This window comes from Roseibium album, from assembly GCF_001404515.1.
GTDB classification, from domain to species: Bacteria; Pseudomonadota; Alphaproteobacteria; order Rhizobiales; family Stappiaceae; genus Roseibium; species Roseibium album.
This window is the reverse complement of record NZ_CXWE01000002.1, coordinates 633,472-691,142: the sequence shown is the minus strand read 5'-3', so window position 1 is coordinate 691,142 and position 57,671 is coordinate 633,472. Positions and strand designations below refer to the sequence as shown.

49 protein-coding genes, 2 tRNA genes and 1 riboswitch (2 of these 52 only partly in view) are annotated in these 57,671 nt (G+C 56.5%); of the genes, 40 read left to right on the top strand and 11 right to left on the bottom strand.

Annotated features, from left to right (window positions below):
• From LA5095_RS08385 to serA, 14 genes are all read left to right on the top strand, one after another.
• Nucleotides 1-1,809 carry the 3' portion of a methyl-accepting chemotaxis protein gene (locus tag LA5095_RS08385; protein ID WP_055113830.1) on the top strand. The gene continues 303 nt to the left of window position 1, outside the view, so only the last 1,809 of its 2,112 coding nucleotides appear in the window; the start codon falls outside the window, past its left edge; the stop codon is at nt 1,807-1,809.
• A gap of 81 nt (nt 1,810-1,890) precedes the next feature.
• Nucleotides 1,891-2,358, top strand: a complete 468-nt coding sequence (ybgC, locus tag LA5095_RS08380) for a tol-pal system-associated acyl-CoA thioesterase (protein ID WP_055113828.1) — start codon at nt 1,891-1,893, stop codon at nt 2,356-2,358.
• A gap of 267 nt (nt 2,359-2,625) precedes the next feature.
• Nucleotides 2,626-3,333: a protein TolQ gene (gene tolQ, locus LA5095_RS08375; protein ID WP_029064612.1), complete on the top strand. Its 708-nt coding sequence runs from the start codon at nt 2,626-2,628 to the stop codon at nt 3,331-3,333.
• Nucleotides 3,334-3,336: 3 nt separating this feature from the next.
• On the top strand, nt 3,337-3,789 hold the full coding sequence (gene tolR, locus LA5095_RS08370) for a protein TolR (protein WP_055113826.1): 453 nt from the start codon (nt 3,337-3,339) through the stop codon (nt 3,787-3,789).
• 6 nt (nt 3,790-3,795) lie between these two features.
• A complete protein-coding gene (gene tolA, locus LA5095_RS32655) occupies nt 3,796-4,740 on the top strand; it encodes a cell envelope integrity protein TolA (protein ID WP_055113818.1) in 945 nt (314 codons plus the stop codon).
• Nucleotides 4,741-4,783: 43 nt separating this feature from the next.
• Nucleotides 4,784-6,133: a Tol-Pal system beta propeller repeat protein TolB gene (gene tolB / locus LA5095_RS08360; RefSeq protein WP_055113816.1), complete on the top strand. Its 1,350-nt coding sequence runs from the start codon at nt 4,784-4,786 to the stop codon at nt 6,131-6,133.
• Between the two features lie 154 nt (nt 6,134-6,287).
• Entirely contained in the window at nt 6,288-6,773 is a 486-nt protein-coding gene (pal, locus tag LA5095_RS08355) for a peptidoglycan-associated lipoprotein Pal (RefSeq protein WP_029064616.1), read from the top strand.
• 267 nt (nt 6,774-7,040) lie between these two features.
• Nucleotides 7,041-8,003, top strand: a complete 963-nt coding sequence (gene ybgF / locus LA5095_RS08350) for a tol-pal system protein YbgF (protein ID WP_055113814.1) — start codon at nt 7,041-7,043, stop codon at nt 8,001-8,003.
• Nucleotides 7,987-9,363, top strand: a complete 1,377-nt coding sequence (gene tilS / locus LA5095_RS08345; RefSeq protein WP_158510356.1) for a tRNA lysidine(34) synthetase TilS — start codon at nt 7,987-7,989, stop codon at nt 9,361-9,363. Before ybgF ends, tilS begins: the two co-directional genes overlap by 17 nt.
• Nucleotides 9,364-9,531: 168 nt before the next feature.
• Entirely contained in the window at nt 9,532-11,451 is a 1,920-nt protein-coding gene (gene ftsH / locus LA5095_RS08340) for an ATP-dependent zinc metalloprotease FtsH (protein ID WP_055113810.1), read from the top strand.
• 170 nt (nt 11,452-11,621) lie between these two features.
• Nucleotides 11,622-12,965 carry a phosphoglucosamine mutase gene (glmM, locus tag LA5095_RS08335; protein WP_055113808.1) on the top strand — a complete coding sequence of 448 codons (1,344 nt, stop codon included), beginning with the start codon at nt 11,622-11,624 and terminating at the stop codon, nt 12,963-12,965.
• Nucleotides 12,966-13,185: 220 nt separating this feature from the next.
• Entirely contained in the window at nt 13,186-13,986 is an 801-nt protein-coding gene (locus LA5095_RS08330) for an outer membrane protein (protein ID WP_055113806.1), read from the top strand.
• Between the two features lie 159 nt (nt 13,987-14,145).
• Nucleotides 14,146-15,324 carry a phosphoserine transaminase gene (locus LA5095_RS08325; RefSeq protein WP_055113804.1) on the top strand — a complete coding sequence of 393 codons (1,179 nt, stop codon included), beginning with the start codon at nt 14,146-14,148 and terminating at the stop codon, nt 15,322-15,324.
• Between the two features lie 75 nt (nt 15,325-15,399).
• Nucleotides 15,400-16,986 (top strand): phosphoglycerate dehydrogenase, encoded by a 1,587-nt coding sequence (gene serA, locus LA5095_RS08320; protein WP_055113802.1) that lies wholly within the window; start codon nt 15,400-15,402, stop codon nt 16,984-16,986.
• 157 nt (nt 16,987-17,143) lie between these two features.
• Here the strand turns inward: serA and LA5095_RS08315 are convergent, their stop codons facing one another.
• A complete protein-coding gene (locus LA5095_RS08315; RefSeq protein WP_055113800.1) occupies nt 17,144-18,043 on the bottom strand; it encodes a DMT family transporter in 900 nt (299 codons plus the stop codon).
• Nucleotides 18,044-18,214: 171 nt separating this feature from the next.
• Between LA5095_RS08315 and LA5095_RS08310 the strand changes: the two genes are divergently transcribed.
• The 5 genes from LA5095_RS08310 (at nt 18,215) to LA5095_RS08290 (ending at nt 25,196) form a co-directional block, all read left to right on the top strand.
• Nucleotides 18,215-19,486 carry an MFS transporter gene (locus LA5095_RS08310; protein WP_055113798.1) on the top strand — a complete coding sequence of 424 codons (1,272 nt, stop codon included), beginning with the start codon at nt 18,215-18,217 and terminating at the stop codon, nt 19,484-19,486.
• Nucleotides 19,487-19,682: 196 nt separating this feature from the next.
• Nucleotides 19,683-20,975 carry an adenylosuccinate synthase gene (locus LA5095_RS08305; RefSeq protein ID WP_055113796.1) on the top strand — a complete coding sequence of 431 codons (1,293 nt, stop codon included), beginning with the start codon at nt 19,683-19,685 and terminating at the stop codon, nt 20,973-20,975.
• Between the two features lie 253 nt (nt 20,976-21,228).
• On the top strand, nt 21,229-23,052 hold the full coding sequence (locus LA5095_RS08300) for a hypothetical protein (protein WP_055113794.1): 1,824 nt from the start codon (nt 21,229-21,231) through the stop codon (nt 23,050-23,052).
• 73 nt (nt 23,053-23,125) lie between these two features.
• A riboswitch (TPP riboswitch) is annotated at nt 23,126-23,232 on the top strand.
• Between the two features lie 244 nt (nt 23,233-23,476).
• On the top strand, nt 23,477-24,232 hold the full coding sequence (locus LA5095_RS08295; RefSeq protein WP_082442655.1) for an ABC transporter permease: 756 nt from the start codon (nt 23,477-23,479) through the stop codon (nt 24,230-24,232).
• A gap of 22 nt (nt 24,233-24,254) precedes the next feature.
• Nucleotides 24,255-25,196 carry an ABC transporter substrate-binding protein gene (locus tag LA5095_RS08290; RefSeq protein WP_055113792.1) on the top strand — a complete coding sequence of 314 codons (942 nt, stop codon included), beginning with the start codon at nt 24,255-24,257 and terminating at the stop codon, nt 25,194-25,196.
• Nucleotides 25,197-25,295: 99 nt separating this feature from the next.
• On the opposite strand, the gene rpoH is transcribed toward LA5095_RS08290, so the two are convergent.
• Both rpoH and LA5095_RS08280 read right to left on the bottom strand, forming a co-directional pair.
• Nucleotides 25,296-26,186: an RNA polymerase sigma factor RpoH gene (gene rpoH / locus LA5095_RS08285; RefSeq protein WP_029064627.1), complete on the bottom strand. Its 891-nt coding sequence runs from the start codon at nt 26,184-26,186 to the stop codon at nt 25,296-25,298.
• A 176-nt stretch (nt 26,187-26,362) separates the two neighbouring features.
• The gene (locus LA5095_RS08280; RefSeq protein ID WP_055113790.1) at nt 26,363-27,388 is read right to left on the bottom strand and encodes an RluA family pseudouridine synthase; all 1,026 of its coding nucleotides are present in this window, start codon (nt 27,386-27,388) and stop codon (nt 26,363-26,365) included.
• Here LA5095_RS08280 and LA5095_RS08275 point away from each other — a divergent pair.
• Nucleotides 27,387-27,743, top strand: a complete 357-nt coding sequence (locus LA5095_RS08275) for a hypothetical protein (protein WP_029064629.1) — start codon at nt 27,387-27,389, stop codon at nt 27,741-27,743. The genes LA5095_RS08280 and LA5095_RS08275 overlap by 2 nt on opposite strands.
• A 156-nt stretch (nt 27,744-27,899) precedes the next feature.
• A tRNA-Glu gene (locus LA5095_RS08270) sits at nt 27,900-27,975 on the top strand.
• A 65-nt stretch (nt 27,976-28,040) separates the two neighbouring features.
• On the opposite strand, the gene LA5095_RS08265 is transcribed toward LA5095_RS08270, so the two are convergent.
• From LA5095_RS08265 to LA5095_RS08255, 3 genes are all read right to left on the bottom strand, one after another.
• Nucleotides 28,041-28,823 (bottom strand): DeoR/GlpR family DNA-binding transcription regulator, encoded by a 783-nt coding sequence (locus LA5095_RS08265; RefSeq protein WP_029064630.1) that lies wholly within the window; start codon nt 28,821-28,823, stop codon nt 28,041-28,043.
• A 61-nt stretch (nt 28,824-28,884) separates the two neighbouring features.
• Nucleotides 28,885-30,267, bottom strand: coding sequence for a coiled-coil domain-containing protein (locus LA5095_RS08260; RefSeq protein WP_208992593.1), 1,383 nt, complete (start codon nt 30,265-30,267; stop codon nt 28,885-28,887).
• A gap of 127 nt (nt 30,268-30,394) precedes the next feature.
• Nucleotides 30,395-31,000 (bottom strand): DUF1134 domain-containing protein, encoded by a 606-nt coding sequence (locus LA5095_RS08255; protein WP_055113786.1) that lies wholly within the window; start codon nt 30,998-31,000, stop codon nt 30,395-30,397.
• Between the two features lie 155 nt (nt 31,001-31,155).
• Between LA5095_RS08255 and LA5095_RS08250 the strand changes: the two genes are divergently transcribed.
• From LA5095_RS08250 to LA5095_RS08220, 7 genes are all read left to right on the top strand, one after another.
• The gene (locus LA5095_RS08250) at nt 31,156-31,611 is read left to right on the top strand and encodes a YHS domain-containing (seleno)protein (RefSeq protein ID WP_055114304.1); all 456 of its coding nucleotides are present in this window, start codon (nt 31,156-31,158) and stop codon (nt 31,609-31,611) included.
• A 173-nt stretch (nt 31,612-31,784) separates the two neighbouring features.
• Nucleotides 31,785-32,429, top strand: coding sequence for a histidine phosphotransferase ChpT (chpT, locus tag LA5095_RS08245; protein ID WP_055113784.1), 645 nt, complete (start codon nt 31,785-31,787; stop codon nt 32,427-32,429).
• A 133-nt stretch (nt 32,430-32,562) separates the two neighbouring features.
• Complete coding sequence (locus LA5095_RS08240) at nt 32,563-35,361, top strand: hybrid sensor histidine kinase/response regulator (protein WP_055113782.1); 2,799 nt, start codon at nt 32,563-32,565, stop codon at nt 35,359-35,361.
• Nucleotides 35,358-35,849 (top strand): chemotaxis protein CheW, encoded by a 492-nt coding sequence (locus tag LA5095_RS08235; RefSeq protein ID WP_055113780.1) that lies wholly within the window; start codon nt 35,358-35,360, stop codon nt 35,847-35,849. Before LA5095_RS08240 ends, LA5095_RS08235 begins: the two co-directional genes overlap by 4 nt.
• Before the next feature lie 33 nt (nt 35,850-35,882).
• The gene (locus tag LA5095_RS08230; RefSeq protein ID WP_029064636.1) at nt 35,883-36,248 is read left to right on the top strand and encodes a response regulator; all 366 of its coding nucleotides are present in this window, start codon (nt 35,883-35,885) and stop codon (nt 36,246-36,248) included.
• 21 nt (nt 36,249-36,269) lie between these two features.
• Nucleotides 36,270-37,487, top strand: a complete 1,218-nt coding sequence (locus tag LA5095_RS08225; protein ID WP_055113778.1) for a protein-glutamate methylesterase/protein-glutamine glutaminase — start codon at nt 36,270-36,272, stop codon at nt 37,485-37,487.
• A complete protein-coding gene (locus LA5095_RS08220; RefSeq protein WP_055113776.1) occupies nt 37,484-38,368 on the top strand; it encodes a CheR family methyltransferase in 885 nt (294 codons plus the stop codon). Before LA5095_RS08225 ends, LA5095_RS08220 begins: the two co-directional genes overlap by 4 nt.
• A 36-nt stretch (nt 38,369-38,404) precedes the next feature.
• Here LA5095_RS08220 and LA5095_RS08215 read toward each other — a convergent pair whose 3' ends face one another.
• Complete coding sequence (locus LA5095_RS08215; RefSeq protein ID WP_055113774.1) at nt 38,405-39,328, bottom strand: LytTR family DNA-binding domain-containing protein; 924 nt, start codon at nt 39,326-39,328, stop codon at nt 38,405-38,407.
• Nucleotides 39,329-39,633: 305 nt separating this feature from the next.
• Here LA5095_RS08215 and LA5095_RS08210 point away from each other — a divergent pair, with 305 nt between their 5' ends.
• The gene (locus LA5095_RS08210) at nt 39,634-40,602 is read left to right on the top strand and encodes an MBL fold metallo-hydrolase (protein WP_055113772.1); all 969 of its coding nucleotides are present in this window, start codon (nt 39,634-39,636) and stop codon (nt 40,600-40,602) included.
• Nucleotides 40,603-40,874: 272 nt separating this feature from the next.
• Here the strand turns inward: LA5095_RS08210 and LA5095_RS08205 are convergent, their stop codons facing one another.
• Nucleotides 40,875-41,561: a helix-turn-helix transcriptional regulator gene (locus tag LA5095_RS08205; RefSeq protein ID WP_082442654.1), complete on the bottom strand. Its 687-nt coding sequence runs from the start codon at nt 41,559-41,561 to the stop codon at nt 40,875-40,877.
• Nucleotides 41,562-41,700: 139 nt separating this feature from the next.
• Here LA5095_RS08205 and LA5095_RS08200 point away from each other — a divergent pair, with 139 nt between their 5' ends.
• Nucleotides 41,701-42,195: a RidA family protein gene (locus tag LA5095_RS08200; protein ID WP_055114302.1), complete on the top strand. Its 495-nt coding sequence runs from the start codon at nt 41,701-41,703 to the stop codon at nt 42,193-42,195.
• A 162-nt stretch (nt 42,196-42,357) separates the two neighbouring features.
• Here LA5095_RS08200 and ctrA read toward each other — a convergent pair whose 3' ends face one another.
• Nucleotides 42,358-43,050 carry a response regulator transcription factor CtrA gene (gene ctrA / locus LA5095_RS08195; protein WP_029064643.1) on the bottom strand — a complete coding sequence of 231 codons (693 nt, stop codon included), beginning with the start codon at nt 43,048-43,050 and terminating at the stop codon, nt 42,358-42,360.
• 372 nt (nt 43,051-43,422) lie between these two features.
• Between ctrA and fliI the strand changes: the two genes are divergently transcribed.
• The 3 genes from fliI to LA5095_RS08180 all read left to right on the top strand — a co-directional run bounded on the left by fliI (nt 43,423) and on the right by LA5095_RS08180 (nt 45,835).
• The gene (gene fliI / locus LA5095_RS08190; protein WP_055113768.1) at nt 43,423-44,748 is read left to right on the top strand and encodes a flagellar protein export ATPase FliI; all 1,326 of its coding nucleotides are present in this window, start codon (nt 43,423-43,425) and stop codon (nt 44,746-44,748) included.
• 28 nt (nt 44,749-44,776) lie between these two features.
• Entirely contained in the window at nt 44,777-45,184 is a 408-nt protein-coding gene (locus LA5095_RS08185) for a flagellar FliJ family protein (protein ID WP_029064645.1), read from the top strand.
• Between the two features lie 216 nt (nt 45,185-45,400).
• Nucleotides 45,401-45,835 carry a paraquat-inducible protein A gene (locus LA5095_RS08180; protein ID WP_055113766.1) on the top strand — a complete coding sequence of 145 codons (435 nt, stop codon included), beginning with the start codon at nt 45,401-45,403 and terminating at the stop codon, nt 45,833-45,835.
• Between the two features lie 16 nt (nt 45,836-45,851).
• On the opposite strand, the gene LA5095_RS08175 is transcribed toward LA5095_RS08180, so the two are convergent.
• Nucleotides 45,852-46,955, bottom strand: coding sequence for a DUF2336 domain-containing protein (locus tag LA5095_RS08175; RefSeq protein WP_055113764.1), 1,104 nt, complete (start codon nt 46,953-46,955; stop codon nt 45,852-45,854).
• A 293-nt stretch (nt 46,956-47,248) separates the two neighbouring features.
• On the opposite strand from LA5095_RS08175, the gene LA5095_RS08170 reads away from it, so the two are divergent.
• A complete protein-coding gene (locus tag LA5095_RS08170; RefSeq protein ID WP_055113762.1) occupies nt 47,249-49,540 on the top strand; it encodes a mechanosensitive ion channel domain-containing protein in 2,292 nt (763 codons plus the stop codon).
• 208 nt (nt 49,541-49,748) lie between these two features.
• Here LA5095_RS08170 and LA5095_RS08165 read toward each other — a convergent pair.
• Nucleotides 49,749-49,831, bottom strand: a tRNA-Tyr gene (locus tag LA5095_RS08165).
• A gap of 766 nt (nt 49,832-50,597) precedes the next feature.
• Here LA5095_RS08165 and glpD point away from each other — a divergent pair.
• The 6 genes from glpD to LA5095_RS08130 all read left to right on the top strand — a co-directional run.
• Nucleotides 50,598-52,118, top strand: coding sequence for a glycerol-3-phosphate dehydrogenase (gene glpD / locus LA5095_RS08160; protein ID WP_055113760.1), 1,521 nt, complete (start codon nt 50,598-50,600; stop codon nt 52,116-52,118).
• Between the two features lie 74 nt (nt 52,119-52,192).
• Nucleotides 52,193-53,686 (top strand): glycerol kinase GlpK, encoded by a 1,494-nt coding sequence (glpK, locus tag LA5095_RS08155; RefSeq protein ID WP_055113758.1) that lies wholly within the window; start codon nt 52,193-52,195, stop codon nt 53,684-53,686.
• Between the two features lie 296 nt (nt 53,687-53,982).
• Complete coding sequence (locus LA5095_RS08145; protein WP_055113754.1) at nt 53,983-55,587, top strand: ABC transporter substrate-binding protein; 1,605 nt, start codon at nt 53,983-53,985, stop codon at nt 55,585-55,587.
• 116 nt (nt 55,588-55,703) lie between these two features.
• Nucleotides 55,704-56,711, top strand: coding sequence for an ABC transporter permease subunit (locus LA5095_RS08140; RefSeq protein WP_029064651.1), 1,008 nt, complete (start codon nt 55,704-55,706; stop codon nt 56,709-56,711).
• 15 nt (nt 56,712-56,726) lie between these two features.
• Complete coding sequence (locus LA5095_RS08135; protein WP_029064652.1) at nt 56,727-57,656, top strand: ABC transporter permease subunit; 930 nt, start codon at nt 56,727-56,729, stop codon at nt 57,654-57,656.
• A 4-nt stretch (nt 57,657-57,660) separates the two neighbouring features.
• A protein-coding gene (locus LA5095_RS08130; RefSeq protein ID WP_055113752.1) for an ABC transporter ATP-binding protein crosses the window boundary here: on the top strand, nt 57,661-57,671 show its 5' portion. 826 nt of this gene lie beyond the right edge of the window; 11 of the gene's 837 nt are visible here — the first part of the coding sequence; its start codon is at nt 57,661-57,663; the stop codon falls past the right edge of the window.

Sequence of the window (57,671 nt, the reverse complement as noted above, 5' to 3'; positions counted from 1 at the left end):
GTGGCGGATAATCCGCATCCGCCGCATGAGCGTCATCTGCTCCTGGAACCGGCGGAATCGAACTATTACGTGAACAATCACAAGGTCGTTCACCCGGTTTATCAGGACGTTATTTCCCAGGGACTATTCTCCGACGCGGCACTCGCCAATCCGGATGGCTTCATTACCTACAGCTATCGAAAGGGCCCTGAATTCGCATTCCATGTCGAAGACGAAGAGATCAGCGGCAATCCCGTCCAGATGGCAATGGGCAAACTGTATGAAGCTGCCAATGCCGGGACGCTTGCCGCGGGCCAGATCTATTCATCCGGTTTCGTCGCAGGCAAGCATGGCAAGGTTTCGCTGGTACTTGCTGCTCCGGTCTTTTATCTGGACCGCTTTTTCGGAGCTGTTGCCTTCAGCACGGACATGCAAAAGCTGGCTGCGCTCCTGAACGAACCGACGGGCATAGGCGAAAGTGAGCAGATCTTTCTTGTCGACGCGGCGGGAACGCTGGTGCAACTGGATCAGACCGGCGGGGCCGCTGCTGTGTATTCGCTCGCCGAAATCGCTGCAGGAGATCGCCTCATTGCACTGAATGGCAGCGATTACCGGTACGCCGAAGCGCAAAACAGTTTCGAGAACACGCCGTATGGAGTGGTTGAAGCTGTCAAGCAGACGGAACTGGCTGCTGCTGCGGATCGCATCACTTACGGCGCGATCATCTCAGGCTTTCTTTGTCTTGTCCCTGTTGTCGGCCTCATCTGGTGGGTGACGCGGCGCATGTTCGCACCGATGGAGCACCTTTCGGTTGCGGCAAGCAAGATTGCCGATGGGGATCTCGAGGTGGCCGTGGATGCAACCGAACGGCAGGATGAAATTGGCCGCATGGCGCGGTGTATCGAGGTCTTCAAGGACAATTCCCTCGAACGGGAACGCCTCGCCTCGGAACGCAAGGTCGGGCACATCGCGCGTGAAAAACGCGAAAAGCTGATTGATTCACTGATCGCTGATTTCCGGGCCGAATCTCAATCCGTACTGGAACTTGTCGAAACCAATATTTCCAGGGTCGAGGACGTATCGTCCGCTTTGAACGAACGCTCGACATCTGCGACCGAACAGGGTCAGGCGGCTGTTTCAACATCCGAAAACGCATCTTCCAACGTCGAGGCCGTGGCATCGGCAACGGAAGAGTTGAATGCTTCCATTTCTGAGATCTCCCGACAGGTTGAAACGACCGCTTCAATTGTCGAGCAGACCACCGCCGCCGCGCAAGGGTCCAATGCCAAGATCTCCGGACTTGCCGAAGCTGCCAACAAGATCGGAGACGTGTTGTCCCTGATCTCGGAAATCGCGGAACAGACCAATCTGCTCGCGCTGAACGCGACGATCGAGGCGGCGCGCGCAGGCGATGCCGGCAAGGGGTTTGCCGTTGTTGCGTCCGAAGTGAAATCGCTCGCCGGACAAACGGCAAAGGCAACGGAAGAGATTTCAGCACAGATAGCGGCGATCCAGGCCTCAACGTCGGAAGCTGTTGAAGAAATCGCGCGGGTTTCGGAATCCGTCGAAGAAGTCAATTCCTACACCATCACGATTTCCGAAGCCGTACAGCAGCAGGGATCCGCGACGGGTGAGATATCCCGAAATGTCGCCGAAGCAGCCGATGGAACGCGCAGCGTTGCGACGACAGTTGCTTCCCTGAACGAAGGCGTTGCGGAAAATTCTGCTGCAGTCGGCGACATGCTGACTGCGACGCTGGAAATGAAGCAGCAGGCGGAACAGATCCGGGCATCGGTGGAGAAATTTCTTTCCGAGGTTGCAGCTGCCTAGTTGCGAACCTAGGTATGCGACGGGCCTTCCGGTCAGGAGACCGGGGGCCTTTTGCATGTTTTCAATTGTGAGGAAAGCGCCGTGACGGAATGGCCGGACCTGTCGGGTCGCCTGGAAGAAGGTGGCCATGTGCTCCCAGTGCGCGTGTATTACGAGGACACCGATTTCACCGGTATCGTCTATCACGGTGCCTATGTGCGTTTTTTCGAGCGCGCACGGTCCGATTTTCTTCGACTGATGGGTATTCATCACAAGGAGCTGGCGGAAGGCGCGCACGGCAATGCGCTGGCCTTCGCGGTCCGTGGGATGACGCTCGACTTTCAAAAACCGGCGCGGATCGACGATATCCTTCAGGTTCACACCAGTCTGTCGGAATACAGGGGCGCCAGAATCAAACTCGACCAGCTTGCCTACAGAGGTGAAGAACTGCTCGTTTCCGCCGCTGTTACCGTCGCCGTGATCACGAATGAAGGCAGGCCGACACGGTTGCCGGTCAAACTTTCCGAAAAACTTGCCCGTCATGCTCCGGACGATTTACTCGATGGATGAATGATTTGCGGGTAGCGTAGGACCGACCTGCGTCAAGAATTCGGTAAATTATTGTAAAACAGATTCTCACGTTAATCTTGCAGTAACCTTAATTGATTCCTTTTAAGAAGAGCTCGCTTTGCTCGGCGAAGTCCCAGTTTTGACAAATTCAAACGTCAGAGAGGCGGCTGGATATCGAAAGCTGGCGTTTTGATTCCGGACAGCTGCTTCAGTCTCCGGAGACATGGATAGACAACAACGTCAGACGGCCCAGGGGTCATTGAATTTATGGAAACACTTGTCCAATCGACATTGGCGGCGCCGGAAGGCGACATTTCTTTTTTCTCGCTGTTCTGGCAAGCGCACATCGTCGTCAAGATCGTGATGGTCGGCTTGCTGGTTTCATCCGTGTGGTGCTGGGCGATCATTGTCGACAAGGTGATGCTGGTCGGAAGGACCCGGCGCCAGATGAGCCGCTTCGAAACGGTGTTCTGGTCGGGTCAGTCCCTTGAGGAGCTCTACGGCACGCTGCACAACCGGGTGAATCACTCGATGGCTGCGCTGTTTGTGGCCGCCATGCGCGAGTGGAAGCGCAGTCACGAAGGACCACGTCCGGCAATCGGATCGCTGCAACAGCGAATCGACCGCGTGATGGATGTGACCATTCAAAGGGAAGCGGAGCGGCTTGAAAGCCGATTGCTGATCCTGGCGACCGTCGGATCCGCGGCTCCGTTTATCGGCCTGTTCGGAACGGTCTGGGGGATCATGACCGCCTTTCAGGCGATTGCGGCCTCGGAAAGCACGAACCTTGCCGTTGTTGCTCCCGGGATCGCCGAAGCCCTGTTTGCAACGGCGCTCGGTCTTCTTGCCGCGATTCCGGCCGTGATCGCCTACAACAAGTTTGCTTCCGATGTCGGCAAGGCCGTCGCGCGCATGGAGGGGTTTGCGGACGAGTTTTCAGCAATCCTTTCGCGCCAGATCGACGAGAGGGGCTGAGCGATGTCCATGCAGGTCGGTTCCGGTCAGGCTGGTGGCGGACGGCGCGGACGGCGGCGAAAGCGCACTGTTCTGATGACCGAGATCAACGTGACGCCTTTTGTTGATGTCATGCTGGTCCTTCTGATCATATTCATGGTGGCGGCACCGTTGCTGACGGTTGGCGTGCCCATCGATTTGCCGGAAACGCAGGCCAAGGCGCTTGAAGGTGACACCGAGCCGATAACCATTTCGGTGAGCTCTGCCGGCGAGATCTTCATTCAGGATACGGCCATCGCCATCGACGAAGTGGTTCCCAAACTCGAGGCAATTGCTGCCAACGGCTATGAAGAACGCATTTACGTGCGCGGCGATCAGGATGCCGACTACGGCACAATGATGAAACTCATGGGCCGCATCAATGCGGCCGGGTTCAAACGTCTAGGACTTGTCACTCTGGAAGAACGGGACTCGTAACGCGTCATGCGCGCAGGTCTCATAGCGTCTTTGGCCGGTCATTCGGCAATACTGGTCTGGGGCCTGATCGCCTTTCCGGACGCGGAGAGTTTTTCCGTCCCGCAAGTGGAATCGTTGCCGGTGGACCTGATTCCGGTCGAAGAATTCACGCAGCTTCGCCTCGGCGAGAGGACGGCGGAAATTCGTGAGGTCGCTGCGATAGCACCAAGTGAAGCCGAGACCGAGGAACCGCCGCAACCCGCCGACAAACCGGGTGAAAGCCAGGTACAGCAACCGACGCCACCGACCCCTTCTCCAGAACCGGAACCTACACCGACGCCTGAACCGGAGCCGGTCGCAGAACCCGAGCCTGCGCCCGAACCGGAACCGGCCCCGGCACCTGAACCCGTGCCGGCTGCCGAGCCGGAGCCTGCTCCCGAACCGGCGCCCCAACAGGAAGCTGCTCCCACGCCACAGCCGATCGTGACGAGTGCCACTCCGCGATCCAAACCGAAACCGCCCCGCCGCGCGCCGGAACCGCCGAAGGACGACTTCGATTCGACCGAGATCGCCGCGCTGTTGAACAAGGTCGAACCGGCAACGCAGCAGGGGAATGCGTCGGAGGAACCGGCTGCCCTCGGGTCACGGCAGGGCGCGCAGAACATTCGCATGAGCCAATCGGAACTCGATGCGCTCAGAGGGCAGGTCGCCCAGTGCTGGAACCCGCCGGTCGGTGCTGTCGGAGCGGAAGATCTCAAGGTTCGGGTCCGGTTCAGTCTCTCGCAGAACGGCCAGGTATCCAGCAGTCCGGAGGTCCTGAATTCAAACGGGAACCCTGCTTTTGGCGCCGCATCGAGCAGCGCGGTCCGCGCGATAATGCGGTGTCAGCCATATTCTCTGCCAATTGCCAAGTATGAAGCATGGCAGGAAGTGATCATCAATTTCGACCCAAGGGAAATGCTTGGGGGTTAGGCAGTCCCTGATAGGGATTTTTCGACAAGGGAGCTTAGTGCTCATGCATGGAATACTAAAAACGCTCTTCAATCCGGCTGGCCTCAGGGCCTGCGGACTTGCTGTTCTTGTGTCCCTTGCTGCTGTTTTTGCTCCCCCCCCGGCTTCGGCTCTGGTCGAAATCGACATCACCCAGGGAAACATCGAACCTTTGCCTATCGCTCTTCCTGCGTTTTCGGCAGAGGGTGGGGACGGCAAACTTGCGGCGGAAATGACCGGTGTGATCGCGTCCGACCTGAAGCGTTCCGGTCTCTTCAACCCGCTCGATCCGGCAAGTTTCATTCAGAAGAACATGAGTGTCAATTCGACACCGCGGTTCGGCGACTGGCGTCAGATCAGTGCGCAGGCGCTGGTTACCGGCACGGTAACGAAGCAGCCAGATGGACGGCTTCGCGCCGAATTCAGGCTATGGGATGTCTTCGCCCAGGAGCAGATGCTCGGTCAGCAGTTCTACACAACGCCGGAAAACTGGCGCCGGCTTGCGCATATTATCGCGGATGCAATCTACGAGCGCCTGACAGGTGAAAAAGGCTATTTCGATACCCGCATCGTCTTCGTCGATGAAACAGGAACCAAAGACAAACGCGTCAAGCGTCTTGCTATCATGGACCAGGACGGGGCCAACGTCCGGTACCTGACCCGTGGCGATGACCTTGTTCTGACTCCGCGCTTTTCACCGACCAGCCAGGAAATAACCTACATGTCCTACGGTGGGGCGGATCCGAGCGTTTATTTGCTGAACATCGAAACCGGGCAGAGGGAAATCGTCGGTAACTTCCCGGGCATGACTTTTGCCCCGAGATTTTCTCCCGACGGGCAAAGTGTCGTCATGAGCCTGCAGCAGGGCGGCAACGCCAATATCTTCAAGATGGATCTGAGGTCTCGGCGGACAACACGTTTGACGAACACGGCGGCGATCGACACAAGTCCGTCGTTTTCACCAGACAGCCGGCAAATCGTGTTCGAATCGGACCGGGGCGGCACACAGCAACTTTACGTCATGAATGCCAATGGCGGCGAGGCGCGCCGAATTTCCTTCGGTCCGGGCCGGTATTCGACGCCTGTCTGGTCGCCTCGCGGAGATTTGATCGCCTTTACCAAGCAGCACCAGGGCCGTTTCATGATCGGGGTCATGAAGCCCGACGGCAAGGGCGAGCGCATTCTGACCGAGGGCTACCATAACGAAGGACCGGCCTGGTCGCCGAATGGGCGCGTGCTGGTGTTTTTCCGTGATACGCCCGGGGCAACCGGTGGGCCACAGGTCTGGACGGTCGATCTGACTGGCTACAACGAGCAGCGCGTGGACACGCCGGCTTTTGCGTCGGATCCGTCCTGGTCGCCGCTCATCAACTGATCACGCAAAGGATGGGCCCGCCTTCAGGTGGCGCGGTCAGACCTTGTTAACCAGGTTTGCAAAGACTGCCTTAACCAAGTTTGGCTAGAAAGTGTTTACCTAAAGCCGGACAAGCGGATGTCGGGTTGACGGGCTGGGGATGTAGGAGACGGGAATGTTCAATAGAGATACTGCCGGCCGGGGCGCGCGCTGGATTGCTGTCTGTTTCGCGCTGCTTTTCGTGGCGGCATGCGCCCAGAATAAGCCAGACGGGCTTTCAAGCAACGTGAAACCGGGAACCGGTCAGGACTTTGTCGTGAATGTCGGCGACCGCGTTTTCTTCGAAGAGGATCAGTCGGTCCTGAACGCGAAGGGGCAGTCGACGCTCGCAGGTCAGGCCAAATGGCTCAACCGTTACTCGCAATATACGATCACTGTCGAGGGGCACGCGGATGAGCGCGGTACCCGGCAATACAACATTGCTCTGGGTGCACGGCGGGCGGCAGCAGCGCGCGACTACCTGGTGTCGCAGGGCGTGAGCGCGTCGCGGATCAAGACGATTTCCTATGGCAAGGAACGCCCGGTGGCGGTCTGTAACGACAGCAGTTGCTGGTCGCAGAACCGGCGCGCCGTCACGGTGTTGAACAACGCCACGAACTGATCCTCGGGTCCCGAGACCCGAATTTGACAAGAGGCCGGGCAATTTGTCCGGCCTTCGGCATTTCGGGTGCGCAAAATGGGGCTTTCTGCGAAACCCGGGGCAGATTGTCAAAATTTAGCCGAAGTCCGGGCGCTCTGTGCCCTTGAGTGCAGAGCCGGGCATGTTAAGACTTCACGCATGAGGGGCTGACGAGCAATCGTGCACCTGGCCCGCTTGAAGGGCGGTTTCGAAGTTTCGTGCTCGTGAGTCTCTGAACCGGAGGACCGAATGCAGAATTACAAGGCACTTGCAAGTATCTTTCTGGCGCTGGTTTTGACCATTGCGGCCACACCGTCCGAGGCTCAGTTGTTCGGGCGGAAAAAAGACGATTCATCCGTCAGGATCGGTCAGCTTGAAGAACGGATACGGGCGCTGACAGGACAGATCGAGCAACTGTCCTTCCAGATGCGGGAAATGCAGGATCAGATGCGCCGCATGCAGGAAGACAACGAGTATCGGTTTCAACAGCTGGAAGGCGGGACACCAGGAAAAAGATCCGGGCTTGAGCCAAGCAGTGCTCCAGGCAGCACGGCTCCGGGGCTTGCCGCCGATGGCACACCCCAGGGCGGAAATCTGGTCACACCTGACGGCGGACTGGCAACTCTTTCGGCAAACGGATCCGGCGATGGAAACTGGTCCGATACAGGCGGATATGAAAACGGCGGCGGATTGCCCTCCGACGGGCCGATCAATCTGGAACAGTTGGCCAAGGGGCTTGAGACGGTCCCCGGGGCCGGCCTTGACCTTGCACCCGACCCAAATCTTGCCACCGATGACGACGCGATTGCAGGTATCATTGGAAGCGGAGATCCGAGGTCGGACTACGACGAAGCCTATTCGCTTGCAGTCAACGGTGATTATTCAAACGCTGAACGGGGCTTCAGAACATTTCTGGAAACATATCCCGACAGTGATCTCACTCCCAATGCCCAGTACTGGCTCGGCGAAAGCCTTCTGGCGCAACAGGATTATCGCGGAGCGGCAGATGCCTTCCTGAAAACCTATACGGATTTTCCCGGTAACAGCAAAAGCCCGGACAGCCTTCTGAAGCTGGGCGTCTCGCTGCGTGGACTTGGGCAGTCCGCCGCCGCATGTGCGACATTTTCCGAACTTTTGAACAAGTATCCTGATGCAGCGCCGGCAGTTCTGTCAGAAGCGCGGGACGAACGCCTCCGTGCGCAATGTTCCTGACCAACCGGTCGAGATGCCCGGGCTCCCTGATGATGCCGTCGACGCGCTCTTTTCCGGACTGAATTCCTTTTCCAATCTTTCTCTTGCGGTGTCCGGCGGAGCCGACTCCCTTTGTCTCTTGGTACTGTTCGGCGAATGGAGCCGGCGGGTCTCCTGGAAGGGTCGCGCGGAAGTCATTGTTGTCAATCACGGCCTCCGTCAGGAGAGTGATGCGGAAGCCCGTTTCGTGGTCGATGTCGCGAAACGAAGCGGATACGCAGCATCAGTGCTCCGATGGGAAGGCGAAAAGCCGCAAAGCAATGTCCAGGAGGCGGCGAGAACGGCCCGCTATTGCCTGATCGCCCGACGAATGAAGGCGACCGGTGCCGAGGCGCTCCTGCTCGGGCATCACCTTGACGACCAGGCCGAGACATTCCTTGACCGACTGACACGCGGAAGCGGCATTTCCGGATTGAGCGCAATGGCTGCCGATGAACGCGACGGGCCGGAGGGGTTGCGTTTGTTGCGTCCTTTCCTGAGCGTCAGGAAATTGCGTCTGGAAGCCAGTTTGCGCGAACGCGGCCAGGACTGGTGCACGGATCCTTCCAATCTCGACATGAAGTACAAACGAAGCAGACTCAGGAACATCCTCGGTCTGCTGAACGAAGAGGGCCTGTCGGTGGAGCGCGTCGCGGAGACCGCAGCACACATTCGACGGTCTCGCGATGCACTTGAATTCGCCGTTCGGGATATCGTGTCGAGGAAGGTCGAATTCCATCCGGCAGGACCTGCAAGACTGAACAGAGAGGTTTTTGCCGCGTTTCCCGTTGATCTGCGTTTGCGGCTTCTCAACGAGATCATGACACATGTCACAGGCGTTCGGGCGAGGCCGCGCCTGGCAAAGCTGCAGTCCCTGGATGCCGCCCTGAATTGCGGTGAAAGTCTCCGCCAGTCGCTTTGCGGAACGATGTTCGAAGCAGGTGCCGAAACGATCTGGTGCTGGCGTGAACCCGGCCGGGTCCCTCCGATGACGCTCAGCGAATTCGACAGGCAGGGTATCTGGGACCACCGTTTCGCCTATTCCGTGCTGGCTGATCGGCAGAGCATCGACGAACCGGACGGATTGCGACTTGGTCCCTTGTGTCATGCTCCGGCGGGCGCGGCGGACTTTGTCTGGCCTGAAGGCTGGCCGAAAGCGGCATTTGATTGCTCGCCGGTTGTCTGGTCACCGGATGGTCTCATTTTCACCCAATCTGCATCACTTCCTGTTCAACCGGGTAAAAATAACCATAGCTGCACCTTGGATTTGGCGAGATTGCCGATCCGGGGTAAATTATCGGACAACAGTCGGGACATTGGGGACGTTTGCGGGGAAATCTAGAGTTTTCCTCTTGTCAATCTTCTGATAGACGTCCGGGCTTAACAAATTAGTCAGCGCATATGCGCATTATGGCGCACCGCCTTGGCAGCGGGCTCTGGGCGACCTATCTACGCTCTGAGGAATTGTAACCGCGTGCAGTATGACGCGTTGGGCGGTTAAGGGAACGAAATGAACGCACATTTTCGCAACTTTGCTCTTTGGGTGATAATCGCCCTGCTTTTGATCGCATTGTTCCAGCTGTTTCAAAGCCCTGCGCAACAGGGTGCAACCAATGACATCGCCTATTCCGATTTCATGAGACAGGTCGACAATGGCGAAGTCAGATCCGTGACAATTCAGGAACAGAAGATCACCGGTCTGTATAACAGCGGTGGAGCCTTCCAGACCTATGCGCCGGACGGGGCCCAGTATGTCGACGAACTTCGCGGCAAGGGCGTCCTGATCAAGGCCACTCCGCCGGCTGAAAATTCTCCATTGCTGAGCGCCCTGTTCTCCTGGCTGCCGATGCTGATCATTCTGGGTATCTGGATCTTCGTGATGCGCCAGATGCAAGGGTCGGGCGGCAAGGCGATGGGTTTCGGCAAATCGAAGGCCAAACTGCTGACCGAGGCGCACGGACGGATCACCTTTGAAGACGTTGCGGGCATCGACGAAGCCAAGGAAGATCTTCAGGAGATCGTCGAGTTTCTGCGCGATCCGCAAAAATTCCAGCGCCTGGGCGGCCGTATTCCGCGCGGCGTGCTGCTTGTTGGTCCTCCAGGGACCGGTAAAACGCTGACAGCGCGTGCCGTTGCGGGTGAAGCAAACGTACCGTTCTTCACGATTTCCGGTTCCGATTTCGTGGAAATGTTCGTTGGCGTGGGCGCATCGCGTGTTCGCGACATGTTCGAACAGGCCAAGAAAAACGCTCCCTGCATCATCTTCATCGACGAAATCGATGCCGTGGGCCGTCACCGCGGCGCTGGCCTCGGCGGGGGTAACGACGAACGCGAACAGACATTGAACCAGCTGCTGGTTGAGATGGACGGGTTCGAGCCCAACGAAGGCATCATCATCATCGCGGCGACCAACCGACCTGACGTTCTCGATCCGGCGCTGCTGCGTCCGGGCCGTTTTGATCGTCAGATTGTCGTGCCGAACCCGGATATCACAGGCCGCGAGAAGATCCTCAAGGTTCATATGCGCAAGGTTCCGCTGGCACCTGACGTGGACGTCAGAACTCTGGCGCGCGGCACCCCCGGTTTTTCCGGTGCGGATCTGATGAACCTCGTCAACGAGGCAGCTCTCCTGGCGGCACGCCGGTCCAAGCGGCTTGTCACGATGGCCGAATTCGAAGACGCCAAAGACAAGGTGATGATGGGCGCCGAACGCCGCACTCTGGTCATGACCGAGGAAGAGAAGAAACTGACGGCCTATCACGAGGCGGGCCACGCACTCGTTGCGCTTCATCAGGACGCCTCCGATCCTATCCACAAGGCGACCATCATTCCTCGCGGACGAGCGCTTGGCATGGTGATGCGTCTTCCGGAAAAGGATCAGGTGTCTTTGACGCGTGCCAAGTGCAAGGCCGACCTTGCCGTTGCCATGGGTGGCCGGGTCGCAGAAGAAATGATCTTCGGCTACGAAAAGGTTACCTCCGGCGCGACGGGTGATATCCAGATGGCAACCAAGCTTGCCCGTGCAATGGCCACGCAGTTCGGGATGTCCGACAAGCTGGGTCCGCTGCTCTACGGAGAGAACCAGGAAGAGGTTTTCCTCGGCCATTCGGTTGCGAAGAACCAGAATGTCTCCGATGAGACCCAGAAAATCGTTGATGCGGAGATCAAGTCCTTCGTCAATCAGGGATATGAAACCGCGAACAAGATCCTGGGCGACCATGAAGATCAGCTCCATACGATCGCGAAAGGTCTTCTGGAATACGAAACCCTGTCCGGAGACGAGATCAAGGACCTTCTTGATGGCAAGCCGCCCGTGCGCGACACCGATGACGACCAGCCGATCGGGCGTTCGTCTGCGGTGCCCACGGCCGGAGCCAAACGAGGTGGTGACGAGGCCAGTGGCGGAATGGAGCCGCAGCCTCAGTCCTGATCCTTTCTGCTATCAGGTACAAGATCAGGCAGCCCGGCATTGCCGGGCTGCTTTTTTGCTGATGGTACGGATCGTCAGTGAATAGTAATATTTGCTCACATATTTTGAATAACGCTTCATTTCATTTGCGCTAAAAGGGCGCAACGCAACCGATCAGACAGGTTCGATAGATGCGCAAGTTTTTCGGTACCGACGGAATCCGTGGTCAGGCCAACTCCTATCCCATGACCGCCGAGATGGCATTGAAAGTCGGCATGGCAGCTGGTCTTGCATTCAAGAATGGCGGTCATCGTCATCGCGTCGTGATTGGCAAGGATACGCGCCTTTCCGGATACATGCTGGAATATGCCATGGTTGCAGGATTCACGTCGGTCGGAATGGATGTTTTCCTGCTTGGTCCAATGCCGACGCCTGCGGTCGCGATGCTGACCCGGTCGCTGCGGACAGATCTCGGTGTGATGATCTCAGCGTCGCACAATGCCTTCCATGACAACGGCATCAAGTTTTTCGGACCTGACGGTTTCAAGCTCAGTGATGATATCGAACGGCAGATCGAGGACCTTATCGAGACCGATCTGACATCCCGTCTTGCGGGAACGCGCGATCTTGGACGTGCAAAGCGTATAGACGGCGCCCAACAACGCTATATCGAATTCGCAAAGCGCACCCTGCCGCGGGAAATGAGCCTTGAAGGTCTTCGCGTCGTGATCGATTGCGCCAACGGTGCGGCCTACAAGGTTGCACCGGAAGCACTCTGGGAACTTGGCGCCGACGTCATCTCCATGGGAGTAACGCCGGATGGCTTCAACATCAACAAGGAGTGCGGATCGACCTCGACCCATGCTCTTTCCAGAAAGGTGCACGAAGTCCGGGCCGATATCGGTATTGCCCTCGACGGGGATGCGGACCGGGTCATCATCGTTGACGAAAACGGCCGACAGGTTGACGGCGACCAATTGATGGCTGTTGTGGCCCAGTCCTGGCATGCCAATGACAGGCTTTCCGGTTCCGGGATCGTCGCGACCGTGATGTCGAACCTGGGACTTGAGCGATATCTGGGCAGCATCGGACTGGATCTTGCCCGAACCAAGGTTGGTGACCGGTACGTGGTTGAACACATGCGTGCCAACGGCTTCAACGTCGGAGGGGAACAGTCCGGCCATATCGTCTTGTCGGATTTCGCCACGACAGGCGACGGGCTGATCGCTGCGTTGCAGGTTCTGGCCTGCGTGAAGGATCAGGACAGGCCCGTATCCGAGGTTTGCCGCCGTTTTGAGCCAGTTCCGCAAATCCTGAAAAATGTGCGTTACAGCAGCGGAAAGCCGCTTGAACAGGACCAGGTCAAATCCGCGATTGAGGAAGGGGAAGCCCGCCTCGGAGCCGCAGGCCGCCTGGTAATCCGTGCTTCCGGAACAGAGCCTCTCATCCGTGTCATGGCGGAAGGTGATGATGCGGATCTTGTCAATGAGGTCGTGGACGACATAGCCGGCGTCGTGGCGTCCGTTGCTGCCTGAGACAAAAATGCAAGTAAAAATCTTCGATTAAAGCCACCTCGAAAGGGTGGCTTTTTTTAACTACTTGCAGATGTAAATTCGCGTTAAAGGTTCCTTAAGGTAAAAAAACTCGGTTAAAGAACAGAGTTAAGCGACCTTTAATGAATTCCCGTCAGTATGCCTTCAAGTTTGATGTGTCCGGCACCCGACAAGCGGACGCTCACTGGAAGAGGACGAGGACATGAACTCATTTTTCAAGCGTCTGTCTTTGACCGGCTTTGCAGTCGCGCTTTCCACCGCAGGCTATGCCGCGGATCTGCCGGCTCCGGTCATTGAGCATATTCCCGAAGTGCCCGCCGTCGGTGGTTGGTATCTTCGTGGTGACATTGGCTACAAGATCTATCAAGCGCCTGACATCAAATACGGGACGCTGGATTTCTTCGATGAAGAAATGGACGGAACGTTCATGATCGGTGCCGGTGTTGGTTACAAATTCAGTGATCATTTGCGGGCAGATTTCACGATTGACTATGAATTCCCAACCGAAGTCAGCGCCAAAGCAGATTGTACGGGAACGTGCGGTACACCATTTTACTCAGTCGAAAAAGCAGATATAGATGTCTGGACCTTCATGGTGAATGGCTACATCGATATTGCTACCTGGAACCGATTCACGCCTTATGTCGGTGCAGGTATTGGTGCATCTTACGTATCGACAAGCGATATCAACTTTCGTAATCCCGACGGATCGACCGGCACTTATGAGAGTGACGGCAAATGGAATTTTGCCTGGGCGCTTATGGCAGGTGCGGCCTATGACATCACTCCGAATTTGGCCCTTGATGGCGGATACCGTTACTTGAATATCGGGGATGCACATTCCAAGAGTTTCACGACCGCAGGTCAGACGGCCCGCATCGAGTATGAAGATCTGTCCGCTCACGAGTTCCGTCTTGGTGCCCGCTATACATTTAATTCAACACGTGCACCTGCCGGCCCGGTCTATTACGAGCCGCAAGGTCCGATCCAGAGCAACTTCTGATCAGGACTGCACAAACACACTTAGAAAAGGCCGGTCGTTCAGACCGGCCTTTTTGCGTCTGAACCGGATTTGAATTGACCAGGCACGGATAAAGTCCTATTCCCGCAAGTGGGACACCCCTCCCCAACGAGGGGCAACTATCTGCGAGGGTAGACAGATATGACTGATTTTACCGCCAAGCCGGACGTGCGTCCGGCCAATCCCAATTTTTCGTCCGGTCCCTGTTCCAAGCGCCCCGGCTGGTCGCTTGAATGGCTTTCCGATGCTCCGCTCGGCCGCTCTCACAGGGCGAAACCCGGCAAGGCCAAGCTGGCCGAAGCGATAAACCTGACCCGAAAAATTCTGGAAGTCCCGGAAGACTATCGCATCGGTATCGTGCCTGCGTCAGATACTGGCGCCGTTGAGATGGCGCTCTGGTCGCTGCTCGGCGCCCGTGGTGTCGACATGCTGGCCTGGGAAAGCTTCGGCGCAGGCTGGGTGACCGACGTGATCAAGCAACTCAAACTCGAGAATGCGAGAGTTCTTGACGCTCCGTACGGAGAGTTGCCGGACCTGTCCACCGTTGATTTCACCAATGATGTTGTCTTTACCTGGAACGGCACCACTTCCGGCGTGCGTGTGCCAAACGGCGAATGGATACCGGCCGACAGGCAGGGGCTGACGATCTGCGATGCGACGTCCGCCGCCTTTGCGCAGGACCTTGCCTTTGACAAACTGGATGTCGTCACCTTCTCCTGGCAGAAGGTTCTGGGCGGAGAGGCCGCACACGGTGTCCTGATATTGAGCCCGCGGGCCGTCGAACGCCTTGAAACCTATACGCCGTCCTGGCCACTGCCGAAGATCTTCCGACTGACAAAGGCCGGCAAGCTGATTGAGGGCGTTTTCAGGGGCGAGACCATCAACACGCCGTCGATGCTTTGCGTGGAAGATTATCTCGACGCACTGAAATGGGCCGACGGTATTGGCGGGCTGTCCGGATTGCGTGCGCGGGCTGACGCTAACCTGCGCGTGTTTGCGGACTGGGTTGCCGAAAGCCGCTGGGCGGACTTTCTTGCCGTCGACCGTGAAACCCGTTCCAACACTTCGGTTTGCCTGAAGGTTGTCGATCCCGACATTCTCGCACTTGACGATGGCCGTCAGGCTGCCTTTGCGAAAGCAATCACTTCGCGTCTTGATCTGGAAGGAGTGGCTTATGACATCGGCGCTTACAGGGATGCGCCGTCAGGCCTGCGTGTCTGGGCCGGAGCCACGATCGAGACGGATGATCTCAAAGCGTTGACGACCTGGCTCGACTGGGCCTACGCCGCTGAAAAAGCGAATCTGTCTCAGGCTGCCTGAGCATTTTCTCCTCTCATGAAAATCTGCCGGGCGGCCTGCTGCCCGGATCGCATTTGCATTCAAGGAGACGCTCACATGGCGCCCAAAGTACTCATTTCAGACAAGCTTTCACCTGCTGCCGTTCAGATCTTCAAGGATCGGGGTATCGATGCGGACTTTCTGCCCGACGTGGGCAAGGACAAGGAACGGCTGCTTGACATCATCGGCCAGTATGATGGCCTGGCGATCCGCTCCGCAACAAAGGTGACGGAGAAAATCATTGCTGCAGCGGACAATCTGAAGGTTGTCGGCCGCGCGGGAATCGGCGTCGACAATGTCGATATCCCCAAAGCGACGGCGCGCGGTATCATCGTCATGAACACGCCGTTCGGCAATGCCATCACTACCGCTGAACATGCGATCTCCATGATGATGTCCGTGGCGAGGCAGATCCCGGCAGCGGACGCTTCGACACAATCGGGAAAGTGGGAAAAATCCCGCTTCATGGGGCGTGAACTTACCGGCAAGACCCTCGGGCTCGTCGGATGCGGCAACATCGGTTCCATTGTCGCGGACAGGGCCATCGGTCTCAGGATGAAGGTGATCGCTTACGATCCCTTTCTGACACCGGAAAGAGCAGTCTCCCTTGGTGTCGAGAAGGTTGAGCTTGACGACCTTTTCGGCCGATCCGACTTCATCACGCTGCATACGCCGCTGACCGACAAGACCCGCAACATCATCAACGCCGACTCGATTGCCAAGATAAGAACCGGATCCTACCTGATCAACTGTGCCCGGGGTGGTCTGGCAGATGAAGCTGCTGTCCGAAAAGCGCTGGACGAAGGCAAACTTGCCGGCGCGGCCTTCGATGTCTTTGTCGAGGAGCCTGCAAAGGACAATGTGCTGTTTGGTGCGAAGAACTTCGTTTCCACGCCGCATCTGGGTGCGTCGACGTCCGAAGCCCAGGAGAACGTGGCGCTGCAGGTCGCTGAGCAGATGTGTGATTATCTGCTCGACGGCGCCGTTCGCAATGCGATCAACATGCCGTCGATCACCGCCGAAGAGGCACCCAAGCTTGCTCCATTCGTCCGGTTGGCTGAGCAGCTTGGCTCCTTTGCCGGTCAGTTGACGGAAACAGGTATCGAGGGCGTCAAGCTCGAATATGCCGGTGCCGTGGCAGAAATGAACGTGCAGGCCTTGACGGCCGCAGCGCTTACCGGACTGCTGACACCTCTGTTGCAGACCGTCAACATGGTCTCCGCTCCCATCCTGGCTAAGGATCGCGGTATCAAGGTTGAGGAAATCCGGCGCGAAAAGCAGGGTGCCTACGAGACCTATATCCGTTTGACGGTGGTCACTGAACGCCAGGAACGGTCCGTTGCCGGAACCGTCTTTGCGGACGGCAAGCCGCGGATCATCCAGGTGAAAGGCATCAACATGGAAGCCGAGCTTGGTGAGCACATGCTCTACATCACCAACGAGGACAAGCCCGGTTTCATCGGCCACCTGGGGATGGAACTCGGCGACAGCGGCGTCAACATTGCAACTTTCAATCTGGGCCGGCTCGCACCAGGCGCAGATGCGATCTGCCTCGTGGAGATCGACAATGATGTGTCGGCCGACGTGATGGCGAGACTGGAAGCCGTTTCCCACGTGAAACAGGTAAAGACATTGAGATTCTAGTTTCCCTGCCAAACGCGCTTTCAATGCATTCGGGTTTGTCGGGCTCAGCTCGACAAACCCGGCGTGATAGGCCGGAGTAGCCTATTTCGACAACCCAACAGCCTGGAACGTGTGGTCTTTCTTCCGGTCGACGCTTGGTACCTCCCACCGCTCAGGTTTATTCTGGAACTTGCCGGCTGTTCCGGCGCAGGATCCGCCCGTCGAGTACAATCAACCCGACCAAAAGAATCGCGAACCCGCCGAGTTGCAGCGCGCTGAGATTTTCACCGAGGATCAGCCAACCGAAGAAGAGTGCGCTTGCCGGGACAATCAGCGTGACCAGCGATGCATTGGTCGCTCCCGCATCGCTCAGCAACTGGAAAAAGATGAGATAGGCCAACGCCGTGGCGAAAACACCAAGTGCCAGAACATTTGCCCAGGCGGTCAAGCTCGTGCCGGAGGCGGTCCAGCCTGTGCCGAAGTAAAGTGCAATCGGCAGCATGATCAGGCTCGAGCCAAGAAGCTGACCAGTGGCGGCGACCTGAGGCTGTACCGCCTTGAAACGGCGTGCGTATGTTGCCGCGCAGGCATATGAAACAGCCGCTCCAAGGCAACTCAACTGCGCCCAGACCGGGTCATTGGCAACACCGGACAAGCTGCTCGACAGCATGACAGCAACCCCGATTACCCCCAGAAGCACACCACCGATCTTGTTCGCGCTCAAGGTCTCCTGCTTCACCAGCACTCCTGCGACAACAACGGTGAATATTGGTGTTGTCGCGTTCAGGATAGATGCCAGTCCTGCACCGATTTCGGTCTGCCCGAGAAAGAGGAGTGAAAACGGGATCGCGTTGTTCAGGATACCCATGATCAGAAAGGGGATTGCAAGTTCGAAAGAGAGCTTCCGTAGAAGTTTCTGATACCAGAGCACGAGCAGGAGAACCGCGCAGGCACTGGAAACCCGGAAAAATACCAGCACAAATGGCGGAATTTCGGCGACGGCAACCTTGGCGAACAAGAACGAACCGCCCCAAATCGTTCCAAGAACGACCAGCATTACCCAGTTTCGAAGAGGCATCGAGTTACCCTGACACTTTGAAGACCGACCCGGATTATCACGACAGCGGAGGGGCAGACACCCGAAAAGTGAGAATAGGTTCGGTTTGGTGGCTTGCACCGAAGTCACAGTCTGGCAAAGTGTACATCACGCCTTTCGATACTTCAGGCGGATTCAGAAAGCCTGTCTCCCATGACACAGATTGTCCAGTCAGCCAGAGAAACCTCTCTTGCCGGTCGACTCGCTCCACTGCTGATCGCTGCAGCCTGCCTGCTGGCGGCGAACGGTCTTGCGATGACCATGATAGCGGTGAGGGCGAAGGTGGAAGGACTGCCCGACGGCCTTATCGGCCTGCTTGGATCACTTTACTATGCGGGTTTGATTTCGGGTGTACTCTTTACCCCCTACCTGATTGCCCGGGCGGGTCATATCCGCGTGTTTGCAGCGCTTGCTTCAGTCAGTGCGATTGCGGTTCTTGCCATCGCCTTTGCGCCGGCCGGCTGGCCCTGGATGCTTGCCCGTTTTGTCAGCGGAGCGGCGTTTTGCGGAACGGCAATGGTTCTGGAGAGCTGGTTGAACTCGATGGCCTCCAACGCATCGCGCGGACGAATTCTCTCGATATACAGGATCGTTGATCTCGGAGCAGTCATGGGCGGGCAGTTTATGCTGCCGGCGTTCGGGGCAACCGGCACCGATATCCTTATGGTTCTTGCCGTCCTTTTTTGCTTTGCGGTTGTGCCGATTTCCCTGGCCCGTGGCGGGAACCCGCCGGCACCACCGGCAAAAATCGTCAATCCGCTGATGCTCTGGCGCGTCTCGCCGGTCGCCATGGTGGGCATTTTCACGATCGGACTGACAAACGGGGCTTTCCGAATGATCGGGCCAATCTACGCCGAAAGCATTGGGCTGGGCCTGGAAACCGTCGCTGCCTTCATTGCGATCTGGGTTTTTGCCGGGGCGATTTTTCAATATCCGGCGGGATGGGTCTCCGATCGCCTGGACCGTCGCCTGGTGCTGATCGTCTTCACGATCGGCGCCGGACTTGCCTGTCTGTTTATCTCCCGATCGGTGTCGCAGGCAGATCTGTTCGTCGGTGTCTTTTTCTTCGGTGGCTTCGCGCTGCCACTTTATTCCCTGTCTGCGGCACATGCCAATGATCATGCCCAGCCGGGCCAATTCATCGATATCGCCGCCGGAACCATGCTTGCCTTTGGAGTTGGGGCGATGATCGGGCCATTTGTCGCATCCTTGCTGATGGGTTCCTTCGGCCCGGCGGCATTCTTCGTTTATACCGCCACCCTGCATCTGATGCTGGTCCTGTTTATCGTAATCCGGATGTTCCGCCGCGAAGCCGTTCCTGCCGACCAGCGGCGTCGATTCGTCTGGCTGCTCAGGACATCACCAATGATTAACCGGCTCGCACGCAGTGAAAAAACGGATGAGAAGCCTGCGCCGCCAAAATAAAGCCAAAGACCTGCTTATAAGCGGTGTCCAAATGCGTTCGGCCGCACCATATTTTGGCGTCGAAGACTCGCATGCGCGGGGAAACCTGTCTATAGTCCGCGCCGTTTGCCCCGGTCAGCTTCGCCGGGGCTTGTCGTGTCGACACACCGGATTGTCCAGGTGATGCAGAAGCAGCTTTCAGGAGAGCAAAGACTAGATGGCGAATGTGGTTGTTGTCGGTTCGCAATGGGGTGACGAAGGCAAAGGCAAGATTGTCGACTGGTTGTCGGAACAGGCCGATGTCATCGTGAGATTCCAGGGCGGACACAACGCCGGACACACGCTTGTCATCGATGGCGTCAGCTACAAGCTTTCTCTATTGCCGTCCGGAGTTGCACGCGAAGGCAAGCTGTCGGTCATCGGCAATGGTGTCGTGCTCGACCCGCACGCACTTGCAGAAGAGGTCGAACGGCTTGGCAAGCAAGGTGTCGTGGTTACACCGGAAACCCTGCGCGTTGCCGAGAACGCAACGCTCATTCTGTCTATCCATCGGGAACTGGATGCCCTGCGCGAGAATTCAAACAGCGGCACTCGGATCGGCACGACGAAACGGGGTATCGGACCGGCGTACGAAGACAAGGTCGGCCGTCGCGCAATCCGTCTGATGGACCTGAAGAACCTGACGACGCTGCCGGCGAAAATCGATCGCCTGCTGACGCATCACAACGCGCTACGTCGTGGGTTGGGTCAGGATGAAATTTCCGCACAGGCAATCTATGACGAACTCGCCAGCGTGGCGGACAAGGTGCTGCCTTACATGGACAAGGTCTGGTATCTGCTGGACGATCTTCGCCGCAAGGGCAAGCGCATCCTGTTTGAAGGTGCCCAGGGCGCCCTTCTGGATATTGATCACGGCACCTATCCCTTCGTCACGTCGTCAAACACGGTTGCGGGCCAGGCCGCGACTGGTTGCGGTCTGGGTCCTGGTTCGGTCGATTTCGTCCTCGGCATCACGAAGGCCTATACGACCCGCGTCGGCGAGGGGCCGTTTCCAACGGAGCAGGAAAACGAGGTCGGTGAGTTCCTCGGCACGCGAGGCCATGAATTCGGCACTGTCACCGGTCGCCGCCGCCGCTGTGGCTGGTTCGACGCGGTTCTGGTGCGCCAGACCGTCTGCACTTCGGGCATCAACGGTATCGCGTTGACGAAGCTTGATGTTCTGGATGGCCTTGATGAAATCAAGATCTGTATCGGGTATGAACTTGACGGCGAACGGATCGATTATCTGCCGGCATCCCAGGGTGCTCAGGAGAGGGTTGTTCCGATTTACGAATCGCTGCCTGGCTGGAAGGAGTCGACGGAGGGCGCCCGCACGTGGGCAGAGTTGCCTGCCCAGGCGATCAAATATGTCCGCCATGTTGAGGAATTGATCGGCGCACCGGTGGCGCTGCTGTCGACCAGTCCGGAACGTGATGACACAATTCTTGTGCAGAATCCTTTCCAGGATTGAGATCTGTGACCGAAAAAGCTCAATATTACGCAGCGTGTACGCTTCACGAATCACGATGCGCTGTTATTGAGATGCTGGACGCAAGCTTGAAAGCCGTCCAATAGACAGTTGTAGGAATGAGCTTTGCAGGGTTCTGTTTTCGAGCAGGTAGGAAGAATTGGCGCCAGTCTTCAAAAACTTGCTATAAGCCTGAGGTGATTACGAACCTCAGGCCAGCAGAACAGAATCATGCAAATGGCCGGTAGGCAGGAAGATGGCTGATTATTATTCAATATTGAAGAAAACGATCGCGTCTTTGCCCGAAAGCAACGGTGCCGCGCGCAGGAGTGTCTATAGCCGGGCGCGCAATGCTATTGTCAATCAGCTCAAGGCATATGAGCCACCTCTTTCTCCGTCTGAAATCACGGCGGAGCAACTCCGCCTTGAAGAAGCGATCCGGAAAGTCGAAGCGGAAGCAGCGCGTGAAAGCCTGGGCTTGACACCTGCGAGTGTGGCGACATCCCCTCGCGTCGAAACACCGGCACCGCAACCTGCCGCTCCAGTTGATGAAGTCCCGTCGCCGGAGGCTGCCGAGCACCCCGAGCAAGCTGAACCTGCAGTCGAAGAATACGCGGAACCGGTTGCGACTGAACCGCAACCGGGGGAGCAATCGCCGCCTGAGCCACATTCGGAGCCACATGGCGCGGTCGAAGAAGACGTTCCTTCTCCCCTGAAAGAGACCCTTTCGGAAGCAGAGGCTCTTGGCACCGCAGCCACGCAGGCTGTTCAAACCGTCAAGGAGGTTGTGGAGCCTTCCACCGGCCATTCCACGCCTGCCTCAGAACCACGCCAAGAACCGATATTTGAAAACAAAAGCCCGGATGATGCCGGGTTGTTTGCAGAAGAGGCCGGCGGAAACGCGCCCGACGAGAAGCCTCTCTATTCTGGCGAGCCTGAAGCAACCCCTGCGCCGAAAGGCCGTTCGCGGCGCGAGCGCCCTTCGGCATCGGACGCACTAAGAAGCAAATCTTCATCCGGCCGCTTCCTGCCGATCGCTCTGGGGGTTCTTTTCCTCGTCGTTCTGCTGGGAGCCGGTGCCTATTTCCTTCTTCCATTGGACGATCTTGTTTCCGTCAATCGCCAGCAAACCGAAACAGGTGAATCTCAGGCAACAGGTGCCGGTCGGACCGAAGATGCACCAGTGGCGTCATCCTCCGGGGCAACGGCCGACGATCCCGAGTCTTCAAAGAACACCGATCGTCTCCTTGACGGCGGTGGAGACGATGTTATCGCGCCTGATGCGAGAACCGTGACGACAACGACCATCACCCCCCAGTCCACGGGACTGGAGCCGGTTCCTTCCGCGCCGGCGATCGTGACAAATCCCCAGATTGAACCGGTGCCGGAAGCGCCCGTTCAGCCGCAGTCGAGCGTTGTATCGCCTTCCGCGACTGGTGATGATGCGCCTCTCGCCGTTCCCCAGGACAACCTGGCGGCAATTGCGCCGGAACAGGCTGCTCCGGAAGAGCCGTCCGCCGGTCTTGCCGCCAGCGACGGCGTGCAGCGCTCAATTCTCTACGAAGAAGGCGAGGATACCGGTGGCGAGGGAACCGCGTCCCAGGGGGCTGTTGTCTGGGGCCTTGAAGAGGAAACCAATCTGGACGGTCAGCGGCAGTCCGTGCTGACTGCTTCAATTGATATTCCGGAACGGGATGTGAAGGTTGACATTCGCATCAAGCCGAATGACGACACGTCCTTGCCGGCAAGTCATCTTGTCGAAATAAAATATGACTTCCCCGAGAGTTTTGCGGCCGGAGATGTTGTGAATGTTCCGGGCCTCGTCATGAAACCGACGGAGGAAGCACGGGGCGATGCCCTGATAGGTGCGTCCGTGAAAGTCCAACCCGGATTTTTCTGGATCGCCTTGTCGAACCTTCCGAACGAACAGCAGCGCAACCTGAATCTTTTGCGTGAACGGGGCTGGATCGATATCCCGATGCTCTACGAGAACGGCAAGCGCGGCATCCTTACGCTTGAAAAGGGACCCGACGGCGCTGTCGCTGTCGAAAAGGCAGTTACCGACTGGCAGGCCGGCTAAGTCCCGGAGACTATCAGCCAAAAAAGATATCGCACGGCGGGTTGCCTTTTTTGTTCAGGCAAGGCATGTTCCGCCTTGGTCCGAGGGGTGTTCCGGTTAACGGAACTGAGATGGCTTTGAGCCGAACCCTTAGAACCTGATCCGGGTCATGCCGGCGAAGGGACGGAATCCTTAGCCTATTCCCGGATCTCCATTGTCATTTTCGGCAAGATCAACGGACAACCGATCGAAGATCGGGCATCCAAGTTGATCGCGTTCTAAATGCTGGAGCATTTATGTGCGTTTGAGACATCGCACGGTGCGCCAGTCCGAAGACGGGAGATCCTATGCGTTCTTGTCTGCAAGGGCAGCAATCGCCGCATGTGCGAAGATTGTCTGCCGCACAAAATGTCCACTATGCGCCAGGTGCCACCGGAGAGTTGGCATGAAGGTGTTGCTGCAAGTGGGCATGAGATTCCTGTTTTCAGTCTTTGCCGTCCTCGCGGTCTGGGCGTTGCTTGTGGCCGCCTTCCAGCCACCCTCGTTCATGTTGCCTGGACCGGTGGAGGTGATCCTCACATTTCCCGAACACGCCGGTTTCCTGTTTCACCACGCGGGTATAACGGCTTCCGAAACGGTTATCGGCTTTGTTCTGGGTGTCCTGTGCGGTTCGATCCTGGCGATTGCCATCTGGCTGTTTCCCTTGGCCGGACGTGTGATCATGCCGACCATTCTGGTTACGCAAGCACTTCCCGTCTTCGCTATAGCTCCCGTGTTGGTTCTCTGGCTCGGCTTTGGAATGTCTTCCAAAATCGTCATGGCCATTCTGGTTATCTTTTTTACCGTCACTTCAACGGTATATGACGGGTTGCGGCGACTTGATCCCGGACTTTCGGATCTGGCAAGGCTCTATCGCGTGTCGCGATTTCAGGAACTGATAATGTTCCGTGCACCAGCAGCGCTGCCGGCATTTGCGTCCGGTATTCGCGTGGCTGCAGTCTTTGCGCCTATCGGTGCAGTCGTCGGCGAATGGGCCGGCGCCAAGGGTGGCCTTGCATTCATCATGCTGCAGGCCAATGCGCGCGGAAATGCAGACATGTTGTTTGCTGCCGTCATCCTTCTTGCTCTGATGGTGCTGGCCATGCGCTACGCCGTTGAACATCTCACCCGAATTCTCGTTCCCTGGCAGGTCGAAATCTGACTGCCGTACACTGGAGGATTGAATGAAAAAACTACTAGTGTCCCTGTCTGTCGCTGCCGCGCTGTTTGCGAGCGCTCCGGTTCAGGCTGCTGAAAAACTGACAGTTCTTCTGGACTGGTTTACGAATCCTGATCATGCGCCGGTGATTACGGCCCAGACGTTGGGGTTTTTCGAAGCCGAAGGCCTCGAGGTCGAGTTGATCGAGCCTGCCGATCCTGCCATGCCGCCGAAACTGGTGGCTGCCGGACAGGGTGATATCGCGATTTCCTATCAGCCAACCCTGCACGCGCATGTTGAAGAAGGCCTGCCGGTCTCCTGGGTTGGGACGCTTGTCGAGACACCGCTGAACTCCCTGATTGTTCTGAAAGACGGTCCCATCAAGGAACTGAAGGACCTGAAAGGCAAGACAATCGGGTTTTCGGTTTCAGGTTTTGAGGATGCCATGCTCGGGCAAATGCTGAAATCCGTGGGCCTGTCGATGGATGACGTTGAACTGGTCAATGTCAACTTTGCCTTGTCTCCAGCACTCATGTCCGGCCAGGTGGATGCCGTTATCGGCGCCTATCGCAATTTCGAACTCACACAACTCGAAATCGAAGGCAAGGAAGGGACTGCATTCTTCCCGGAAGAAAACGGCGTGCCGATTTTTGACGAGTTGATCTACGTGGTGAACAAGGATCAGACAGATGATCCGCGGTTCGTCAAGTTCCTGGCCGCTGTTGAAGCAGCGACGATCTATCTGACCAATCATCCCGAGGAAGCGTGGAACGCGTTCATCGAGGCTTATCCGCACCTGAATGACGAATTGAACAAGCGCGCCTGGGCCGACACACTGCCGCGGTTTGCCAAACGTCCCGGTTCCCTGGACGAAGGTCGCTATCAGCGATTTGCAGAATTCATGGCCGAAGCCGGGCTGATCAGCAAAGTCGTGCCGGTGGATACATACGCGGTCGAGATCCGATAGACACGAGGTTTGACGCAGCGCGTTCCACCCTCGGTTCACAATGAAAAAAAACGCCGGAGATGTCTCCGGCGTTTCCAATTCAATGCAGTGCGTAACGTGTCAGGTGACCGGTTGCTGGTGTTCCTGTGCCCGGGCATTGTTGCGCACGGCCTTTTGCACCTTTTCAAAGGCGCGCACCTCGATTTGGCGAACACGCTCGCGGCTCACGCCAAATTCACCAGAGAGATCTTCCAGCGTCATCGGGTCTTCTGACAGCCGACGTGCCTGGAAGATGCGCCGTTCGCGTTCGTTAAGCACGTCCATTGCGTCGCTGAGCAGCTTGCGGCGCATATCAAGTTCTTCCTGATTTGCCAGCAAGGTCTCCTGGCTGTCGCTTTCATCGACAAGCCAGTCCTGCCATTCTCCAGCGTCGGCTTCCGCGCGTACCGGTGCGTTCAGGCTGGCATCACCGCCCAGACGGCGGTTCATTGACACCACTTCCTCTTCCGAAACACCGAGGCGGGTTGCGATTTCCTTGACCTGATGTGGCTTCAGATCGCCTTCATCAAGGGCCTGAATCTTGCCTTTCAGACGACGCAGGTTGAAGAACAGGCGTTTCTGGTTCGCAGTGGTCCCCATTTTGACGAGGGACCAGGATCGCAGAATATATTCCTGAATGGCGGCCTTAATCCACCACATGGCGTAAGTTGCCAGCCTGAAACCCTTGTCCGGCTCGAAGCGTTTCACAGCCTGCATCAGACCGACATTGCCTTCAGAGACAACCTCGCCGATCGGCAGTCCATAGCCGCGGTATCCCATTGCTATTTTTGCAACGAGGCGTAGGTGGGAATTGACCAGGCGTTCGGCGGCTGCAGGGTCCTCATGCTCTTTATACCGCTTGGCGAGCATGTACTCTTCCTGCGGCTGCAGCATTGGAAATTTACGAATCTCATCCAGATAGCGGCTCAGACCGCCTTCCCCGGCTGTGAGAGTAGGTACGTTTTGGGCCATTGCATGCACCCCCTTTCGTAAGGTTGCGACCTCTTCCTCCCGCTGCTCCGCAGTGTTACGCAAGCAAGCCCTGTCAAAGGAAAGGCGGACGCATAGTCGTGTCCATAAAGGCACACAAGAGTTTTTAATATAGGTTGGAAATTGCCGATTGCATGGCAAGATTGCAGAAATTCATCCTAAAAATTTTGTAATGATAACAAAAGATTTGCAAAATCAGCCGGGTATGGGCTCTCAAAACGCAATGTTTTCCCACTAACCGGATGTTCGAAGGCGAGCAGGCCTGCATGCAGTGCCTGGCGATCGAAAGCTCCAACGACGGTCTTGAGAGGTTCGTCGAGACGATTGATTTTGGTTTTGAACCCTGAACCGTAGTCATCATCGCCAATCAGTGGATGGCCGATATGGGTCATATGAACGCGGATCTGGTGGGTGCGGCCGGTTTCCAGGCGGCATTCCATCAGTGAGGCGAGGGCAGGTTGGTCCGCAGCGCCGAACCGCTCCCTGACCTGCCAATGCGTTACCGCATGGCGGCCACTTGTCTTGACGACGGCCATTTTCTGCCGGTTAGACTGCGAACGGGCAAGATTTGTATCGATCGTGCCCTTGAGATTGGAGGGCGCGCCCCACACGAGAGCTGCATAGGAGCGTTCAAGCGGACCTGTTCGGCCATGATCAGCAAATTGCGCTGCCAGACCCTGATGTGCCTGATCGGTTTTCGCAACAACCAGCAGGCCAGACGTATCCTTGTCGATCCTGTGAACAATGCCCGGGCGTCTGACACCGCCTATGCCGGACAGGCTGTCACCGCAGTGATGGATCAGGGCGTTAACGAGCGTGCCTGTCCAGTTACCGGCGCCGGGGTGCACGACAAGACCTGCCGGTTTGTCGACTACGATGAGATGCTCGTCCTCGAATACAACGGCGATCGGTATGTCTTCACCGCTCGGTTCCGGATCCTCCGGCTCGGGGAGGGAAAGCGCAAGTGGATCCCCTTCATTGACCCGGAATTTAGGTTCCACTACCTTCGCGCCGCCGACGGTGACGTCTCCTGACCTGATTAGAGACTGGATCCTATTGCGGCTAAGCGCGTCGATATGCGCTGCCAGAACCGCATCCAGCCTTTTCCCGGCATCGGCTGCATCAACTGTTAATCTGAAATCCGTGTCGAATTCGGCAGGATCTTCATGGGAATTGTCTGTCATGTCACAACCTGATTTTCGGGAAGAAGACCAGAAGGAAGCGCCGCTAGATCCGGCAGCCGAACGCGTTCAGGCGAGATTGAAACGTCTCTTGTTCGGATCCACTCTTATCATGTTCGCCGGTTTGATCGCTGTCTTTGCAGCAATTCTCTACAAGATCAATACCAATGAGTCCGGCGTGCCCTCGGATGCGTTTGCTTCGACTGTCGTCATCGGGCCCGATGCCGAAGTCTTGCAGGTGACTTTTGCCGAAAGCATCATGTTGGTGCTTGTGCGGGAAGGCAGCAAAACCGCGCTGCTGCGCATTGACCCGCTTTCGGGAAAACAGATAGGCCGCACGGAATTTGTTGCGCGGTAACCCGGTGCTTCTGCCATCCTGTGCCGAGCCGTCCGCCCTCGCTCTGAGCTGTTGTGAACAGGTGCGTGCCAAAAACCGAAAAAAGGGGTTGCGTCTTCACTCATGCAGCCTTATACGCACGGTCCTCGGCCTGAAACAGAGTTTTTCAGGTATTGCGCGCCCATCGTCTAGCGGTCTAGGACGCCGCCCTTTCACGGCGGAAACACGGGTTCGAGTCCCGTTGGGCGTGCCACTCTTTTCCCAATTGCAGTTTTATGGAAAAGCACCGGTTCTGCTGGCTGTCGGCGTCGATATTGTTCAGAGCCGGGCAGTTTCCAGCCGCTGCCCGGTCTCAATGAGATTTACTTCTGCTTCGGCGGCGATCTTTGCAAAATTCGGATCGGTGCAATAGTCGGTTACGAAGGTGGTGACCTGTGACAGATGCCCGACCCTTACCGGCGCAGTGCGTTCGAATTTTGTGCTGTCGGCTGCAAGAATGACATGGCGCGCATTATCCATGATGGTCTTGGTGACCTTGACCTCGCGATAGTCGTAGTCGAGCAGGGATCCGTCCGGATCGACCGCAGACGCACCGATGACCGCAAAATCGACCTTGAACTGCCGCATGAAGTCGACGGCAGCCTCGCCGACAATACCGCCGTCCGAATGCCGCAGGACACCTCCCGCGATAACAACTTCAATCTGAGAATATCCGCGCATAAGGCTGGCGACATTGATGTTGTTGGTGATCACCATCAGGCCACGATGCTGAAGCAGCGCCTGGGCAACGGCTTCCGTGGTTGTCCCGATGTTTATGAAGATCGAGGTGTTGTCCGGAATGAGTGCCGCAACGCTCTCGCCGATATCCGCCTTTTCCTTGCTGGAAATAATTCTTCGCGCTTCATAGCCAACATTCTCGATGCCGGAAGACAGCAGAGCGCCACCATGCGTTCTGGCCAGCAGTCGGCGGTCGCACAGTTCGTTGAGATCTTTGCGGATTGTCTGCGGGCTGACATCGAAACGCCTTGCAAGATCATCGACGCTGACGCGTCCCATCTGCCGGGCGAGTTCCAGGATTGCGTTGTGGCGTTCAATCAGCATTTATCGAAAGCTCTTCAGGTGTCGACACATTCACCTAAAAGACCGTCCTTGTCCCCTAAGATCAAGCCACATCTTTCTTTTTTTGTTTGACGGATTTTGTTTGGGACTCTGCATCAGGTTCTGTACCGGTACTTGTATCCGTCGTTTCCGCCGCTTTGCTGTCGCCGGCACTTTCTTCCCGCGTCGTCTTGCGATTGGAGGCGACGACCCTGCTGACAAGCGCTTCTGCCGCTGATGCGATATCGGCAGATTTTGGTGCCTGGGAATTTTCGTCGGGCGGACTGACTTTCGAAACACTGACCTTTATCGTCGCAGGTTTCTTTATCTTGTCTCCGGGAACAATGACACGCTGTGTCCGCTTTTTTTGACCTGGCTGCGGTTCCCCGCTTTTCGCAGGTTCGACAAGGGCGGTTTCGACTTCAGCGACGGGCAGCGTTGTGTCTTCACCCGATTTTGCGTCTTTCGCATCGGCTGAAATTGCATTCGCTCCGGCAATCTTGGCAGCCAGTGCGCGGAATTCTTCTCGGAGCTTGGAAAGGGCCGGGGTATTTGCCAGATCGATCTTGAGTTTTTCGACCTGTCCGGTCGCACGTTCGAGTGCGCGTTCCTTGTTGTTCAGTTCGGACCTTTGCTGCGCGTTTTCCCTGGTGAGTTCCTCAAGCTGATCGGTCAGTTCTTCCTTTGGCTCGGAACCGCCGGCACCTGCGCTGCTCAGCAGGTGAGAAAGCCGGGTTACTTCCGCCTGCGCCGACACGTATTTCGAATTCGTATCCACCAATTGAGCTTCGAGTTCCGACAGCCGCGATTTTTCCATCTTGCCGGCAGAAGTTGCGATTTCTTCCGCGACGATCGGTTCGTGCTTGGCCAGCCTGGATTTGAGCGTGGCGACTTCAGCTTCCAGACCCGTGATCGTCGCCAGGGTCATCGTGTCTGCTGCAGGCAACCAGTCGCTACCGTCTTCGTCTTTTTCAGGCATCCTGGTTTCAATCTTGCCGTCATCGGGCAATTTCCAGCTTTCAGCAAGTGCCTTTTCGGAGTCTGCCAGCTTCTGCTTGAGTGCGGTTACCTCAGACGTCAGGAGGTCGACGGCTCTCTGATCACCATGAAGGGAGCCCAATTTCGTTTCAAGATCGGATATCTGTGATTTGTGAGACCGGTTCAGCTCGTCGATTTCTGTTCGTAGCCGCGCGGCTTCCAGGTGATGCCTGGCAGCTTTCGACCGTTCGCCATCAAGTTGACGCTCCACCCGCCTGAGCTCGATTGCATGACGGGCCCTTGCCTGATCCTGAGCGGCTCTGACTTCGGCGTAGCTCGAAGGATTGACCGCACGCAGTGCTTCCTCGGTCAGGCGTGCCGCCCTGCGGTAAAAAGCAGGCAGGATTGCCAAGCCGATCAGACCGGCCGTGCAAAACCCCAGTGCAACATACATTACCGCTTCAATCACATCGGGCTCCCGGTCGTTCTCCCAAGCCGATACTTAATCATTAGACGACACCGGCCTCGCAGCCAAGAGCTGTCGAGCCGTTGGCTGATCGGCATGTTACATGTTCTGCCGAGACTTAGCTTGCCAATTAAAAAGGATTCCAGGTCGGTTTGGGAGTGAACTTCAGGTAACCCATGTTCAGCCCGAGGCGCGCACCAACACCCGCTTTGACGGGAACAAGGACGGTTTCGTTTCTGAGCAGAACGGTCATGCCCGCGCCGCCAACGAGATAGGCCGACCCATTGACGCCCGCAAATCGATCATAAATCGAATCAACGGCTGGAAGCCTGTAGACCAGCATCATGACGCGCGCGCCGTCGGCGCCGAAATCCCACCCAAGCGAAGGGCCTTGCCAGAATACCTTGTGATTGCCCGCGTTGCGCGTGTAGAGGTGCCCCTCGCCATATCTGGCGCCGGCAACGAAAGCGCCTGATCCTTCTTCGCCCAGGATGTAGCCGTTCGGCTCGCCGTATCTCGAAAAGGCGCGTTCGATAACAGAGGCCAGACCACCGGAGACCGAACCGAAAAATTCATGGCCGGTTTTCAGGATCTCGTCTTCATCGTAGGTCTGTGCACTGTCGATCGGTGCTGCGCCGGACGTTTGAGCCATGGCTGAGTTTGGAACGGCAATCAGACAAAAGCACAAAATCGCAGCTTTCAACAGGGATGCTACTTGCCAGTCTCTTTTCGCCATTAATTGGGACTCCTCATCATCTGCCGGATGAGGCGCATTGTTTTAAAGTGCCTCAGCCCGTACGCTGGAACGCAATAGAATCAAACTGATTCGCGCAAGCCTCGGTACTCTTCATAGCCGAATCAATGAAAAGCTGGCCTGAAAAAAAGACGTTGATGTGTCTTTCCCTTGCCGTGATGGCTGTTCTGGGCATATTTGCCGGAAAAGGCGTCGCGCGTCCCCAGCTTTTCGTCCCCGATCCGATTACCGGCTATGCAATTGGCGGAAATGATCCTGTCAGCTACTTCGTGGACGGGCAGCCGCGCAAGGGAGATCGCCGGCACGAACTCAGCTGGGGCGGTGCCGAATGGGTCTTTGTCAACGAGGGCAACATGGCCGCGTTCGAGCGAAACCCGGAAACTTATGCCCCCATGTTTGCCGGATGCGGCGGATATGCGTTGTCGGAAGGGTTCGCCACCGCAGGCAGCCCGTACATTTATGCCGTCGTCGAAGGGCGACTCGTCTTCTTTCACTCGGTCGTCAACCGTTTTCTGTTCGTCGTCAATGGTGGGCAACTTGTGAAGGACGCCCAAGAGAATGCAGCCAGCGTCGGCTGCATGCCGGAAAAGTAGTCATTTTCCGCCTAGGTATTTCGCATGACCGGTAAAAACGGCAACTTTCATCTGGATGACCCGGCTTGCAGCCGGCCGCCGCCTTGGCAGCAGCTTTTAGGATGTGTAACGCTTGCGCGAATTATTGCGAATCATAGTTTCGCTTGGACCCTGTAGAAGAGCCTTACACCGCCATGTCCGCACTTAAAGAGCTTACCTCTCTGGATCTTGCCGCTTTAGTTGCCAGCCGCGTTTGTCACGACATCATCAGTCCGGTCGGTGCAATCACGAACGGTCTGGAAGTCCTCGACGAAGAAGGTTCGGAGGACATGCGCGAGTTTGCGATGGACCTCATACGCAAAAGCGCACGTCAGGCCTCCGCCAAATTGCAGTTCGCACGTCTGGCATTCGGGGCCGCCGGTTCGGCGGGTGCAGAGATAGATCTGGGTGACGCGCAAGTCGTTGCCACAGGATTTATGGAAAACGAAAAATCTGATTTAGTTTGGCAAGTTTCCAGGCACCTGATGCCGAAAAATTACGTCAAGCTTCTGCTTAACCTTATCCTGATCGCCAATCAGTGCGTTCCGCGCGGTGGCGAAATCAAGGTTGAGATGGAGGGGGATCCGAAATCGCCATCCTTCACGTTGCTGGCAAGCGGTCTCAATCCGCGCATCCCACTGGGAATGAAGGAAACTCTTGACGGACAAGAGCCGGAAAGGGTCGATGCCCACTCCGTTCAACCGATCTACACTTTGCTGCTCGCCCGTGAATCCGGCATGGTATTAACAATAGATAAACAAGAAGAGTCAGTAAAAATAACGGCCCTCCCGAAGGTCTAAAAGTCGAAGTTAAAAGTCTCCATACGTTTCAGCGTATCTTAACTCTTTGAGGTCAACCTACTCTCATGGACTTTTCGGTCCAGACATCCGTTTCCGGATGCGGAACCAGTAACAAGTCGGGTGAGAGCAGGCCATGGACGACCTCCTCAGGGAATTTATTACCGAGACGAACGAGAGTCTCGATGTTGTTGACGTTGAACTCGTAAAATTCGAGCAAGAACCGAACAACGCAACCATTCTGAATAACATTTTCCGCCTGGTGCATACGATCAAGGGTACCTGTGGTTTCCTGGGCCTTCCCCGGCTTGAAGGAATTGCGCATGCGGCTGAAACCCTTATGGGTAAATTCCGTGACGGCGCCCCTGTCACTCAGGAAGCAGTGTCGCTGATCCTGATTTCGATCGACCAGATCAAGGACATTCTTGCAGAACTTGAAGCCGCCGAAGGCGAAGAGCCGCAAGGGGACGACAGCGAGCTGGTCGGTAAACTCGAGGACATGTCTGCCAAGGCCGATGCGGCAATGGCGAGTGGCGCCGAACCCGAAGCCGAGGCAGCTGAAGAAGCGCCGGCCGAGGCGGACGCTGCCGATGACGACGATCCGGATCAAACCCTTGAACGTCCGCTGCGGCCAGGTGAGGTTTCTCTCGACGAACTGGAACGTGCGTTCCAGGAAACCGAGATCGAAGTCGAGGTCGCGGACGTGGAGATCGTCGAGGCCGAGGACATCGCAGAAGAGGTGGACGAACCTGCCCCTGCACCGGTTGCCGCGAAGACCGAAGCCAAAGCCGAGCCCCTGAAGAAAGCCGCTGCGCAGAAATCGGGTACTGAAGGCGGGGAAAAGAAGGCTGCCGGCGGCAGTGTTTCAAACAAGAGCATTCGTGTCGCCGTAGATACGCTCGAGCACCTGATGACCATGGTGTCAGAGCTTGTGCTGACGAGAAACCAGCTTCTCGAAATCGTGCGTCGTCACGAAGACAGTGAATTCAAGGTTCCACTGCAACGGCTGTCCAATGTGACCGCGGAATTGCAGGAAGGGGTCATGGCGACCCGGATGCAGCCGATCGGCAATGCCTGGCAGAAGTTGCCGCGCATCGTGCGCGACCTCAGCCAGGAACTGGAAAAACCGATCGAACTGGAAATGATCGGTGCGGATACCGAACTGGACCGTCAGGTCCTTGAAATGATCAAGGATCCCCTGACACACATGGTCCGGAATTCGGCGGACCATGGTCTGGAAGGCCCTGATGAGCGCCGGGCTGCCGGGAAACCGGAAAAGGGCACCATTACTCTTGCCGCCTATCATGAAGGCGGACATATCATCATCGAAGTCCGCGACGACGGTAAGGGCATCGATGTCGAGAAAGTGAAATCCAAGGTTCTGGAACGTGGCCTGGCCACGGAAGCCGAATTCGAGAAGATGACGGATTCCCAGATCCACAAGTTCATCTTCGCGGCCGGATTCTCTACCGCTGCCGAGGTAACCAGCGTTTCCGGACGCGGTGTCGGCATGGATGTCGTGCGCAACAACATCGAACTGATCGGCGGTACCGTCGATTTGCGCTCGACAACCGGCAAGGGCTCCAGCTTCATTATCAAGATCCCGCTGACGCTTGCCATCGTGTCGACGCTGATCGTCGAGGCGAGCGGTGACAGGTTCGCAATTCCGCAGTTGTCCGTCGTGGAACTTGTCCGCGTCCAGACAAACTCGGAGCACCGCATCGAGCGGATCAAGGACACGCCGGTACTCAGGCTTCGAAACAAGCTTCTGCCGCTGGTTCACTTGTCCCAGCTTCTGGGTATCTACGAAGGCGAGGATGTCGATCAGGCGATCGATTCCGACAACGGCTTCATTGTTGTCATGCAGGTCGGCAGCCAGACGTTCGGTGTCGTGGTCGACGGTGTTTTCCATACGGAAGAAATCGTGGTCAAACCGATGTCTTCCATGCTGCGCAACCTCAACATGTTCTCCGGCAATACCATCCTCGGTGACGGTTCGGTAATCATGATCATTGATCCGAACGGCATCGCCGGTGCAATGGCAAGCCACGCTTCGAGCTCGGTCGCTGAATCGGAGGACGAAGAGCAGGAAGGCCTGCAGCGCAAGTCCATGTCCAGCCAAAACGCAATTTCGCTTCTGCTGTTCCGTGCCGGTGCGCCGGAGCCAAAGGCCGTGCCGCTGTCACTGGTCACGCGCCTGGAGGAATTCGAAGTTTCCAAGATCGAACGCTCAAACGGCAGGGATCTTGTGCAGTATCGCGGTTCCCTCATGCCATTGGTTTATGTCAACGACGGGGATGGCCACAAAACCGAAGGTACCCAGCCGATGCTGGTGTTCTCGGACTCCGGCCGTTCCATGGGTCTGGTCGTCGACGAAATCGTCGATATTGTCGAAGACCGCATGAATATCGAAGTCGGTTCCGAACGTCCTGGGGTCCTGGGATCCGCAGTGGTCAAGGAACGGGCGACGGAAATTCTGGACCTTGGCTACTACCTGCCTCAGGCCTTCGAAGACTGGTTCATGCGCAAGGAAATGGACATCGAGGCGCTGACGAAAAAGGTCCTTTTCGTCGACGACAGTTCCTTCTTCCGCAACATGCTGACACCGGTATTGAAAGCGGCAGGTTACGACGTGACAACCTGCATCGGTCCGCAGCAGGCATTCGAGTTGCTGGAGAACGGTGACAAGTTCCATGCAATCGTCAGCGATATCGAGATGCCGGAAATCAACGGGTTCGAATTCTGTGAATCCCTGCGCCGGGATCCTCGCTTCCGGAACATTCCGATCCTGGCATTGTCTTCGATGGTGACACCTGCATCGATCGAGCGCGGTCGTCAGGCCGGCTTTGATGACTATGTCGCCAAGTTCGACCGTCCCGGCCTGATCGCGGCTCTTAAGGATGTCTTCTCCAACGAACTGGGAGTTGCAGCATGAGTGTGCTCGAACACAAAACCAATTCGGACGCCGGCACCGCCAGTGACATGATCCAATACGTGACAGTGGTCATAGGAGGTCAACTTTTCGGCCTGCCGATTTCCCAGGTCCATGATGTGTTCGTTCCCGAGAGCGTGACGCGGGTTCCAATGTCTGCTCCGGAAGTCCAGGGCGTACTCAATCTGCGCGGACGCATTGTCACTGCAATCAACATGCGTCGCCGCCTGCATCTGCCGCCGTTGGAAGACGAACAGATGATGGCGGTCGGCATCGAGTACAAGCTGGAGAGCTATGGCCTCGTCATCGATACCGTCGGTGAAGTGTTGACGTTGCCGGCAGCTTCCTCAGAGCCGAATCCGTCAAACCTGGATCGTCGCTGGGCCGAGATTTCGGGCGGCGTTCATCGCCTGGACGGTCAGTTGATGGTGATTTTGGATGTCGATCGTCTTCTAGGTGCAATGTTTACCGAACCGATGGTAGCAGCGTAACGGCCGAACGGCCCATGAGTGGAGTAACGCCCGATGAAACAGTGCCTTGTAGTTGATGACTCCAGTGTCATCCGTAAGGTGGCACGCAGGATACTCGAAGACATGAACTTCGAGATTACTGAAGCGGAGGACGGCCAGCAGGCTCTCGACGCGTGCAGAAGCACGATGCCTGACGCCATTCTGCTGGACTGGAACATGCCGGTGATGGACGGTCTGGAATTTCTGACAAGCCTTCGTGCCGAAGATGGCGGAGAAAGCCCGGTTGTCGTGTTCTGTACGACTGAGAACGACGTTGCACATATTGCAAGGGCGATCCGTGCAGGAGCGAATGAATACATCATGAAACCGTTCGACCGGGAAATTGTCGAAGCCAAGTTTCAGGAAGTCGGCCTTATTTAGTATTGAGTTGGACGGTCATTAATGGCATTCGCGCAAAGAAGTGTTTCTGCTGGCGCCAGCCCGAGCAGCGACCCGATCAAGGTCATGGTTGTCGATGATGCTGTGGTCATTCGCGGTCTTCTGACCCGCTGGCTCGGGGAAGACAAGGGCCTCAAAGTTGTCGGTTCCCATAGGAACGGCAAGCTAGCTGTAGAAGATATCGAAAAAAGCAATCCGGACGTCGTGGTACTCGACATCGAGATGCCGGAAATGGACGGCATGACCGCCTTGCCGCTCATGCTGGCGAAAAAGCGGGACCTGGTCGTGATCATGGCGTCGACCCTGACACGCCGCAATGCGGAGATCAGCCTGAAGGCTCTTTCGCTCGGCGCTGCCGACTATGTGCCAAAGCCCGAGTCGAATTCCGAGGTCACGACATCTATCGATTTCCGTCGCGAGCTTATCGAAAAGGTAAAGGCGCTGGGTGCGCGTGCCATTCGTATGCGTGGACCTGCCAGGACAATGCGCGCCGAAACGCGCGCGGGAAAGAGCTCCCAGCCGGTCAAACCCGTTTCGGCCCGTCCCACTACGGATACGCGTGCAAGCTTTCGAGGTGCCGCACAGCCTGCCGCTGCCGCGGCTCCCAAGTTCCAGACACGACCATATTCTTCCGTGCGGCCACGCATTCTTGCGATCGGCTCGTCAACCGGCGGTCCACAGGCGCTGCAAGACGTCATGAAGGAAGTCGGCACGGCTATGAACGACGTGCCCGTCGTCATCACACAGCACATGCCGCCGACATTCACCTCCATTCTTGCGGAACATATGGGCAAGGCTGCTCTTCGTCCTGCCAAGGAAGGCGAGGATGGTGAAGTCCTCAAGCCCGGTACTATTTACGTTGCCCCGGGTGGTAAACACATGATCCTGGAGAAGGACGCCGGCGCCGTGAAAGTCCGTCTGACGGACGACCCGCCGGTCAACTTCTGCAAACCTGCAGTCGATCCTTTGTTCGACAGCGTTGCCAAGGCCTACGGTTCTGCGGTTCTTTCGGTGATTCTTACCGGAATGGGACATGATGGCGCTGACGGTGTGAAAACGATTGCTTCCGGTGGCGGCAGTGTGATCACGCAGGATGAGGCCACCAGCGTCGTCTGGGGCATGCCAGGTGCTGCGGCACAAACCGGGGTTTGTTGTGAAATCCTGCCGCTCAACCAGATTGGGCCGAAGATTGCACGCGTATTGAAGGGGAATACACGATGACTCCAGGTGAGTTTGAATTCCTCAAGACCTTTCTCAAGACGCGCTCCGGACTGGTTCTTTCGAGCGACAAGCAGTATCTGGTCGAAAGCCGGTTGCTGCCGATCGCCAGAAGCTCGAAACTGGAGACCCTGAGTGCCGTGATACAGACGTTGCAGCGCGGATCAAACCGGACGCTGGAAACCGATGTTATCGAAGCGATGACGACCAACGAGTCGTTCTTCTTCCGGGACAAGACGCCGTTTGATCATTTCAAGGAGACGATGCTGCCTGCCCTGAAGGAGGCGCGCGCATCGCGCCGGCAGCTCAAGATCTGGTGTGCGGCCGCCTCGACCGGCCAGGAACCCTATTCGCTGGGTATCTGTCTGAAGGAAGAGGCTTCCAAGCTACCAGGGTGGCGAACGCGGATTCTCGGGACGGACCTGTCGCTGGAAGTGCTGGAAAAGGCAAAAGCCGGTCTCTACAGCCAGTTTGAAGTCCAGCGCGGCCTTCCGATCCAGATGCTTCTGAAATATTTCGATCAGAAGGGCGACATGTGGCAAATCACGGCCGAGATGCGGTCGATGATCGAATGGAAGAAACTCAATCTTCTTGAGAGCTTTACGCATCTGGGAGAGTTCGACATTGTCTTTTGCCGGAATGTTCTGATCTATTTCGACCAGACCACCAAATCGGAAATCCTGGGCCGTCTTGCAAAGACGCTTCCAGATGACGGATTTCTGGTTCTCGGTGCAGCGGAGACAGTGGTCGGGTTGACCGATGCGTTCAAGCCGGTACCTGGAAAACGGGGACTGTTTCAGAAGAAGCAAGCCGTGCAGGCAGGAACAGGTTCTGCTGCAGGTCCGAGACTGGCTGTCGGTGGCGGTGTCGGGTTCCGCCGGTAACCGCACTGTCATGACAGATGTTTTCTTGAAAGGCGGTCAGTTGACCGCCTTTTTCGTATCCGGAGACAGCTGGCTGATTTTCTTGCGAACCTTTTCGGCATATTTCCGGCTCACGGGAACCTTTGTTCCCTCGGTCAGTTCGAGCCAGGTCCGACCGTCCTCGCGGACAACCCGAGCCATGGCCTGGAACGTCACCCAGTGGCTGCGATGAACCTGCATGCCGTCCTCGCCGGGCAATTCGGAGACAATGTCGTTGAAACGGTAAAGCACCATCCGCGTTTCACTGACCGTGACCAGGCGGACATAGTGTTCCTGAGCCTCGACACGCAGAACCGGAGCATCGAGAGGGGTGTCCAGGTGCCTTTGGAAGCCCATTTCCCCGGGGCGAACGGAATGTATCCGGTTGTCGTCCGCAGGAGAGGTGGCGATTCGAAGATCACGGTTTTTCATTTCAAACGGAAGCGCCTGGTTTGATGCCGCCTCTTCAGTGCTTGCTGCCGGCGTTGAGCCAGAAAGCTGCAAAAAGGGAATTGAAAGCAGGAAGCAGAGCACAAGATGATTGTCTGAAAGATAGACGAGTTCGAGGAGGAAGGACCCGATATGGGTCCGACCGGTCACGGAGTTGCCGGCTTCGACCGATGCACCCGATCCTACAAGCTCACCGAGTTCCGGTAATCCCAGGATAAGATCGAGCGCGGTTACCGCAAGAGCAAAGGGAACGAGGCTGACAAGTGCTGCAACGACCGCGTTCAGCCTGAAGCGGTCCCTGAGACCGGGCAATCTTGCAAACAATTCAAGAAAGGCGACGAACAAGCCGGCTTCCAGGAGAATTCGAACGGACCAATAGAGGTAAAGACCAGCGAGAGACCAGTTTTCGGGGCGCTGGATCTGCGTCGAAGCGAGAAGCCAGGCGGCGGCCAATGCAAGAAGAAATATCTGTATGTTTTTGTCGCGGATCATTGCGTGGCTCGTGTTTTCAGCCGTCCAAAGTAGGCTGCAACTGGCGCGTCATTCAAGAAGCATGAAAAATTTATAACTTAAACTGTTGTAAAAAATACAATATTCCTCTGATCGCCAAGTTTGAAGAAGTCGCGAAATAACGCGTCTTTGAAGAAGTAGCGGGTTTCCTTTCGTTTTCGTTGCGCCACTTTGACCGCAAGGGCACAGCGATGGGCGAAACGTGATCGTCCATCCGCGCAGTATTCGGGATGACCCTGCTGCCTTGGCCCCCACCGTAAATATGACAGGCTACCGGAGTGATTGACATGGGATTGAAAGTTGAACTGACACGGCGCTCCGCGCTGCTGGGCGCTGGAGGTGCAATTGCCGGCGCGAGCCTGATGACATCAAATCTTGCACAAGCAGCAGCGGACAAACAGGGAGCCATGACCGCGCCTGTTGCGCGCTACCAGGTCGGCGAGTTTGAAGTGAACACGCTTCTCGACGGTGCTGTCAGCGTCAAGGAACCGCAAAAAACGTTCGGCATGAATGTCGATGCGGATACGTTTACAACGACATCTGCAGAGAACTTCATCCCCGCAGACGCTTTCAAGGCCTACTTTACGCCGACGCTCGTGAATACCGGCAGCGAACTGATCCTGTTTGATACAGGGGTCGGTGAAGGAGGCCGTCCCGCACGCGGCAATATGAGGGCTGCACTGGAAAGCGCCGGGTACACGCCGGAACAGGTCGATGTGGTCGTCATTACTCACATGCATCCTGACCATATCGGCGGTTTGATGGAAGCTGGGGCTCCAGCCTTTCCGAACGCCCGCTATGTCACCGGGCAAACGGAATACGACTTCTGGTCAGGTATGGATCCCGAGGCCAATGGCGTTACAAAGCTGATGGCCAAAAACGTCAAGCCGCTGGCTGAAAAGATGACGTTCCTGAAGGGTGGCGAATCGGTCGCATCGGGTATCACGGCAGTGGATGCTCATGGGCATACACCTGGACACACCGTTTACATGCTTGAAAACGGTGGTCAGCAACTGCTGCTGGCAGCGGACACGGCCAATCACTACGTCTGGTCGCTGGCGCGTCCTGACTGGGAAGTTCGCTTTGACATGGACAAGGAAGCGGCCGCTGCGACCCGCAAGTCGCTCATCGGAATGCTTGCGGCAGACAAGATTCCTTTTGTCGGATATCACATGCCGTTCCCCGCGGTCGGCTATGTAGCCAGTGACGGCGCAGGTTTCCGGTATGTCCCGGCGTCTTACCAGATGCATCTCTAGACAAAGCGATAGTGACAAACGGGAAAGGGCGGGCTTGACGCCTTTTTCAGAACGGATATGTGGTCCGCTGAGTATTTCTCGGCGGACCACACTCTCGTTCGTGCCGGGTTTTCCGAAGAGACGGTCGTCTTCACAGGCACCCATGAGAACAGACTGCGATGAGTGACCGATCAGTTTGATTGGCCTGTGTCCATCCGGATGTGAATGTGTTTTGGCAAATACATGACCGGACCGATATCGGTCGCGTTTGCACGGCGGGCGCCGGTACCAGGTCATTCACATTCTTTTTCTCTTTCAAAATACTCGCGCAACAGTCCCACACGTTTCGGACGAAAGAATTCGTCGAGGAACTCCATCGAGCGGATCCGATCCAGGCGAAACATGCGAAAATCCTGCCTCAGGCAACACCAGGCGATCAAAGCCTGTACTTCATTGAAAAAATAGATGGTAAGCGGCCAGACTTTTCGTTTCGAACATCGATCATTCAGGTCAAAATATTCGAGGAAGACCGCCTGCTCGTTCCAGATTGATTCGCGAAGCCCGGAAAAGTCGGCTTCGGAGAAAGGTGTATTGCGCATGATATGGCTGCCAACCGTCGCATGTCTCAACCGTTGACGCATGTTTTGGGGAAGACTTGCCTCCAGCTTCACCAGCGCATTTTGTGCCGCATGGGTGAATTCGGAATTGCCCAGTTTTGATACGGTATGCAGACCGAGAGCGAGTGCGTCCACCTCGTCGGCGTCAAAATGCATCGGTGGCAGCGAAGGATCTTCCGTCAGCGTGTAACCAAAGCCCGCCTCGGCGTCGATAATTGCTCCTGACGACCTGAGACTTTGAATGTCGCGGTATATGCTGCGTTCCGAAATCTCCATTTCCTCGGCCAGCCGTGATGCTGTTACCGGGGAAGGCAATCGTCGCAATACCTGCATCAGGCGAATAAGACGATCTGAACGACTCACGCAAATCCTCCGGTTTTCATTTCAACCCGTTTGAGTGAATTTGAGCATAGAGCTACTGACAGGAATTGTCAGGAGGTGGCGAATATCTATGGGCAGCGCAGAAAAATCCACCCCAGAACAGCAGGTCAAGGAGACCAGCATGTCCCGTCTGACAACGATTCTCTCAATTCTAGGACCCCTGACAATGATGCCCACATTCCCAAGCCTTGCCGACGCCGGCAACAATCAGGACAAGCTCACCATCATCAATCCGGACAAGCTTCATGATCCCTCGGACCATGGTTACAGCGTGGCTGTGGTCGCGCCGGCCGGTGCGCGGCTTGCATTTGTTTCCGGACAAGGTGGTGTCAGTGCCAACGGGACCTATTCGGATGACTTTTCGGAGCAGGTTCAACAGGCCTATGCCAACCTGAAAACGGTTCTTGAATCGCTGGGCGCATCACCGGATCAGGTTGCAAAACTCTCTGTCTTTGTGGTCGATCACGATCCGTCGAAGCTTGGGGTCTTGACGGAAAATGTCAGGAACATGTTCGGCGAAACACTCCCTGCACAAACTCTGATACCCGTTCCGAAGCTCGCTATCGACCCGATGCTGTTCGAAGTGGAAGCCATCGTTGTTCTGCCTCAACAGTAGCGAACACACGACTTGCGCCGAGGATGATTATCCATCCTGAAACAAGTCGCCACCCGCGCCATTCAGGAGCCTGGTTGGCGAAATCAACGGGTACAAGGCGCTCCATGCAATAGAAAAGCCCCAGAAAACCGGGGCTTTTCGAATTCTTCAGTTGCCTTGGTGTCAGGCCGCAGCCTCGACTTCCGGTTCACGCAGAACATATCCACGGCCCCAGACCGTTTCGATGTAGTTCTTTCCGGAGGTCGCGGAAGCCAGTTTCTTGCGGAGTTTACAGATGAAGACGTCGATGATCTTCAACTCCGGCTCGTCCATGCCGCCGTAAAGGTGGTTCAGGAACATTTCCTTGGTGAGTGTCGTGCCCTTGCGCAACGAAAGCAGTTCGAGCATCTGGTATTCCTTGCCGGTCAGGTGGACGCGCTGGCCCCCAACTTCCACGGTCTTGGTGTCCAGATTGACCTTCAAATCGCCGGTTACGATCACCGACTGAGCGTGGCCCTTGGACCGGCGGACGATCGCATGAATGCGAGCGACCAGTTCGTCCTTGTGGAACGGCTTGGTCATATAATCGTCAGCGCCAAACCCCAGGCCGCGAACCTTGTCCTCGATGCCCGCGTTGCCGGACAAGATCAGGATCGGTGTCTTGACCTTGGACACACGCAGTGTCCGCAGAACCTCGTATCCGGACATGTCCGGCAGGTTCAAATCCAACATTATAATGTCATAATCGTACAGTTTGCCGAGGTCGATACCTTCCTCGCCAAGATCTGTCGTGTAGACGTTGAAGTTCTCGGACTTCAGCATCAACTCGATGCTCTGCGCCGTGGCGCTATCATCCTCAATCAACAATACACGCATGCCAATCCCCTTGTTCTGCCTTTCCTGGGCAAGTCGCAACGGCTCTGTCGGTGCCTGCTACGAAGGACTGTTGTTAACCCCGACTCAAAGCTACCGGTTAATGGTTAACAAAATATGATTCGCAGCGGCAAGCTCCAGCGAAATGAATCTGTGAACAACCAGCAACTTGTTGAATCCCAATAAAAAACGCAGATTCATAAAGCTTAATGTTGAACATTAAGAAATCGGCATAACCGATTCCGTTCAGATTCCTTTCGACAAAGCCGGTTTGACTTCGAAATGGCTCTCGCTTGTCAGCCTTCCAAAGGTTAAGATTAACCAGAGTCGTAAACGAAAGATTACCAAAACCGTTAACTACGAAAGGAATCTTCCTTGAAGGCGCTTTTCGCCGAAATTGATTCGCACATGCCGACCGAGATTTACGGGCGGGTTACTGCGGTTCAGGGGCTCCTCGTGGAGATCGCGGGACCGATTCACGAGATGAGTGTCGGCTCGCGTCTTTTAATCGACAGCGGTGAGGATAACCCGAAAGTTCCCGCTGAAGTGGTCGGTTTCCGCGACGGACACGCGCTCTGCATGCCGTTTTCGGGTCTCGAGGGTGTTCGGATGGGCTGCAAAGCCGTCATCAGTTCCCGCGAGAGCGTGGTGCATCCCGGCAATGCCTGGCTTGGCCGGGTGGTGAATGCACTTGGCGAACCGATCGACGGCAAGGGCGAGGTTGCGAACGGCGGTGTGCCTCGCAAATTGCGAAGCGCTCCGCCGCCGGCGTCAGAGCGCAAGAGGGTCGGTCCTCCACTTGACCTCGGCGTAAGGGCGCTGAACACGTTCGTGACCTGTTGCGAAGGCCAGCGCATGGGGATTTTCTCCGGATCGGGTGTCGGCAAGTCCGTCCTGATGTCCATGCTGGCGCGCAACACAAACTGCGACGTGGCCGTTATAGGCCTTATCGGCGAGCGGGGACGCGAAGTTCAGGAGTTCATTGAAGACGACTTGGGAGAGGACGGACTGGCGCGCTCCGTCGTCGTTGTCGCAACTTCCGATGAAAGTGTTCTCATGCGCCGTCAGGCGGCATATCTTGCCATGACGGTAGCCGAACATTTTCGTGACGAAGGCAGCAACGTCCTTTGCATGATGGATTCCGTCACCCGTTTCGCAATGGCCCAGCGGGAGATCGGGCTGTCTGTTGGCGAACCTCCGACGTCCAAGGGTTATACACCGACTGTGTTCACCGAACTGCCCCGCCTTCTGGAAAGAGCAGGTCCCGGCAAAACGGGTGATGGTTCGATCACGGGCCTGTTCACCGTCCTTGTGGAAGGAGACAACCACAACGAGCCGGTGGCCGACGCGGTCCGCGGCATCCTTGACGGGCACGTGGTGATGGAACGGGCGATTGCGGAGCGTGGACGCTATCCGGCGATCAACGTTCTGAAGTCTGTCTCCCGGACCATGCCGCGTTGCGTTCCGCCCGAACATCTGCCGGTCCTTCGCAAAGCCAGGCAATTGCTGTCGACATATACGGATATGGAGGAACTCATTCGCCTGGGAGCCTACAGGAAAGGTTCAGACCCGACCGTTGACGAGGCCATCCATCGGTTTACACTGATCGATGACTTCCTGAATCAGGGAAAAGACGAGGCGACGTCACTTTCTGACGGATATTTTCAACTCGCCAACCTTTTGGAAATGACTCAGGGGTAGACTGCCCAGGTTAGGGGAGTATTGAGTTATGAAAACCCGCGACAGTTTGATCCGTTTGAAGCGGTTTCAGGTTGATGAAAAGCGACGGCAACTTGCTCAGATCGAGAGCATGATTGCCGAGTTTAATCGAATGGCCGATGAGCTGGATGTCCAGATCACGACCGAGCAGGAACGTGTCGGCATCACCGACGTGACGCATTTCGCGTATCCGACATTTGCAAAGGCCGCAGCGGATCGGCGTGACAACCTGCGCAACTCGGCGCTTGAGCTTGATGACCAGTTGCAACGAGCTCAGGACGAGCTCAGTGAGGCCATCGAAGAACTCAAGAAGTTCGAGCAGTTGGAAGAGCGCGATCATCAGCGCGAGAAGACTGCGCAGGAGATTGCCGAACAGGATGAGCTTGACGAAGTCGCTGCGCGGGTTCGGCTGCGCTAGCAACAAATGTAGCCCGGGCAGAGAGGTTTAGCGGGTCACTCGAGCCCAGGCGGGCATGTATTTCGAATGCCTGATTGCCAAGACCGGTGATCAGGCTTTGTCGTTTTGAGAGATTGAAATAAAACCCTCAGCGTGCTGCCTCGTTGAAATTCGACCGTGGCATGAACACTTGTTTGTGAACTGATTCGTTCGATCTTCTGGGGGCATGCTCATTCTATGCGACTTTTTCTGGCAGTGCTTTTGCCGTTGTCCACGTTCTCCTTCGCTCTCGGGCTCACTCAGCCACTCATGCGTTTTGAACGTCTGTATTTTCTGGAAGATCGCCCAAACCTGATCGAAATGATTACGGAGTTGTGGCGACAGGAAGACATGGCGCTGGCCACGATCGTCGGTCTGTTCTCGATCGGATTTCCTGCTGCGAAAATCCTGCTGATTCACATCGCTGCCATGACGGGTGGAAATTCCCGGTCGCTTGCACTGCTGTCGATGGTCAGCAAATGGTCAATGCTTGACGTGATGCTGGTTGCGCTGGTTCTGTTCGCAGCCAAGACCAGCGGTCTTGCGGCGGCGGCAATTCTTCCGGGCCTCTGGTTTTACGCGGCGGCGACATTGTCGACAGCCTTTGCGGCGAGTCTATGCACGCGGGCCTGAAGCGTTCACCGGAAACTCATGCCGGCTGGGTGCGGCTGGGTTCCCTTGCGGTCTTGTCCCGGCGGCGGGCCTGAAAGTCGTCGCAGCGTCCCTGTCTTGCATTGGCTGCATTCGCGATCTGTTTGACATAGGCGGAAGTCCATTCCGCTCCCTGCGCGGCAGGCAGTTTGAGATGCGTGCACCTTGCCTTGGCCAGCAACGCGAATGCGGGGACGTCCAAACCCGCCTTTGCCGCAGTTCTGAGGACGACATCCCGTTTGCCATTGAACATGGCGTCCTTGAGTGCGGATTGTGCAATCCTGCCTCTTGTGCTGAGCAGTTCGATCGCGTGGTTGAAACGGCCGTCCTGCAGCAGCAGGATAATAAGTTCGTCAAGCGTTACCGCGGAACGCTCGGCTTCGCGCCACAATATGCCGATGTCCGGATTGTTCAAAGTGTCGCCGAATGTCTTGCGAAGGACTTTCAGTCTTGCGATCTGGTCCAGCTGTTCCTGGGAAAGCGAGCCTTCGATAATGCTGCGCAGACGCTTCCTGGTTTCGTCGTCGACAAGCGGCAGCAACTCCTGACATACGGCAGGAGAAAGATCCGAGCGAAGCGAGAGGTCCTCCCTCAGGACCTCATCTTCCGCTGCAAGCTTGACAAATTTGAGCATTGTCTGGCGCGACAGTTTCGTTTCCTTGTTGCCGGCCAGTATGCGGTGAACCGCGATGTCGCCCTTGGCAGCCAGAACGTCTGAAACCTCGGTTGGCAGATCCTTGCGCCGCGCCAGCACCTGCATGTGGGCGCTGCTTACCTGTTCGATCAGGAGAAGGAGATCATCCCGGGTCAGGAGCGGGCACTCCGCCAGGACCGGCATCGCGACATTCACCTCATCCCTGGCAATCCTGTGCACCAGGTCCGCAGGGCTTTGCGCGCAAGGCGCAATCTTCTGCGCCAGAAGCAATCGGTCGTTTGCAGCGCCAGTGCTGTAGATCTTCAACATTACCTGGGCGAAAAGTTCCAGTTCCCGGCCCGATCTTTCGTCAAGATCGGTTGCGACGAGTTTGCTCACCTCGGCAAATAGCTTTTGCCGCGCCTCGACTGTCTCATCCTCCGCGAGCCTGATGAGTGAACTTGTCATATTGCCTCCGTTAAGAGGAAGAATTAGCCAATATTGTTATTTTTACGTTACCGAAAAGTGGAATCTCGAAGTAATTACCTTACGTTAGTTTTTCTAGATTTGTGCAATCCAGAAAAAAAAGAGAATTATTTGATTTGGTGAAATAAAAACTGAAACTGGTTTCAGTTTTTCTTTCCCGGGCATGAAAACCGTTGAACGGTGAAGCGGATGGCTTTCCTTTGGGCCTGGTTCTTTCCTATTGTCGGAGCGAGAGAACGGTACGGTCCTCTGTCATTAAGTGAAACGGGTAGGACATGAAACTACTGCGCCTGTGCCTTGCAACGCTCCTGGGGGCATTCCTTCTTGCCGCTGTTCCGGCAGCCGGTCAGAGCGAAAGCGCAGCCCCGGTTGAAACCGCCGACGTGAAACAGGCAAGTGAAGCACTCATCAAGGTTCTCAACGACCCCGACAGCCGCAAGGAGCTGATCGAACTGCTGCAAAAAAAAGCCGCCGATCCCGGGTCTGGCCCGGCTTCAGAGGCGAAAGAGGGAGATGCGACACAGTCAACAGGTGCAGAAACAGCCGAACCCAGCTCCGCCGGGCAGAGTTTCGTCATTCGTGTTGGCGAATACACGCGAGCTCTGGCGGACGAGATCGGGGTCGTTCTCGACCGCTCGCGTCACTCACTAAAGGGATTGCTCCTGATTTTCCGTGGAGACATTCCCATAAAATGGGACCGTGTCGAAGAGGTCCTGTTGCAGGTCGCGATTGTTCTGGCGAGTGCCTACGCGGCGTTCTGGATTGGACAGTACATTGCGCGCCGGATTTATCCGAAAATGGCCGTCCGTGCACGGTACGGCGGCGGATTGATGCGGGCATTCATCCTGGTGGTATCGACCATTATTGACGGCCTGACAGTCGCGCTTGGACTGGGGGTTGGCTATTTCGTTGCACTGACCGGGTATGGCGGGCTTGAAACAGGCGTCACGATCCAGGAGAGCCTGGCGCTGAACGCGTTCTTCATTACCGGAATGTCGAATGTCGCCCTGCGGTTCGTCTTCGCCCCTCGCAGACCGGAATTGCGGCTCCTGCCATTTGCGGATGGCGCCGCCGATTATTGGTACTCTCGGTTACGTATCTACATGTATTGGAACAATTTCGGTGTGTTCCTTGCTGTCCCTGCCGCGAACCTGGCCGTTTCCTTTGTTCTTGGCAACGCGTTGAGGTTCATTGTCGTCCTCACGGGAATGGTTTACCTGATGGTTCTCATCAAGCAGAACAGGGTCAGGGTTCGCGAAGGCGCCAAGGCCTATGCGGAAACCATGCACAGCGTTCTGGCGAAAAGAGCGCTCGCCAATCTCGGCAACCTCTGGCACATCGGTGCCTATGGCTACATTATTGCGGTCTTCATCGTCTGGGTGACGCGCCCCTTCGATGCGACCACGATCATCTTGCGGGCAACCGGCCTTTCGATCATCACCATCATGGCCGGCATGCTGATTTCACTCGTCATGACGCGTGCCATCAAGGGCGGTATCAGGCTGCCCGATGACATTCATCAAAAACTGCCTGCGCTTCAGTACCGACTCAATGCTTTCGTACCGCGTCTTCTCAAGATCATTCGCTTTGTGGTGTTCCTGGGAACGATCCTGCTGCTTATGGACATCTGGGGCCTGCTCAGCGTGCTTGACTGGTTGTACAGCGAAGCCGGGATCAGGCTGGTGGGCAGCTACGGATCAGCCATCGTCGTAATGCTGGTCGCCTTCATTGTCTGGCTGGCGGTGATGTCATGGGTAGACCTGCGCCTGCAATCACGCGCCGGGTACATTGTCAGCGCACGCGAACGAACCCTGTTTCAACTGTTCCGGAACGCGTTCACGATCGTCATCATGGTCATGGCGCTGCTGCTGGCATTGTCTGAAATCGGTGTGAATATCGGGCCGCTGATCGCCGGTGCGGGTGTTGTCGGGCTGGCAATTTCCTTCGGTGCGCAAACGCTCGTCAAGGACATCATCACCGGGGCCTTCATCCAGATCGAAAACGCGATCAATGAAGGTGACGTCGTCACGGTTGCGGGTGTTACCGGAACGGTCGAGGGCATTACCATCCGGTCGGTGCGGATCAGGGACCTGGACGGCACGACACACATCATACCGTTTTCCTCCGTCGACATGGTGTCGAACTTCATGCGCGGCTATTCCTATCACGTCGCGCTCATCGGGGTGTCCTACGATACGGATATCGCCTACGCCAAGGAGGCGATGCTTGAAGCGTTCAGGAGACTGCAGGAGACCGAATTCAAATCCAAGATTTTCGGTGATCTGGAAATGCACGGCGTGACGGCCTTTGGTGCCAGCTCAATCGACATTCGCGCGCGCATCAAGACAAATCCCGGAGATCAATGGGGCATCGGACGTGCGTATAACGAGTTCATCAAACAGGTGTTCGACGAACGAAACATCGAAATCCCGTTCCCGCAAGTCACGTATCACGCGGCAACACCTCCCTTCGCGGAGGAAAACGATGTGCCGGATGCAGGTCGCCGGAAGAAGGTCAAGCAAAGCGAACCGACGGATGATGCGCCGCCGGAGAGTGAAGAACACTGAGACAAGCCGGACTCTGTCTCATCCCAGAGGGATCAGTGGCCCTGCTTTGGCGGATGGCATGCGAGTTCGGGACATTTCTGGCGGTTCCGGGCAATTTCGACCGGTGGAGTTTAAAAGAATGGCAGAGAGCGGCGGTCCCGACCCGCAAGCTTAAAGAAACTCCGACAGATTAGCAGTCTGCGCCAGCACCTAGCTGGTTCACTCTCTTTGGTGGAGCAGGCTGGAGTCGAACCAGCACAGCGCAAGCGTCGAATTTACAGTCCGGTGGGCTCTCCAATGCCCAGCTGCTCCGGTTGGCGGAAGACAGAGGTCCTGATCCTCAAACCCCTTTGCAGGGTTCCACCCGCTTTCCAAGCGGTGCCGGACACCTGTCCGGTTTGTCTTCCAACTGGAGGAGAGCAGCGGTCCTGACCCGCAGACCCGTCGCTGGGTCCTGTCTGTTTTCAAAACAGCACCGGCACGCCTGTCCGGTTTACTCTCCAGTTTTGGCGGAAGACGGAGGTCCTGATCCCCAAACCCTTGCGGGTTCCATCCGCTTTCGAAGCGGCGCCGGGCTCCTGCCCAGTTCATCTTCCTTGTCGAAGACCCGGGCAACAAAAAACCCGGTAAGCTTTACGCTTCCGGGTCGAAAACACTCCGATGTGCCTACAGTCTACCGCACACGCCAAAGCCCTCGACCGCGAAGCGCGGACGCATATGAGCTTGATGAACTGTAAACTGCGAAAAACATCTTCATTTCCTAACTGATGCCGCAGCAATTACGCGATCCAACCGCGCATGTCAATTTACAAATTGCGAGCTCAGGTTGTTGCGCACTTCTGCGCACCAAGCGCCGAGATATGAATATCGGTTAGGACCCAAGTTCCGTGCTCCTGCTGGTTTGAGCTTGACAAAACGTAACTGTGATCGTGGTTCAATGCGGTTCTTTCGGCTTGCGACTATCCGTTTTCCGCCCGCAATAGAAAGAATATCTGATTGTTGATTGAATTTCACAATCTTTCGCTTTATTTTCGTTTCTTGAATTTCTTGCATTTCATTTCGAGCCGGAGACAAGCCTATGGCGGCGGACTACGACCTGCTGGTTATTGGTGGTGGAATTAACGGAACCGGGATTGCCCGAGACGCGGTTGGACGGGGAGCATCGGTCCTGCTGGCCGAGATGGGAGATCTTGCCAGCGCGACTTCTTCAGCCTCCACCAAGCTGATCCATGGCGGCCTGCGGTATCTGGAATATTATGAGTTCAACCTGGTCCGCAAAGCTCTTAAGGAGCGGGAGGTTCTCTGGCATCTTGCACCACACATCGCCTGGCCGCTCCGGTTCATCCTGCCGCACCACAAGGATCTGCGACCGGCCTGGCTGCTCCGCCTCGGCCTGTTCATGTATGATCATCTCGGTGGACGGAAGCTGTTGCCGGCAACCAAGACGGTACGTCTCGATCAAGCGCCCTATTCGCAAGGCCTCAAGAAACTCTTCCAAAGGGGTTTTGAATACTCCGACTGCTGGGTCGACGATGCGCGGCTGGTTGTTCTGAACGCGCGCGACGCGGCCGACCGCGGTGCGAAGATCCTCACACGGACAAAGTGCGTGAGCGCGCGGCGTGATGGAGACAAGTGGTCGGTGGTGCTGAAGGACCTTGCGACGGGTAAAGAGAAAACGGTCACGGCAAGCGTACTTGTCAATGCCGCCGGTCCCTGGGTCGCTGATTTCCTGCATGGGGTTGTCGGGGAAAACGACACGTCGGGCATCCGTCTGGTCAAGGGCAGCCACATCATAGTACCGCGCCAGTTCGAACACGACCGTTGCTTCATCTTTCAGAACGGCGATGGTCGGATCGTGTTCGCGATTCCCTACGAGCAGGATTTCACCCTGATCGGCACAACCGATGTCGATTATCAGGACGATCTCGGTGATGTTCGCATATCGGAAGATGAAATCTCGTACCTTTGCGCCGCAGCGAGTGAGTATCTTGAAAAGGAAATCACACCCGAGGATGTCGTTCATACCTATTCGGGTGTCCGGCCGCTCTATGATGACGGAGCCAAGGACGCCAAGGCGGCGACCCGTGACTATGTTCTGGAGCTTGACGGCGGCGGAGACACGCCCGCCGTCCTGTCCGTCTTCGGCGGAAAGATCACGACCTATCGCAAGCTCGCCGAGCAGGTTCTTGCAAAACTGGAGGGTCTTCTGCCGTTCAAGCGCGGACTTTGGTCGGGAAGTGAACCTTTGCCTGGCGGTGATTTCAGCGTTGACGCCTTTGACAGGGAAGTCTCCGGTCTCCAGCACGACTATGCTTTCCTGGACAAGCGCTTTGCGACGCGGTTGACTCGTCTTTACGGTACGGACGCCCGGCGGCTGCTTGGTGGTGCCAAATCTCTTGAGGATCTCGGCAAATCCTTCGGGTTCAATCTCCATGAAGCGGAAGTGAAATGGCTGATGAACCGGGAATGGGCCCGTACCGCAGAAGATGTGTTGTGGCGGCGGACAAAACTGGGCCTGCGTCTCAGCCAGCAGGAAGCGGCAGATCTGGAAAGCTATATGTCCAGCCACCTTGCAGAACAGGCTGGCGCTGCTGCATAGTTTGAAAAATCATCTGACCTGCCGGGCTCTCCGGCAGTTTTCTTGAATAAGCCTAAGATAATGGGAGGTGTGCCATGGCCGGATGTGTTTTGGCGATAGACCAGGGCACGACGTCAAGCCGCGCGATCGTTTTTGACGGCGGTTTCAGCCCGACCAGCGTGGGACAGCAGGAATTTCCGCAACATTTCCCGAAGTCGGGTTGGGTGGAACATTCGCCTTCGGACATCTGGACCAGCACACTGCGCGTTTGCCGTGAAGCCATGGAAAAGGCTCCGGACAAAGGTGCGGGTGTCGAGGCAATCGGTATCACCAACCAGCGTGAAACCACGCTGATCTGGGATCGGACGACGGGTGAACCGGTCTACAATGCGATCGTCTGGCAAGACCGGCGTACGGCGGAATTCTGCGCCGGACTGCGCGAAAGAGGCCTGGAAGACACATTTACGTCGAAAACCGGGTTGTTGCTCGATCCCTATTTTTCGGGAACCAAGATCGCCTGGATTCTCGACAATGTCGACGGGGTACGTGCGCGGGCCGAACGCGGGGAACTGGTATTCGGCACCGTCGATACCTGGCTGATATGGCACCTGACCGGTGGAAAGGTTCATGTCACCGACGCGACCAACGCGTCACGCACGCTGATCTACAACATTCACGAAAACTGCTGGGATGAAGAGCTGTGCAGGTTGCTCGGCATACCGATGAACCTGCTTCCGGAAGTGAAGGACTGCGCCGACGATTTCGGAACGACCGAGGCGGAACTGTTCGGCAGACCATTGCCCATCTTGGGAGTGGCGGGCGACCAGCAGGCCGCCACGGTCGGGCAGGCCTGTTTCAGACCCGGCATGGTGAAGTCGACCTACGGCACGGGTTGTTTTGCTCTGATGAACACCGGCGAGACAGCTGTGCGGTCGAAGAACCGGATGTTGACGACCATTGCCTATCGTCTGAACGGCGAGACGACATATGCGCTTGAGGGCTCGATCTTTGTTGCCGGTGCAGCGGTTCAATGGCTGCGTGACGCGCTGGGTCTCATAGAGAGCGCAGGTGAAACCCAGACGCTTGCCGAGCAGGCGGATCCGAATCACGACGTTTTCCTGGTTCCTGCATTTGTCGGATTGGGCGCGCCGCATTGGGATGCCGAGGCGCGCGGAGCGATGTTCGGGCTGACGCGCAACACGGGACCAAGGGAGATCGCCCGCGCGGTCCTGCAAAGCGTGGGCTACCAGACAAGCGATCTTGTCGAAGCCATGCAGGCCGACTGGCCTGACGCGGAAAAACCCGTTCTGAGGGTGGATGGAGGCATGACGGCCTCCGATTGGACGATGCAGTTTCTGGCAGACATCCTTGGGGCGCCAGTCGACCGTCCGACCGTTCCCGAAACAACGGCTCTGGGCGCTGCATGGCTGGCCGGATCCAAGGCTGGCATCTGGCCGGGCGAAGACGCGTTTTCCGCCGAATGGAAGCTTGAAAAACGCTTCGAACCGCAGCTTGACGAAGAGCGCCGACAACAATTGCTGGCCGGTTGGCAGGATGCGGTCAACCGAACGCGCACCGATCAGGACTGAACGCTTTGAAGGCTCTCGCACCTGTGAGAGCCTTCAGTCTTTCAGTGACTTAGAAACTTCAGCAACAAGCTTACGCTGCGGTATCACATTTCCTTGAACGGTCCTGAAAGTGTTAAAAATTACGTCAACAAAACTTACCTAGCAAAAATATTTCAAAATCAGGGTAAAATTAGAAAGATGTTGGTGCTTGATTTTCTGCCAAAAAAACGCCTTAGTTTGCGCTGGCTTGGACTTAACTCCTTTGCACACTTCAATGATGCAAGGTCCATGCTCTTCATCAAGGGGAGAACAGATTGATGAATTTCAAAAAAACCTTGAAGGCAACCCTTCTTGGCGCCAGCCTTGCCGTGATCGCGGCAACAGGTGCTTCCGCAAAGACCTTGGTTTATTGCTCCGAGGGGTCTCCTGAAGGCTTCGACACGGCGCTTTACACCGCCGGCACGACGTTCGACGCGTCCTCCAAGCCGCTCTACAACCGGCTTGTCGAGTTCAAGCGCGGCACGACCGAAGTGCTTCCGGGTCTGGCGGAAAGCTGGGAAGTTTCCGAAGACGGATTGGAATACACCTTTAAGCTGCGTAAGGGCGTAAAATTCCATACCACCAGCTTCTTCACGCCATCACGTGACTTCAACGCCGATGATGTGGTTTTCTCGTTCGAGCGCCAGCTGAACAAAGACCATGCGTGGCATGAATATACACCGGGCACCGCCTGGGAATATTTCAACGGCATGTCCATGCCGGACCTGATCAAGGAAATCGTCAAGGTCGACGACAACACCGTCAAGTTCGTGCTGAACCGTCCGGAAGCTCCGATGATTGCCAACCTGGCCATGGATTTTGCGTCAGTCGTTTCGGCCGAATACGCCGATCAGCTGGCGGCCGCCGGTTCCAAGGAGCAATTCAACCAGCAACCTGTGGGAACAGGCCCGTTCTCATTTGTCGGTTACCAGAAAGATGCGGTGATCCGTTATGCGGCTCACCCGGATTACTGGAATGGCAAGGAAAAGATCGACAACCTGATCTTCGCCATCACGCCTGATGCTGCGGTTCGCCTGCAGAAGCTGAAAGCGGGTGAATGTCATGTCATGCCGTATCCGGCACCGGCCGACATTGCCGACATCCGCGACGACGGCAACCTGACCCTTCTGGAACAGCAGGGCCTGAATGTCGGGTATCTCGCCTACAACACGAAAGTGGCTCCGTTCGACAAGAAGGAAGTCCGCAAGGCGCTGAACCACGCAGTCAACAAGCAGGCGATCCTCGACGCTGTTTTCCAGGGCTCCGGCCAGGCAGCGAAAAACCCGATCCCGCCAACGATGTGGTCGTATAACGAAGCGGTTGAGGACGACGCCTACGATCCGGATCTGGCCAAGGAAATGCTGGCGGCAGCCGGTGTTGAAAACCTCGACATGAAGATCTGGGCGATGCCTGTTCAGCGTCCGTACAATCCGAATGCCCGCCGCATGGCCGAGGTTATTCAGGCCGACTTCGCCAAAGTCGGCGTCAATGTCGAGATCGTTTCCTATGAATGGGGTGAATATCTTTCCCGTTCCAAGGACGAGAACCGTGACGGAGCAGTTCTGCTCGGCTGGACCGGCGACAATGGCGATCCTGACAACTTCCTGGCCGTTCTGCTCGGCTGTGATGGCGTCGGCGGTTCCAACCGTGCCCAGTGGTGCAATGACGACTTCCAGGCTCTCATCGAGAAAGCCAAGACCGTGACCGACAAGGCGGAGCGCACGAAGCTCTACGAAGAGGCGCAGGTTGTCTTCAAGGAAGAAGCTCCTTGGGCCACGATCGCGCACTCGGTGGTCTTCATGCCGATGTCCTCCAAGGTCACCGGCTACGTGATGGACCCGCTCGGTGGCCATTGGTTCGACGGCGTGGACATTGCGGAGTAATTCCGCTTGAAATTGGGAGGCGCTGGCGGTTTTGCCGGCGCCTCAGACATTTTGACCGGCGGATGCTCTCATAATGTGTGACAGTTTCCGCTGGTTCTTCGTATCTGGAACCTGACATGCTCCGCTTTCTTCTAGGCCGCCTCGGCCTGTTGATTCCGACATTCATCGGCGTCACCTTTGTCGCCTTCACCTTCATCCGGCTTTTGCCCGGCGATCCAGCTGAACTTCTGGCCGGTGAGCGTGGCATCACACCGGAACGCAAGGCCGAGGTGATGAAGCAATTGGGTTTTGACAAGCCCTACTGGCAACAATATCTCGACTACATACTCGGGATCTTTCAGGGTGACCTGGGCACTTCGTTCTCTTCGAAGAAGCCGGTGCTGGACGAATTCATGACGCTCTTCCCGGCCACTGCCGAGTTGGCACTCTGCGCCATCATTCTGGCCGTTTGTATCGGAATTCCGGCCGGCATCTTCGCAGCGGTGAAGCGCGGTTCCATTGCTGACCAGGCCATCATGGGCACTGCCCTTGTCGGCTATTCGATGCCGATCTTCTGGTGGGGCCTGCTGCTGATCATCTTCTTCTCCGGCATCCTTCAATGGACACCTGTTTCGGGGAGAATTTCGCTCCTCTATTTCTTCCCGCAAGTGACGGGCTTCATGCTTATCGACAGCCTGTTGTCAGGCGAAAAGGGCGCCTTTCTCTCGGCTGTGCGCCATCTCATACTGCCGTCGATCGTGTTGGCGACCATCCCGCTGGCCGTGATCGCCCGCCAGACACGCTCGGCCATGCTGGAAGTCCTTGGCGAAGACTATGTGCGTACCGCGCGGGCAAAGGGCCTCGCACCACGCTCGGTTATCGGGCTCCACGCGCTTCGCAACGCCCTGATTCCGGTTGTGACCACCATTGGCCTTCAGGTTGGTGTGCTGTTGGGTGGGGCAATCCTGACAGAGACCATTTTCTCGTGGCCCGGAATTGGAAAGTGGCTCTTCGACAGCATTTCCCGTCGTGACTATTTCGTGGTGCAGGGCGGTCTCCTGCTGATTGCCGGAATTGTAATGCTGGTCAATCTGATTGTGGACGTGCTGTACGGCCTCATCAATCCGCGCATCCGACACAATTGAGCCGAGGGTAACAAGATGACAAATACCTCTCCGGCAGCAAGTGCCGATGCAGACAAGGTCCAGGCTGCCAGTCGAAGCGCGACCTTGGCCAATCTCGCCGAGTTCTGGTACTATTTCTCGCGCAACAAGGGCGCGGTGATCGGATTGATCATCTTTTTCGCGCTGGTTGCCATAGCAGTGCTTGCTCCCTGGATTTCACCACATGATCCAGACATGCAGTATCGGGACAGTTTTCTGGTTCCGCCCTTCTGGGAAGAAGGGGGCAAATCGACTTTCATTCTCGGAACGGATGCTGTCGGGCGTGATATTCTATCGCGTCTGATGCATGGTGCCGCCTATTCACTGTCAATCGGTGTCATCGTCGTCATCATTTCGCTCTCTGTAGGTATCGTGACAGGTTTGATCGCCGGCTATGCCGGCGGAGTGGTCGACACCTTCATCATGCGCCTGATGGATATTATTCTGGCGTTTCCTGCGCTCCTTCTTGCGCTGGTTCTTGTCGCCATTCTGGGTCCCGGGCTTACCAATGCGATGATCGCGATCGCGCTTGTTCTGCAGCCGCATTTCGTTCGATTGACACGTGCGGCGGTATTGTCTGAGCGTTCCAGGGACTACGTCGTTGCAGCGCGTCTGGCAGGTGCCGGCCATATTCGATTGATGTTCAAGACGATCCTGCCGAACTGTGTTGCGCCCTTGATCGTCCAGGCGACACTGTCGTTTTCCAATGCAATCCTTGATGCCGCAGCGCTCGGATTTTTGGGCATGGGTGCGCAGCCGCCGGCATCGGAATGGGGCACGATGCTTGCCGAGGCCCGAGAGTTCATCCTGAGTGCGTGGTGGGTCGTGACCTTTCCCGGTTTGGCCATCCTGATAACCGTCATTGCCATCAATCTGGTCGGCGACGGCCTGCGGGATGCGCTCGATCCCAAGCTGAAGAGGAGCTAACTCAATGTCTCTTCT

Bases quoted from the DNA above. Each gene is read 5' to 3' on its own strand.
- tolQ (WP_029064612.1), top strand. From the start codon at position 2,626: ATGGAAACACTTGTCCAATCGACATTGGCGGCGCCGGAAGGCGACATT.
- tolR (WP_055113826.1), top strand. From the start codon at position 3,337: ATGTCCATGCAGGTCGGTTCCGGTCAGGCTGGTGGCGGACGGCGCGGA.
- tolA (WP_055113818.1), top strand. From the start codon at position 3,796: ATGCGCGCAGGTCTCATAGCGTCTTTGGCCGGTCATTCGGCAATACTG.
- tolB (WP_055113816.1), top strand. From the start codon at position 4,784: ATGCATGGAATACTAAAAACGCTCTTCAATCCGGCTGGCCTCAGGGCC.
- pal (WP_029064616.1), top strand. From the start codon at position 6,288: ATGTTCAATAGAGATACTGCCGGCCGGGGCGCGCGCTGGATTGCTGTC.
- ybgF (WP_055113814.1), top strand. From the start codon at position 7,041: ATGCAGAATTACAAGGCACTTGCAAGTATCTTTCTGGCGCTGGTTTTG.
- ftsH (WP_055113810.1), top strand. From the start codon at position 9,532: ATGAACGCACATTTTCGCAACTTTGCTCTTTGGGTGATAATCGCCCTG.
- glmM (WP_055113808.1), top strand. From the start codon at position 11,622: ATGCGCAAGTTTTTCGGTACCGACGGAATCCGTGGTCAGGCCAACTCC.
- LA5095_RS08330 (WP_055113806.1), top strand. From the start codon at position 13,186: ATGAACTCATTTTTCAAGCGTCTGTCTTTGACCGGCTTTGCAGTCGCG.
- LA5095_RS08325 (WP_055113804.1), top strand. From the start codon at position 14,146: ATGACTGATTTTACCGCCAAGCCGGACGTGCGTCCGGCCAATCCCAAT.
- serA (WP_055113802.1), top strand. From the start codon at position 15,400: ATGGCGCCCAAAGTACTCATTTCAGACAAGCTTTCACCTGCTGCCGTT.
- LA5095_RS08315 (WP_055113800.1), bottom strand. From the start codon at position 18,043: ATGCCTCTTCGAAACTGGGTAATGCTGGTCGTTCTTGGAACGATTTGG.
- LA5095_RS08310 (WP_055113798.1), top strand. From the start codon at position 18,215: ATGACACAGATTGTCCAGTCAGCCAGAGAAACCTCTCTTGCCGGTCGA.
- LA5095_RS08305 (WP_055113796.1), top strand. From the start codon at position 19,683: ATGGCGAATGTGGTTGTTGTCGGTTCGCAATGGGGTGACGAAGGCAAA.
- LA5095_RS08300 (WP_055113794.1), top strand. From the start codon at position 21,229: ATGGCTGATTATTATTCAATATTGAAGAAAACGATCGCGTCTTTGCCC.
- LA5095_RS08295 (WP_082442655.1), top strand. From the start codon at position 23,477: ATGAAGGTGTTGCTGCAAGTGGGCATGAGATTCCTGTTTTCAGTCTTT.
- LA5095_RS08290 (WP_055113792.1), top strand. From the start codon at position 24,255: ATGAAAAAACTACTAGTGTCCCTGTCTGTCGCTGCCGCGCTGTTTGCG.
- rpoH (WP_029064627.1), bottom strand. From the start codon at position 26,186: ATGGCCCAAAACGTACCTACTCTCACAGCCGGGGAAGGCGGTCTGAGC.
- LA5095_RS08275 (WP_029064629.1), top strand. From the start codon at position 27,387: ATGTCACAACCTGATTTTCGGGAAGAAGACCAGAAGGAAGCGCCGCTA.
- LA5095_RS08280 (WP_055113790.1), bottom strand. From the start codon at position 27,388: ATGACAGACAATTCCCATGAAGATCCTGCCGAATTCGACACGGATTTC.
- LA5095_RS08265 (WP_029064630.1), bottom strand. From the start codon at position 28,823: ATGCTGATTGAACGCCACAACGCAATCCTGGAACTCGCCCGGCAGATG.
- LA5095_RS08255 (WP_055113786.1), bottom strand. From the start codon at position 31,000: ATGGCGAAAAGAGACTGGCAAGTAGCATCCCTGTTGAAAGCTGCGATT.
- LA5095_RS08250 (WP_055114304.1), top strand. From the start codon at position 31,156: ATGTGTCTTTCCCTTGCCGTGATGGCTGTTCTGGGCATATTTGCCGGA.
- chpT (WP_055113784.1), top strand. From the start codon at position 31,785: ATGTCCGCACTTAAAGAGCTTACCTCTCTGGATCTTGCCGCTTTAGTT.
- LA5095_RS08240 (WP_055113782.1), top strand. From the start codon at position 32,563: ATGGACGACCTCCTCAGGGAATTTATTACCGAGACGAACGAGAGTCTC.
- LA5095_RS08235 (WP_055113780.1), top strand. From the start codon at position 35,358: ATGAGTGTGCTCGAACACAAAACCAATTCGGACGCCGGCACCGCCAGT.
- LA5095_RS08230 (WP_029064636.1), top strand. From the start codon at position 35,883: ATGAAACAGTGCCTTGTAGTTGATGACTCCAGTGTCATCCGTAAGGTG.
- LA5095_RS08225 (WP_055113778.1), top strand. From the start codon at position 36,270: ATGGCATTCGCGCAAAGAAGTGTTTCTGCTGGCGCCAGCCCGAGCAGC.
- LA5095_RS08220 (WP_055113776.1), top strand. From the start codon at position 37,484: ATGACTCCAGGTGAGTTTGAATTCCTCAAGACCTTTCTCAAGACGCGC.
- LA5095_RS08215 (WP_055113774.1), bottom strand. From the start codon at position 39,328: ATGATCCGCGACAAAAACATACAGATATTTCTTCTTGCATTGGCCGCC.
- LA5095_RS08210 (WP_055113772.1), top strand. From the start codon at position 39,634: ATGGGATTGAAAGTTGAACTGACACGGCGCTCCGCGCTGCTGGGCGCT.
- LA5095_RS08200 (WP_055114302.1), top strand. From the start codon at position 41,701: ATGTCCCGTCTGACAACGATTCTCTCAATTCTAGGACCCCTGACAATG.
- ctrA (WP_029064643.1), bottom strand. From the start codon at position 43,050: ATGCGTGTATTGTTGATTGAGGATGATAGCGCCACGGCGCAGAGCATC.
- LA5095_RS08185 (WP_029064645.1), top strand. From the start codon at position 44,777: ATGAAAACCCGCGACAGTTTGATCCGTTTGAAGCGGTTTCAGGTTGAT.
- LA5095_RS08180 (WP_055113766.1), top strand. From the start codon at position 45,401: ATGCGACTTTTTCTGGCAGTGCTTTTGCCGTTGTCCACGTTCTCCTTC.
- LA5095_RS08175 (WP_055113764.1), bottom strand. From the start codon at position 46,955: ATGACAAGTTCACTCATCAGGCTCGCGGAGGATGAGACAGTCGAGGCG.
- LA5095_RS08170 (WP_055113762.1), top strand. From the start codon at position 47,249: ATGAAACTACTGCGCCTGTGCCTTGCAACGCTCCTGGGGGCATTCCTT.
- glpD (WP_055113760.1), top strand. From the start codon at position 50,598: ATGGCGGCGGACTACGACCTGCTGGTTATTGGTGGTGGAATTAACGGA.
- glpK (WP_055113758.1), top strand. From the start codon at position 52,193: ATGGCCGGATGTGTTTTGGCGATAGACCAGGGCACGACGTCAAGCCGC.
- LA5095_RS08145 (WP_055113754.1), top strand. From the start codon at position 53,983: ATGAATTTCAAAAAAACCTTGAAGGCAACCCTTCTTGGCGCCAGCCTT.
- LA5095_RS08140 (WP_029064651.1), top strand. From the start codon at position 55,704: ATGCTCCGCTTTCTTCTAGGCCGCCTCGGCCTGTTGATTCCGACATTC.
- LA5095_RS08135 (WP_029064652.1), top strand. From the start codon at position 56,727: ATGACAAATACCTCTCCGGCAGCAAGTGCCGATGCAGACAAGGTCCAG.